At 72.7% G+C, this 57,671-nt stretch carries 47 protein-coding genes and 1 pseudogene (1 of these 48 running past the window's edge); 8 read left to right on the top strand and 40 right to left on the bottom strand.

The features are described from left to right. On the bottom strand, nucleotides 1-1,218 hold the 5' portion of the coding sequence (locus ACIOGZ_RS34945; protein ID WP_363585755.1) for a spermidine/putrescine ABC transporter substrate-binding protein. It extends 33 nt beyond the left edge of the window; only the first 1,218 of its 1,251 coding nucleotides appear in the window; the start codon lies at nucleotides 1,216-1,218; its stop codon lies off the left edge, out of view. Nucleotides 1,219-1,285: 67 nt separating this feature from the next. Next, nucleotides 1,286-2,797: a gamma-aminobutyraldehyde dehydrogenase gene (locus tag ACIOGZ_RS34940; RefSeq protein ID WP_363585754.1), complete on the bottom strand. Its 1,512-nt coding sequence runs from the start codon at nucleotides 2,795-2,797 to the stop codon at nucleotides 1,286-1,288. A gap of 356 nt (nucleotides 2,798-3,153) precedes the next feature. Here ACIOGZ_RS34940 and ACIOGZ_RS34935 point away from each other — a divergent pair, with 356 nt between their 5' ends. Further along, nucleotides 3,154-4,809, top strand: a complete 1,656-nt coding sequence (locus tag ACIOGZ_RS34935) for a PucR family transcriptional regulator (protein ID WP_063347657.1) — start codon at nucleotides 3,154-3,156, stop codon at nucleotides 4,807-4,809. 18 nt (nucleotides 4,810-4,827) lie between these two features. On the opposite strand, the gene ACIOGZ_RS34930 is transcribed toward ACIOGZ_RS34935, so the two are convergent. The 3 genes from ACIOGZ_RS34930 to ACIOGZ_RS34920 form a co-directional block, all read right to left on the bottom strand. Continuing rightward, on the bottom strand, nucleotides 4,828-6,027 hold the full coding sequence (locus ACIOGZ_RS34930) for a spermidine/putrescine ABC transporter substrate-binding protein (protein ID WP_400988878.1): 1,200 nt from the start codon (nucleotides 6,025-6,027) through the stop codon (nucleotides 4,828-4,830). Between the two features lie 68 nt (nucleotides 6,028-6,095). Further along, entirely contained in the window at nucleotides 6,096-7,454 is a 1,359-nt protein-coding gene (locus tag ACIOGZ_RS34925) for an aspartate aminotransferase family protein (RefSeq protein ID WP_363585753.1), read from the bottom strand. Between the two features lie 259 nt (nucleotides 7,455-7,713). Then, nucleotides 7,714-9,159 carry a gamma-aminobutyraldehyde dehydrogenase gene (locus ACIOGZ_RS34920; protein ID WP_400806181.1) on the bottom strand — a complete coding sequence of 482 codons (1,446 nt, stop codon included), beginning with the start codon at nucleotides 9,157-9,159 and terminating at the stop codon, nucleotides 7,714-7,716. Nucleotides 9,160-9,460: 301 nt separating this feature from the next. On the opposite strand from ACIOGZ_RS34920, the gene ACIOGZ_RS34915 reads away from it, so the two are divergent. The 4 genes from ACIOGZ_RS34915 (at nucleotide 9,461) to ACIOGZ_RS34900 (ending at nucleotide 13,471) form a co-directional block, all read left to right on the top strand. Further along, nucleotides 9,461-9,934, top strand: a complete 474-nt coding sequence (locus ACIOGZ_RS34915) for an Lrp/AsnC family transcriptional regulator (RefSeq protein ID WP_030243538.1) — start codon at nucleotides 9,461-9,463, stop codon at nucleotides 9,932-9,934. After that, a complete protein-coding gene (locus ACIOGZ_RS34910; RefSeq protein ID WP_350882875.1) occupies nucleotides 9,931-11,325 on the top strand; it encodes an aspartate aminotransferase family protein in 1,395 nt (464 codons plus the stop codon). Before ACIOGZ_RS34915 ends, ACIOGZ_RS34910 begins: the two co-directional genes overlap by 4 nt. A 211-nt stretch (nucleotides 11,326-11,536) precedes the next feature. After that, nucleotides 11,537-12,292 carry an ATP-binding cassette domain-containing protein gene (locus ACIOGZ_RS34905; protein ID WP_363624862.1) on the top strand — a complete coding sequence of 252 codons (756 nt, stop codon included), beginning with the start codon at nucleotides 11,537-11,539 and terminating at the stop codon, nucleotides 12,290-12,292. Nucleotides 12,293-12,319: 27 nt separating this feature from the next. Next, nucleotides 12,320-13,471 carry a hypothetical protein gene (locus ACIOGZ_RS34900; RefSeq protein ID WP_400806185.1) on the top strand — a complete coding sequence of 384 codons (1,152 nt, stop codon included), beginning with the start codon at nucleotides 12,320-12,322 and terminating at the stop codon, nucleotides 13,469-13,471. 58 nt (nucleotides 13,472-13,529) lie between these two features. Here ACIOGZ_RS34900 and rlmN read toward each other — a convergent pair whose 3' ends face one another. From rlmN to rpsB, 6 genes are all read right to left on the bottom strand, one after another. After that, nucleotides 13,530-14,630: a 23S rRNA (adenine(2503)-C(2))-methyltransferase RlmN gene (gene rlmN, locus ACIOGZ_RS34895; RefSeq protein WP_363585749.1), complete on the bottom strand. Its 1,101-nt coding sequence runs from the start codon at nucleotides 14,628-14,630 to the stop codon at nucleotides 13,530-13,532. Between the two features lie 132 nt (nucleotides 14,631-14,762). Next, nucleotides 14,763-16,241: a phosphatidate cytidylyltransferase gene (locus tag ACIOGZ_RS34890; RefSeq protein WP_400806189.1), complete on the bottom strand. Its 1,479-nt coding sequence runs from the start codon at nucleotides 16,239-16,241 to the stop codon at nucleotides 14,763-14,765. Then, a complete protein-coding gene (frr, locus tag ACIOGZ_RS34885) occupies nucleotides 16,241-16,798 on the bottom strand; it encodes a ribosome recycling factor (protein ID WP_063347665.1) in 558 nt (185 codons plus the stop codon). Before frr ends, ACIOGZ_RS34890 begins: the two co-directional genes overlap by 1 nt. Nucleotides 16,799-16,896: 98 nt before the next feature. Then, nucleotides 16,897-17,661, bottom strand: a complete 765-nt coding sequence (gene pyrH / locus ACIOGZ_RS34880; RefSeq protein WP_030056790.1) for a UMP kinase — start codon at nucleotides 17,659-17,661, stop codon at nucleotides 16,897-16,899. Nucleotides 17,662-17,922: 261 nt separating this feature from the next. Then, the gene (gene tsf, locus ACIOGZ_RS34875; protein ID WP_363585748.1) at nucleotides 17,923-18,762 is read right to left on the bottom strand and encodes a translation elongation factor Ts; all 840 of its coding nucleotides are present in this window, start codon (nucleotides 18,760-18,762) and stop codon (nucleotides 17,923-17,925) included. 129 nt (nucleotides 18,763-18,891) lie between these two features. Beyond that, complete coding sequence (rpsB, locus tag ACIOGZ_RS34870; protein WP_363585747.1) at nucleotides 18,892-19,809, bottom strand: 30S ribosomal protein S2; 918 nt, start codon at nucleotides 19,807-19,809, stop codon at nucleotides 18,892-18,894. A 685-nt stretch (nucleotides 19,810-20,494) separates the two neighbouring features. Here rpsB and ACIOGZ_RS34865 point away from each other — a divergent pair. After that, nucleotides 20,495-21,070, top strand: coding sequence for a M23 family metallopeptidase (locus tag ACIOGZ_RS34865; protein ID WP_363631470.1), 576 nt, complete (start codon nucleotides 20,495-20,497; stop codon nucleotides 21,068-21,070). A 48-nt stretch (nucleotides 21,071-21,118) separates the two neighbouring features. Here ACIOGZ_RS34865 and ACIOGZ_RS34860 read toward each other — a convergent pair whose 3' ends face one another. The 18 genes and pseudogenes from ACIOGZ_RS34860 to proS form a co-directional block, all read right to left on the bottom strand. After that, nucleotides 21,119-21,703 (bottom strand): helix-turn-helix domain-containing protein, encoded by a 585-nt coding sequence (locus ACIOGZ_RS34860; protein WP_363585763.1) that lies wholly within the window; start codon nucleotides 21,701-21,703, stop codon nucleotides 21,119-21,121. Nucleotides 21,704-21,975: 272 nt separating this feature from the next. Next, nucleotides 21,976-22,926 (bottom strand): RNA polymerase sigma factor WhiG, encoded by a 951-nt coding sequence (gene whiG / locus ACIOGZ_RS34855; RefSeq protein WP_400806477.1) that lies wholly within the window; start codon nucleotides 22,924-22,926, stop codon nucleotides 21,976-21,978. 338 nt (nucleotides 22,927-23,264) lie between these two features. Then, complete coding sequence (dprA, locus tag ACIOGZ_RS34850) at nucleotides 23,265-24,431, bottom strand: DNA-processing protein DprA (RefSeq protein WP_363585744.1); 1,167 nt, start codon at nucleotides 24,429-24,431, stop codon at nucleotides 23,265-23,267. Nucleotides 24,432-24,712: 281 nt separating this feature from the next. After that, a pseudogene (locus tag ACIOGZ_RS34845) lies at nucleotides 24,713-26,308 on the bottom strand (YifB family Mg chelatase-like AAA ATPase); the annotation flags it as partial. A 1-nt stretch (nucleotide 26,309) separates the two neighbouring features. Further along, entirely contained in the window at nucleotides 26,310-26,864 is a 555-nt protein-coding gene (locus ACIOGZ_RS34840) for a YraN family protein (RefSeq protein WP_400844758.1), read from the bottom strand. A 168-nt stretch (nucleotides 26,865-27,032) separates the two neighbouring features. After that, nucleotides 27,033-27,359, bottom strand: coding sequence for a DUF2469 domain-containing protein (locus ACIOGZ_RS34835; RefSeq protein ID WP_030056781.1), 327 nt, complete (start codon nucleotides 27,357-27,359; stop codon nucleotides 27,033-27,035). 55 nt (nucleotides 27,360-27,414) lie between these two features. Then, the gene (locus ACIOGZ_RS34830) at nucleotides 27,415-27,888 is read right to left on the bottom strand and encodes an NUDIX domain-containing protein (RefSeq protein ID WP_363585743.1); all 474 of its coding nucleotides are present in this window, start codon (nucleotides 27,886-27,888) and stop codon (nucleotides 27,415-27,417) included. Nucleotides 27,889-28,000: 112 nt separating this feature from the next. Beyond that, on the bottom strand, nucleotides 28,001-28,756 hold the full coding sequence (gene lepB / locus ACIOGZ_RS34825; protein WP_363585742.1) for a signal peptidase I: 756 nt from the start codon (nucleotides 28,754-28,756) through the stop codon (nucleotides 28,001-28,003). Nucleotides 28,757-28,901: 145 nt separating this feature from the next. Beyond that, nucleotides 28,902-29,918, bottom strand: a complete 1,017-nt coding sequence (gene lepB / locus ACIOGZ_RS34820; protein WP_363631478.1) for a signal peptidase I — start codon at nucleotides 29,916-29,918, stop codon at nucleotides 28,902-28,904. A gap of 240 nt (nucleotides 29,919-30,158) precedes the next feature. Further along, nucleotides 30,159-31,016, bottom strand: a complete 858-nt coding sequence (gene lepB / locus ACIOGZ_RS34815; protein ID WP_363585740.1) for a signal peptidase I — start codon at nucleotides 31,014-31,016, stop codon at nucleotides 30,159-30,161. A gap of 211 nt (nucleotides 31,017-31,227) precedes the next feature. Beyond that, a complete protein-coding gene (gene lepB, locus ACIOGZ_RS34810) occupies nucleotides 31,228-31,944 on the bottom strand; it encodes a signal peptidase I (protein ID WP_363585739.1) in 717 nt (238 codons plus the stop codon). A gap of 359 nt (nucleotides 31,945-32,303) precedes the next feature. Further along, on the bottom strand, nucleotides 32,304-32,654 hold the full coding sequence (gene rplS / locus ACIOGZ_RS34805) for a 50S ribosomal protein L19 (protein WP_063347674.1): 351 nt from the start codon (nucleotides 32,652-32,654) through the stop codon (nucleotides 32,304-32,306). A 154-nt stretch (nucleotides 32,655-32,808) separates the two neighbouring features. Beyond that, nucleotides 32,809-33,627 (bottom strand): tRNA (guanosine(37)-N1)-methyltransferase TrmD, encoded by an 819-nt coding sequence (gene trmD, locus ACIOGZ_RS34800; protein ID WP_063351119.1) that lies wholly within the window; start codon nucleotides 33,625-33,627, stop codon nucleotides 32,809-32,811. A 35-nt stretch (nucleotides 33,628-33,662) separates the two neighbouring features. Then, nucleotides 33,663-34,304: a ribosome maturation factor RimM gene (gene rimM, locus ACIOGZ_RS34795; RefSeq protein WP_363585738.1), complete on the bottom strand. Its 642-nt coding sequence runs from the start codon at nucleotides 34,302-34,304 to the stop codon at nucleotides 33,663-33,665. Between the two features lie 129 nt (nucleotides 34,305-34,433). Next, nucleotides 34,434-34,673 carry an RNA-binding protein gene (locus ACIOGZ_RS34790; RefSeq protein WP_030056773.1) on the bottom strand — a complete coding sequence of 80 codons (240 nt, stop codon included), beginning with the start codon at nucleotides 34,671-34,673 and terminating at the stop codon, nucleotides 34,434-34,436. A gap of 2 nt (nucleotides 34,674-34,675) precedes the next feature. Then, nucleotides 34,676-35,104 carry a 30S ribosomal protein S16 gene (rpsP, locus tag ACIOGZ_RS34785; protein ID WP_063347676.1) on the bottom strand — a complete coding sequence of 143 codons (429 nt, stop codon included), beginning with the start codon at nucleotides 35,102-35,104 and terminating at the stop codon, nucleotides 34,676-34,678. A gap of 469 nt (nucleotides 35,105-35,573) precedes the next feature. Beyond that, the gene (locus ACIOGZ_RS34780; protein ID WP_063347677.1) at nucleotides 35,574-36,152 is read right to left on the bottom strand and encodes a hypothetical protein; all 579 of its coding nucleotides are present in this window, start codon (nucleotides 36,150-36,152) and stop codon (nucleotides 35,574-35,576) included. 398 nt (nucleotides 36,153-36,550) lie between these two features. Further along, nucleotides 36,551-37,963 carry a proline--tRNA ligase gene (proS, locus tag ACIOGZ_RS34775; RefSeq protein WP_363585737.1) on the bottom strand — a complete coding sequence of 471 codons (1,413 nt, stop codon included), beginning with the start codon at nucleotides 37,961-37,963 and terminating at the stop codon, nucleotides 36,551-36,553. 274 nt (nucleotides 37,964-38,237) lie between these two features. Between proS and ACIOGZ_RS34770 the strand changes: the two genes are divergently transcribed. Continuing rightward, nucleotides 38,238-39,062, top strand: a complete 825-nt coding sequence (locus ACIOGZ_RS34770; RefSeq protein ID WP_400806205.1) for a class I SAM-dependent methyltransferase — start codon at nucleotides 38,238-38,240, stop codon at nucleotides 39,060-39,062. A 186-nt stretch (nucleotides 39,063-39,248) separates the two neighbouring features. On the opposite strand, the gene ftsH is transcribed toward ACIOGZ_RS34770, so the two are convergent. From ftsH to ACIOGZ_RS34735, 7 genes are all read right to left on the bottom strand, one after another. Next, nucleotides 39,249-41,192, bottom strand: a complete 1,944-nt coding sequence (gene ftsH / locus ACIOGZ_RS34765) for an ATP-dependent zinc metalloprotease FtsH (RefSeq protein WP_363585735.1) — start codon at nucleotides 41,190-41,192, stop codon at nucleotides 39,249-39,251. A 223-nt stretch (nucleotides 41,193-41,415) separates the two neighbouring features. Continuing rightward, nucleotides 41,416-41,958, bottom strand: a complete 543-nt coding sequence (locus tag ACIOGZ_RS34760; protein WP_363375916.1) for a GNAT family protein — start codon at nucleotides 41,956-41,958, stop codon at nucleotides 41,416-41,418. Nucleotides 41,959-42,017: 59 nt separating this feature from the next. Continuing rightward, entirely contained in the window at nucleotides 42,018-43,583 is a 1,566-nt protein-coding gene (ffh, locus tag ACIOGZ_RS34755) for a signal recognition particle protein (protein WP_350882982.1), read from the bottom strand. Between the two features lie 222 nt (nucleotides 43,584-43,805). Beyond that, nucleotides 43,806-46,229, bottom strand: coding sequence for a [protein-PII] uridylyltransferase (locus tag ACIOGZ_RS34750; RefSeq protein ID WP_363585734.1), 2,424 nt, complete (start codon nucleotides 46,227-46,229; stop codon nucleotides 43,806-43,808). A gap of 203 nt (nucleotides 46,230-46,432) precedes the next feature. Next, nucleotides 46,433-46,771 (bottom strand): P-II family nitrogen regulator, encoded by a 339-nt coding sequence (locus ACIOGZ_RS34745; RefSeq protein WP_063347683.1) that lies wholly within the window; start codon nucleotides 46,769-46,771, stop codon nucleotides 46,433-46,435. Further along, the gene (locus ACIOGZ_RS34740) at nucleotides 46,768-48,204 is read right to left on the bottom strand and encodes an ammonium transporter (RefSeq protein WP_400988875.1); all 1,437 of its coding nucleotides are present in this window, start codon (nucleotides 48,202-48,204) and stop codon (nucleotides 46,768-46,770) included. The genes ACIOGZ_RS34745 and ACIOGZ_RS34740 overlap by 4 nt, the downstream gene beginning before the upstream one ends. Before the next feature lie 309 nt (nucleotides 48,205-48,513). Continuing rightward, nucleotides 48,514-49,968 carry a hypothetical protein gene (locus ACIOGZ_RS34735; protein WP_350882914.1) on the bottom strand — a complete coding sequence of 485 codons (1,455 nt, stop codon included), beginning with the start codon at nucleotides 49,966-49,968 and terminating at the stop codon, nucleotides 48,514-48,516. Between the two features lie 604 nt (nucleotides 49,969-50,572). Between ACIOGZ_RS34735 and ACIOGZ_RS34730 the strand changes: the two genes are divergently transcribed. Next, nucleotides 50,573-51,250 (top strand): bifunctional DNA primase/polymerase, encoded by a 678-nt coding sequence (locus tag ACIOGZ_RS34730; protein WP_363585732.1) that lies wholly within the window; start codon nucleotides 50,573-50,575, stop codon nucleotides 51,248-51,250. 159 nt (nucleotides 51,251-51,409) lie between these two features. Here the strand turns inward: ACIOGZ_RS34730 and ftsY are convergent, their stop codons facing one another. From ftsY to ACIOGZ_RS34710, 4 genes are all read right to left on the bottom strand, one after another. Continuing rightward, nucleotides 51,410-52,660, bottom strand: coding sequence for a signal recognition particle-docking protein FtsY (gene ftsY / locus ACIOGZ_RS34725; protein ID WP_363585731.1), 1,251 nt, complete (start codon nucleotides 52,658-52,660; stop codon nucleotides 51,410-51,412). A 239-nt stretch (nucleotides 52,661-52,899) separates the two neighbouring features. After that, nucleotides 52,900-56,550, bottom strand: a complete 3,651-nt coding sequence (smc, locus tag ACIOGZ_RS34720) for a chromosome segregation protein SMC (protein WP_400988873.1) — start codon at nucleotides 56,548-56,550, stop codon at nucleotides 52,900-52,902. Nucleotides 56,551-56,740: 190 nt separating this feature from the next. Next, nucleotides 56,741-56,944 (bottom strand): hypothetical protein, encoded by a 204-nt coding sequence (locus ACIOGZ_RS34715; protein WP_063347689.1) that lies wholly within the window; start codon nucleotides 56,942-56,944, stop codon nucleotides 56,741-56,743. 402 nt (nucleotides 56,945-57,346) lie between these two features. Beyond that, the gene (locus tag ACIOGZ_RS34710; RefSeq protein WP_350882923.1) at nucleotides 57,347-57,646 is read right to left on the bottom strand and encodes an acylphosphatase; all 300 of its coding nucleotides are present in this window, start codon (nucleotides 57,644-57,646) and stop codon (nucleotides 57,347-57,349) included. Nucleotides 57,647-57,671: the final 25 nt, after the last annotated feature.

Here is a 57,671-nt window from a genome sequence, read left to right as displayed (position 1 = left end):
GAAGTCGCTCTCCTCGGTCTCGGTGAGGGTGCGGAACACGTGCGACTTGGCCGCCATCTCGGGGGTGGGTACGACCAGCGGGTTGGCCGCGCTGTCCGGGGCGAGGGTGGCGAGTTCGTCCTTCATCCCGGTCACGGCGGAGACGAAGCCGATGCCCGCGACCAGCTGCGCCGCGATCTTCGGCTGATAGTAGAAGTCGATGAGCTTTTCCGCGTTCGCCTTGTGCTGCGCCCGGGCCGGGATCAGCATGTTGTCCGTCGAGGAGACGTAGCCCTTCTCCGGGATGACGAACTCGATGTCCGGGTTGTCGGCGCGCAGTTGGATCAGGTCGCCGCCCCAGGCGACGCAGGCCGCGATGTCGCCGGAGGACAGCTCCTGGCCGTAGTCGTTGCCGGTGAAGCGGCGGATCTGCTTGCTGTCGACGCCCTTCTGCAGCCGGGCGACGGCGGCGTCGTAGTCGTCGGCGGTGAACTTCGCCGGGTCCTTGCCCAGGTCCAGCAGGGTGATCCCGATGCTGTCGCGCATCTCGGAGAGGAAGGTGACCCGGCCCTTGAGGTCGGGGTCGTCCAGCAGTTGGGAGACGCTGGTGACCTCCTTCCCCTTGGTCGCCTTCTTGTTGTAGGCGATGACGACCTGGATGCCGGCCCACGGGTAGGAGTACAGCCGGCCCGGGTCCCAGTCGGGGGCGCGGAAGCGGGAGTCGATGGTGGTGATCGCGGTGGTGACGTTCGCCGGGTTGAGCTTCTGCGCCCAGCCGAGCCGGATCAGCCGGGCGGCCATCCAGTCGGTGAGGACCATCAGGTCGCGGCCGGTGTCCTGGCCGGCCGCGAGCTGCGGCTTGACCTTGCCGAAGAACTCGACGTTGTCGTTGACGTCCTCGTTGTACCTGACCTTGACGCCGGTGGCCGCGGTGAAGGCGTCCAGGGTGCCGTGCTTCTGCTTGTCCTTCTCGTCGGTGTCGATGTACAGCGGCCAGTTGGAGAAGTTGACCACCTTCTCGCTGTCCGAGAGGTCCTTGGCGGCGTTGGCGGTCGAGTCGCCGCCGACGGTCCTGGCCGCCGGGATCCCGCAGGCGGCCAGCGTGCCCGCACCGGCGGTCAGCGCGGCGGCCCGCAGCAGGGTGCGGCGGCCGATCGCGGCCCGGCCGCTGGTCAGGCTGCGTTCCCAGGCCTTGCGGACCGGTTCGGGCAGACCGTCGGTGAACTCGTTGAACGCCATGGAACGGGCCTCCTGGGGGTAAGAGGTCGAATCGGGGCGCCCTGGGGGCGGCGCCCCTGGGCAGGGGTTATCTGTCTCCGAAGACGGTGCGGTGCCAGTCCTTGCGGGCGACCGCGGTGGTGTCGAACATGACGTGCTTGACCTGGGTGTACTCGTCCAGCGAGTACTGGGACATGTCCTTGCCGTAGCCGGACGCCTTGTAGCCGCCGTGCGGCATCTCGCTGATGATCGGGATGTGGTCGTTGACCCAGACGCACCCGGCCGCGATCTCCCGGGTGGCGCGCAGCGAGCGGTGCACGTTGCCCGTCCAGGCGGAGGCGGCCAGGCCGTAGGGGGTGTCGTTGGCCAGCCGCAGGCCCTCGTCGTCGGTGTCGAAGGGCAGCACGACCAGCACCGGGCCGAAGATCTCGCCCTGGACCACCTCGCTGTCCTGGGCGGCGCCGGTGATCAGGGTGGGCGCGTAGTACGCGCCGCGGGTGAGGTCGGTGCCGTCGTGGCCCTTCTCCGGCGCGCGGCCGCCGGTGACCACGGTGGCGTAGGAGCGGGCGCGTTCGACGAAGCCGGCCACCCGGTCCCGGTGGGTGTACGAGACCAGCGGGCCGAGGTCGGTGTGCGGGTTGAGCGGGTCGCCGATCCGGATCGCGGCGTACAGCTCGGCCACGCCGGCCACGAACGCGTCGTACAGCGGGCGCTGGACGTACGCGCGGGTGGCGGCGGTGCAGTCCTGGCCGCCGTTGATCAGCGAGGCGGCGACCGCGCCGTGCACGGCGGCGTCGAGGTCGGCGTCGTCGAAGACCACGAACGGGGCCTTGCCGCCGAGCTCCAGGTGGGTGCGCTTGACGCTCGCGGTGGCGAGTTCGGCGACCCTGCGGCCGACCGGGGTGGAGCCGGTGAAGGACACCATGGCGACGTCCGGGTGCGCGACCAGGTGCTCGCCGGTGGTGCGTCCGGCGCCGGTGACCACGTTGACCACGCCGTCCGGGATGCCCGCCTCGGTGCAGGCCCGGGCGAACATCAGCGAGGTGAGCGGGGTCAGCTCGGACGGCTTGAGCACGATGGTGTTGCCCGCCGCGATCGCCGGCAGGACCTTCCAGGCGGCCATCTGCAGCGGGTAGTTCCACGGCGAGATCGAGCCGACCACGCCGATCGCCTCGCGGCGCACGTAGGAGGTGTGGTCGCCGGAGTACTCGCCGGCCGCCTTGCCCTCCAGGTTGCGGGCGGCGCCGGCGAAGAACGCCACGTTGTCGATGGTGCCGGGGACGTCGAACTCGGTGGCCAGCTTGACTGGCTTGCCGGTCTGCGCGGTCTCCACCCGGGCGAGGTCGGCACTCGCCGAGGCCAGGACGGCGGCCAGTGCGGTCAGCGCCTCGGAGCGGGCACCGGGGGTGGCGCGGGACCAGCCGGGCAGGGCCGCCTTCGCGGCGGCCACGGCCGCGTCGACCTCGCCGGTGGTGGCCAGGGCGACCTGCTCGACCACGCTGCCGTCCGCGGGGTTGACGACCTGGAAGGGCTCGCCGCTCCCCCGGGTCTGACGGCCCGCGATGTACTGCGCGCCCGCGCCGAAGTCGGTCAGGTCCATCTGGTTCCTCCAAGTGCCGGTGGGTCGACTGCCACGGCGATTCTCACGGTTGTGCCGTGGGGGAATCCGACCGGCTGATCACCGGGGTTGCGCGATCCTGGCAGTCCGGCGGACTCCGGACAAGGGATTCCGCTGTTGCATTCCGGCAACGCGATGGATTCCGGCGTGAGGTCTGTTTTTCGCCACAGCCGACCCGCTGACCATGCCCGCTACCGCCCCGGCGTGACAAGGGTCACTGCGACAACCTCGGCGGGTAGGGCCTTACAGGGTGCAAGGGTTCACCGAGGGCGACAGGTCGTCGCCGCGATGGATGATTTACCTGACACTCTGGTCCCTCAAGGCCCTGGAGGCCCGCGATGCTCCCCACCGTCGCCCGCGTGCTCGACCTGGAGGTGATGCGGCGCGGCCTGCCCCAGGTCGTCGCCGGCGCCGACCACCTGGAGCGGCCCGTCCGCTGGGTCCACGTGAGCGAACTGCCCGACGTCGCCGGGATGCTCCAGGGCGGCGAACTGGTGCTCACCACCGGCATCGCGCTGCCCGACGACCGCGAGGGCCTGGCCCGCTACGTCCGCGAACTGGACGAGGTGGGGGTCGCCGGCCTGGTCGTCGAGTACGGCCGGCGCTACTTCGACTCGCTGCCCCGCGCCCTGGTGCACGCCGCCGAACAGCGCGGCCTGCCGCTCATCACGCTCCGCCGCGAGCTGCGCTTCGTCGCCGTCACCGAGGCCGTGCACGCGCTGGTGGTCAACGCCCAGCTGGAGCAGCTGCGCGTCTCCGAGGCCGTCCACCAGGTGTTCAACGAGCTGGTGGTGGAGGGCGCCGAGCCGCCCGAGGTGATCCGCCAGGTGGCCCGGATGGCGGGCGCGCCGGTCGTCCTGGAGAACCTCGCGCACCAGGTGCTCGCCCACGACACCGCCGGCCGCCCGGAGGTCGAACTGCTGGAGGACTGGGAGCGCCGCTCCCGCGGGGTCCGCCCGCCCGGCCGCACCGGGCACGACCCGCGCAGCGGCTGGCTGGTGACCACGGTCGGCGCCCGCGGCCAGGACTGGGGCCGGCTGGTACTGGTGCAGGATCCGGGCCCGCTGCCCGAGAACGAGGCCCACCCGCACACCATGCTGCTGGAGCGCGGCGCCTCCGCGCTGGCACTCAACCGGCTGGTGGTGCGCGACCGGGAGAGCCTGGAACGGCAGACCCACCGCACCCTGCTGTCCGGCATCCTCACCCACGCGCTGACCGTCTCCGAGGTGGCCCTGCGCGCCCAGGCGCTCGGCGTCCCGCTGGAGGGCCGCCGGCTGGTCGGGGTGGTGCTGCGGCAGCGGCGCGGCCCGATCCCGGCCGCCCTGGAGGCGCAGGCCCGGCTGCGCGACTTCACCGAGCTCGCCGCAGGAGCCGTCCGGGCCTGCCGGCTCTCCGCCCTGGTCGGCGCGCTGGACGACGAGGGCGTCGGCGTGCTGATCACGCTCGGCACCCAGCAGGACGAGCACGCCGCCCTGGACGCCTTCTCGGCCACGCTGCGCCGGATGTCGGCCGAGGCCGGCCGGGACGACGCCGCCGCCGCACCGGCCCCGGTGGTCGCGGTCGGCTCCTCGGTCGGCTCCGTCCGGGACGCCCGGCGCACCCTGCTGGAGGCCACCCAGGTCGCCGACGCGGCCCTGCACGACGCGCCCGGCGGCCGGGCCGCCTCGTACTACCGGCTGCCGGACGTCCGGCTGCGCGGCCTGCTCCACCTGCTGCGCGACGACGCCCGGCTGCAGACCTACGTGGAGCGGGAGCTCGGCCCGCTGCTGGCCCACGACGCCGAGCACAACGGCCAGTTGGTGCAGATGCTGCGGATCTACCTGGAGCAGGGCCGGAACAAGTCGGCGGCGGCCGACGCCGCGCACCTGTCCCGGCCGTCCTTCTACGACCGCCTGCACAAGGTCGAGCGGATCCTCGGCGTCGACCTCGACCAGGTGGAGTCCTGCCTCTCCCTGCACGTGGCACTGCTCGCCCTGGACGCCGTCCGCCGCTGACCGCTGCACGCCGGTTGCCTACACGCCGGTGATGCGCCCCCAGACCTTGTGCAGTTCGGGCCGCTCCGCCGAGGTGACGTCGCGCATGGTGTGCAGCCGGGCGCGCATCTCGTCGGTCGGGAAGAGCAGCGGGTTCTCCGCCAGTTCGGCCTTGTCCTTGTCACCGCTGGCCGCCAGCACCTCGCGGGCGGCCGGCACCGGGCAGATGTACTGGACGAACGCGGCGAGTTCGGCGGCCACCTCGGGCTGGTAGTAGTGGTCGATCAGCAGCTCGGCGTTGCGCTTGTGCCGGGCCCGGTTGGGGATCATCAGGCTCTCCGCCCACAGCTCGCCGCCCTCCTGCGGCACCACGAACTCGATGTCCGGGTTCTGGGCGGTCAGTTGGACGGCGTCGCCGGAGTAGGCCTGGCAGGCGACGGCGGCGCCGGAGGCGAGGTCGCTGGTGTAGTCGTTGCCGGTGAAGCGGCGGATGTGGCCGGTGTCGACCATCTTCTGCACGATGTCCATCGCCCGGTGCGCGTCGTCCTCACCGAACCGGGAGACGTCCGCGCCCTGGGCGAGCATCAGCAGCCCGAGCGCCTCGTCCAGCCCGGCGAACAGGGTGACCCGGCCCTTGAGGTCGGGCGCCCAGAGGTCCGCAGTCGACTTCAGCTCCCGGCCGAGCGCCTTGCGGTTGTACGCGATGCCGGTGATCCCGGACTGCCAGGGCACGCTGCGCCGGCGCCCGGGGTCGAAGGCCGGGTCGGCGAGCTGCGGGTCCAGGTTGGCGGTGACGTTGGGCAGGTTGGCCCGGTCCATGGCCTGCACCCAGCCGAGCGAGACGTACCGGCCGGCCATCCAGTCGCTGACCACCATGAGGTCCCGGCCGGGGTCGGCGCCCTGGGTGAGCACCGGGCTGATCTTGCCGAAGAACTCGTCGTTGTCGTTGATGTCCTCGGTGTAGGTGACCGCGATGCCGGTCCGCTCGGTGAAGGCGTCCAGGGTCGGCCGGTGCCCCTGGTCGTCGGTGTCGATGTACTGGGTCCAGTTGGAGAAGGCGAGCCGCTGCTCGCGGTCCGAACGGTCCTGGACCGAGCGGCGGTCCTCGGCGACGTACGCGGACGGGATGCCGCAGCCGGTCAGCGTGCCGGCGCCGAGCAGCGCGGCCCCGCCGAGCACCGAACGCCGGCGGATCGTACGGGAGTTGTGGGGGCGGGTCGGGGTGGTGCTGCTGGGCATGGGGAAGGCCTCCGGAGCGTGGGACGGCCCCGGGCGTGCGCGACACCCGGGGCCGTCCGGTCGGTACGTCAGACGGTGTGCGCGTCGGCGAGCGACAGCACCTCGTCGAGCACCGCGAGACCGGTCTTGGCCTCCTCCTCGGTGACGGTGCACGGCGGGACGACGTGGAGGCGGTTCATGTTGACGAACGGCCAGAGCCCGCGCTGCTTGCAGGCGGCGGCCAGCTCGGCCATCGGCGCGTTGGCGGCGCCGGCCGCGTTGTACGGGACCAGCGGCTCGCGGGTCCCGCGGTCCTTCACCAGGTCGAGCGCCCAGAACACGCCGAGGCCGCGGACCTCGCCGATCGAGGGGTGCCGCTCGGCCAGCTCCCGCAGGCCGGGGCCGAGCACGGTCTCGCCGATGTGCTTGGCGTTCTCGACGATGCCCTCCTCCGCCATGGCGGTGATGGTGGCGACGGCCGAGGCGCAGGCCAGCGGGTGGCCGGAGTAGGTGAGCCCGCCCGGGAACGCCCGCTCGGCGAAGGTGGCGGCGATCTCGGCGCTGATCGCCACGCCGCCCAGCGGGACGTAGCCCGAGTTGACGCCCTTGGCGAAGGTCAGCAGGTCCGGGGTGACACCCCAGTGGTCGGCGGCGAACCACTCGCCGGTGCGGCCGAAGCCGGCCATCACCTCGTCGAGGATGAACACGATGCCGAAGCGGTCGCAGATCTCCCGGACCCCGGCCAGGTAGCCCGCCGGCGGGATCAGGATGCCCGCCGTACCGACCACGGTCTCCAGGATGATCGCCGCGATCGTCCCGGGGCCCTCGAAGGCGATCACCTGCTCCAGGTGCTCCAGCGCGCGCTCGCACTCCTGCGCCTCGTTCTCGGCGTGGAAGTTGGAGCGGTAGGCGTACGGGCCCCAGAAGTGCACCACGCCGGAGACGCCGGTCTCGTTGGCCCAGCGGCGCGGGTCGCCGGTGAGGGCGATCGCGTTGGCGGTGGCGCCGTGGTACGAGCGGTAGGCGGACATGACCTTCTGCCGGCCGGTGTGCAGCCGGGCCAGCCGGACGGCGTTCTCGACCGCCTCGGCGCCGCCGTTGGTGAAGAAGATCTTGTCGAGGTCGCCGGGGGTGCGCTCGGCGATCAGCCGGGCGGCCTCGCTGCGCGCCTCGACCGCGAAACCGGGGGCGATGGTGCAGAGCTTCGCCGCCTGCTCCTGGATCGCGGCGACCACCTTCGGGTGCTGGTGACCGATGTTGGTGTTGACCAGCTGCGAGGAGAAGTCGAGGTAGCGGTTGCCGTCGTAGTCCCAGAAGTACGAGCCCTCGGCGCCGGCCACCGCGAGGGGGTCGATCAGCGCCTGGGCGGACCACGAGTGGAAGACGTGCGCGCGGTCGGCGGCCTTGACCGCCTGGCCGGCGGCTGAGTCAGCGGTGGGGATGCTCATGCCGGTAAGGCTAGGGAGTCGCGGCCCCGAAGTGCAGTTTCATCTTGTCAGCCGGTCACGCGAACGGCCGACAGGATGCAAAGACACCGGGCCCGGGTCGAAAGGACCCGGGCCCATTGTCCGTTCACACGATGGCCGCGCGATCAGATCGCGGTCATACGGCGCCCGATCGTCACGACCCGCTAGATCGCGGTCATACAGCGCCGACCGCCACGACCCGCTGGATCGCGGTCATACAGCGCCCGACCGTCACGACCCGCTAGATCGCGGTCATGACGTGCTTCACCCGGGTGTAGTCCTCGAAGCCGTACGCGGAGAGGTCCTTGCCGTAGCCGGACTTCTTGAAGCCGCCGTGCGGCATCTCGGCGACCAGCGGGATGTGGGTGTTGATCCAGACGCAGCCGAAGTCCAGCCGGCGCGACATCCGCATGGCGCGGGCGTGGTCCTTGGTCCACACCGAGGAGGCCAGCGCGAAGTCGACGCCGTTGGCGTAGTCGACGGCCTGGTCCTCGTCGGTGAACTTCTGCACGGTGATGACCGGGCCGAAGACCTCGTTCTGGATGATCTCGTCGTCCTGCCGCAGGCCGGAGACGACGGTCGGGGCGTAGAAGTAGCCCTTCTCGCCGACCTGGTGGCCACCGGCCTCGACCTTGGCGTGGGCGGGCAGCCGCTCGATGAAGCCGGCCACCTGCTTCAGCTGGTTGGCGTTGTTCAGCGGGCCGTACAGCACGTCCTCGTCGTCCACGCCGCCGGTCTTGGTCTCGGCCGCGGCCTTGGCCAGCGCCTCGACGAAGGCGTCGTGGATCGACTCGTGCACGAGCACGCGGGTGGCCGCGGTGCAGTCCTGGCCGGCGTTGAAGTAGCCCGCGACCGAGATGCCCTCGACGGCCTCGGCGATGTCGGCGTCCTCGAAGACCACGACCGGGGCCTTGCCGCCCAGCTCCAGGTGGACGCGCTTGACGTCCTTGGAGGCGGACTCGGCGACCTGGATGCCGGCCCGGACCGAACCGGTGATGGAGGCCATCGCCGGGGTCTTGTGCTCGACCATCAGCCGGCCGGTCTCGCGGTCGCCGCAGATCACGTTGAAGACGCCGGCCGGCAGCTCCAGGTCCTTGAGGACCCCGCCGATGATCGCGGCGAGCAGGACGGTGGAAGCCGGAGTGGTGTCCGAGGGCTTCAGGACGACGGTGTTGCCCGCGGCGATGGCCGGGGCGAACTTCCAGACGGCCATCATCATCGGGTAGTTCCACGGCGCGACCTGGGCACAAACGCCGACCGGCTCGCGGCGGACGATCGAGGTCATCCCGTCCATGTACTCCCCGGCGGCCTTGCCCTCCAGCATGCGGGCGGCACCGGCGAAGAAGCGGATCTGGTCCACCATCGGACCGATCTCCTCCGAGAGGGTCAGCCCGCGCGGCTTGCCCGTGTTGCGGACCTCCGCCTCGACGAGCTCGTCGGCCCGGGCCTCGACCGCGTCGGCGATCTTGAGCAGCAGCTTCTGGCGGGTGCTCGGGGTGGCGTCGCGCCAGACCGGGAAGGCGGCGGCGGCCGAGGCCATGGCGGCGTCCACATCGGAGGCACCGGACAGCGGGGACGTCGCGTAGACCTCACCGGTGGTGGGGTCGACGATGTCGAGCGTGCGGCCGTCCGCCGCGTCGACGAACTCACCGTTGATGTAGTTGCGCAGCGTGCGAAGGTCGCTCACGGGGTCTCTCCTCGGTCTGGGCCTGCGGCGTTGCAGTTTCCGGCGCCATGGTACGTCGGCGGGTCCGGCGCACGAAGGGTGTCGGGTGGCCGGGCCCTGGACGGCGCGGTCCACTGGTTTGGGGGAACGCGCGCTGCGCTGCGGGGCTGCGCGCGTACCGTGCCAGGGTAGCCGCATGACTGCTGGTATCGACAGGTGCAGTGCACGTAGGCGATGAAATCCGTACGCGGATTCCAAGATCACGACGAAATCAGCAGATTCCTCGCTTGCGAACAGGAGAACGATCAGGCACAGTGGCGGCGTGGCCAACCGCGACCGGAACGCGAGCGTTCCCCTCGATGCCGCCTCCAAGGCGATCATCGAGCAGCTCCAGGAGGACGGACGCCGCCCGTACGCCGCCATCGGCAAGGCCGTCGGCCTGTCCGAAGCGGCCGTGCGCCAGCGCGTCCAGAAGCTGCTCGACCAGGGCGTGATGCAGATCGTCGCCGTCACGGACCCGCTCACCGTCGGCTTCACCCGCCAGGCGATGGTCGGCATCCGGGTCGAGGGCGACATCGAGCCCGTCGCCGACGCGCTGGCCGCCCTCGACGAGGTCGACTACGTCGTCTGCACCGCAGGCTCGTTCGATCTCCTGGCCGAACTGGTCTGCGAGGACGACGAGCACCTGCTCGAACTGATCAACAAGCGCATCCGCGCGCTTCCCGGCGTGCGGAGCACCGAGAGCTTCGTCTACCTGAAGCTCCGGAAACAGACCTACACCTGGGGCACCCGATGACAGCCGACCCGGCGCAGAAGGACCTTTCCAAGACCGCCTACGACCACCTGTGGATGCACTTCACCCGCATGTCGTCGTACGAGAACTCCCCCGTGCCGACGATCGTCAAGGGCGAAGGCACCTACGTCTGGGACGACAAGGGACGCAAGTACCTCGACGGCCTCGCCGGCCTGTTCGTCGTCCAGGCCGGCCACGGCCGCGAGGAGCTGGCCGAGGCCGCCGCCAAGCAGGCCAAGGAGCTCGCCTTCTTCCCGGTGTGGAGCTACGCCCACCCGAAGGCCGTCGAGCTGGCCGAGCGCCTGGCCAACTACGCCCCGGGCGACCTGAACAAGGTCTTCTTCTCCACCGGTGGCGGCGAGGCCGTCGAGACCGCCTGGAAGCTCGCCAAGCAGTACTTCAAGCTGACCGGCAAGCCGACCAAGTACAAGGTCATCTCGCGCGCCGTCGCCTACCACGGCACCCCGCAGGGCGCCCTGTCGATCACCGGCCTGCCGGGCCTGAAGGCCCCGTTCGAGCCGCTGGTGCCGGGCACCCACAAGGCCCCGAACACCAACATCTACCGCGCCCCCGCCTTCCTCGAAGGCCCGGACGGCACGGTCGACCCCGAGGCCTACGGCCGCTGGTGCGCCGACGAGATCGAGGTGGCCATCCTCAACGAGGGCGCCGAGACCGTCGCCGCCGTCTTCGTCGAGCCGGTGCAGAACGCCGGCGGCTGCTTCCCGCCGCCGCCCGGGTACTTCCAGCGCCTGCGCGAGATCTGCGACCGCCACGACGTGCTGCTGGTCTCGGACGAGGTCATCTGCGCCTTCGGCCGCCTGGGCACCATGTTCGGCGCCGACAAGTTCGGCTACCAGCCCGACATGATCACCTGCGCCAAGGGCATGACCTCGGGCTACTCCCCGATCGGCGCCACGATCATCTCGGACCGCCTCGCCGAGCCGTTCTACAAGGGCGACAACACCTTCCTGCACGGCTACACCTTCGGCGGCCACCCGGTCTCCTCCGCGGTGGCGCTGGCCAACCTCGACATCTTCGAGCGCGAGGGCCTGAACCAGAACGTCCTCGACAACGAGGCCGCGTTCCTGGGCACCCTGAACAAGCTGCGCGACCTGCCGATCGTCGGCGACGTCCGCGGCAACGGGTACTTCTACGGCATCGAGCTCGTGAAGGACAAGGTCACCAAGGAGTCGTTCAACGACGACGAGGTCGAGCGCGTCCTCTACGGCTTCCTGTCGAAGGCCCTCTTCGACAACGGCCTGTACTGCCGCGCCGACGACCGTGGCGACCCGGTCATCCAGCTGGCCCCGCCGCTGATCTCCAACCAGTCGACCTTCGACGAGATCGAGCAGATCCTGCGGACCAGCCTCACCGACGCGTGGGCGAAGATCTGACCCCCTGATCCTCCTTCCCCACCCTCCGCCGAAGGGCGGTCCCACTCCCCCGGGACCGCCCTTCGGCGTTTTCCGGCGCGGACAGCCGATCAAACATGCCTGATTGCGGGTGATTTGCCCGCGATGGACCAGAGCGCCGCAACCGCGCCAGGCCCCAGTCGTTCTAATCTGACGACTGTCATATCCCTGCGGCCACCCAGGATGGAACCTCATGTCAGCGGCACCGCCTGACAACGACGTGCTGTGGGCCCGGGGGATCGTCAAGTCCCATCACGGCACCCCCGCCCTGCGGGGCATCTCGATCGGCGTCCGCGAGGGCGAAGTGCTCGCCGTCACCGGACCGCGCGGCTCCGGCAAGAGCACCCTCCTCGGCTGCCTCTCCGCCCTCCTCACCGTCGACGAGGGCGAGGTCTGGTTCAACAGCGCGCCCGTCCACACCCTCGGCCGGGCCGGGCGCGAACGGCTGCGCCGCGACCGCTTCGGCTTCGTCGGCTCCGAACCCCACCTGGTGCCCGAACTGACCGCCCGGGAGAACGTCGCCCTGCCGCTGCTGCTCGCCGGCGCCGGCAACAAGGCCGCCTACACCGCCGCCGACGAATGGCTGGAACGCCTCGACGTCGGCGAGGTCGCCCGGCAGCGCCCCGACCGGCTGCTCCAGGACCAGCGCCAGCGGATCGCCGTCGCCCGCGCCCTCGCCCCGCTGCCGCCCGTCGTCTTCGCCGACGACCCCACCGCCCCGCTCCACCGAGAGGCCGCCGACCAGGTCCTGCGGATACTGACCAGCGCGGCCCGGTCGCACCAGCTCACCCTCGTCCTGGCCACCCACGACCCCGAGCTCGTCCGGTTCGCGGACCGCGCCGTCGCCCTCGTCGACGGACGGCTCACCGCCCCCGCCGCCCCCGTCCCGCGCGGCCCCGCCGTCCCGGGGGCGGCCGGCGCGTCCGCCGTGTCGGCCACCCGCCGCTGACGACGCCGAGCCGCTGAAAGAGTCGACGTGTTCTATCTCCGTCTGGCCCGGGGCTACCGGGTGCCCGACCTCAGCCGCTGGCTGCTCACCGTGCTGGCCGCCGCCGTGGTCTCCGCCTTCCTGCTGCGCTCCCTCGGCCGGGCGATGAGCGACCCGCTCGGCGGCGAGGACGCGCTGGTGCGACTGCTCTGGTGCCTGCCCCCGCTCGCCGCCGTCGCCTGGTTCGCGGCCGTCACCGCCCGCGCCGTACCCGCCCAGCGGCCCGAACGGATCACCGGCCTGCGCGCCGCCGGAGCCGGCTCCGGCCGGATCCGCACCCTGATCGCCGGTGAGGTCGTGCTCGCCTGCACCCTCGGCAGCGTGCTCACCCTGCTGGTCTTCCTGGTCCTGCGCAACGACATCGCCGGGCCCGCGCTCGCCCCCGACCTCGGCATGGGCGTACCGCTGCCGGCCGTCGCGCCGGTCGCCCTGCTCGCCCTGGTCCCGCTCACCGCCGGGATCGCCGCCGCCTGCGCCGTCCCGCCCACCGAGTACCTGCCCGGCAGCCGCACCCACCGCGGCACCGGCTTCGGCGCGCTGCGGGTCGCCCTGCCGGTCGGGCTCGCCGTGATCGGCCTCGCCCTCGAACTCATCGCCCTGCGGCCCGGCGCCGCCGCCGACGGCCGGCCGATCCACCTGCCCGCCGGGCTCGGCAGCACCAGCACCGCCGCACTCGGCGGCTGGGCCGCCAGCGCGGTCGGGCTCGCCCTGCTCACCGGCCCGTTGCTGTCCTGGACGGGACGGCTGCTCGCGCTCGGCCGGCCCACCCCGCTGCGGCTGCTGGCCGGCCGCGGACTGACCGCCCAGGCCCGCCGCCTCGGCCCTCCGCTGGCCGTGCTCACCCTCGCCCTCGCGCTGGTGCTCACCACCATCCGCTACTGGATCGGCACGCCCGACAGCGCCGACGTGCTGCCCGCCGTCGAGGCCTGCCTGGTGCTCGGCTGCGCGGCCGCCGCCGTGGCCGCCCGGCTGGCCGAGGTCCGCACCGACCGCCGGGACGTCACCGACGTGCTGCTGCGCCTCGGCACCTCGCCCCGGCTGCTGTTCGGCGCGGTCGCGCTGCGCACCCTGGCGGTGGGCACCACGCTGCTGGTGACCGGCGGGGCGACCGCCGCACTGGCGGCCGCCGGCCTGCGCTGACTTCCCAGCCTGCGGTGATTGCCCGGCCTGCGGTGACCCGCCGGCTCAGCCCGCCGGCTCAGCCCGCCGCGGCGAGCTGGCCGCAGGCGCCGTCGATCTCCTGGCCACGGGTGTCGCGGACGGTCGTCGGCACCCCGTGCGACTGGAGCCGGCGGACGAACTCGCGCTCGTCCTCGGGCCGGGAGGCGGTCCACTTGGAGCCCGGCGTCGGGTTCAGCGGGATCAGGTTGACGTGCACCCGGTGGTTCTTGATCAGCCGGCCGAGCAGGTCCGCCCGCCACGCCTGGTCGTTGATGTCCTTGATCAGCGCGTACTCGATGGAGATCCGCCGGCCGGACTTCTCCGCGTAGTTCCACGCGGCGTCCAGCACCTCGGCAACCTTCCAGCGGGTGTTCACCGGCACCAGCTCGTCGCGCAGCTCGTCGTCCGGGGCGTGCAGCGACAGCGCCAGGCGGCAGCTGAGGCCCTCGTCGGCCAGCCGGTTCATCGCCGGGACCAGGCCGACGGTGGAGACCGTGACACCACGCTGGGACAGGCCGAAACCGTCCGGCGCCGGGTCGGTCAGCCGGCGGATCGCGGCCAGCACCCGGTTGTAGTTGGCCAGCGGCTCGCCCATGCCCATGAAGACCACGTTCGACAGCCGCGCCTCGCCGCCGGGGATCTCGCCGGCCTTGAGCGCGCGCATCCCGGCGGCGATCTGCTCGACGATCTCGGCGGTGGACAGGTTGCGGGTCAGCCCGGCCTGGCCGGTCGCGCAGAAGGGGCAGTTCATGCCGCAGCCCGCCTGCGAGCTGATGCACATGGTGACCCGGTCCGGGTAGCGCATCAGCACCGACTCGACGAGCGTACCGTCGAAGAGCTTCCAGAGCGTCTTGCGGGTGCTGTCGTCGTCGCAGGACACGTGCCGCACGACCGACATCAGCTCCGGCAGCAGGCTCCCGGTGAGCTTCTCCCGGCTGGCGGCGGGGATGTCCGTCCAGCCCGCCGGGTCGTTCGACATCCGGCCGAAGTAGTGGTTGGAGAGCTGCTTGGCGCGGAACGGCTGCTCGCCCAGCTCGGCGACGGCCTCCTTGCGCTCGGCGGGGCTCAGGTCGGCGAGGTGTCGCGGGGGCTTGGCGCCGCGCGGCGCGACAAAGGTGAGTTCTCCGGGCTTAGGCATGGTTCATCCAGTGTCGCAGACGCCGGGAGCGGGCCGGGACGTGCGAGGGCCCCGGACGCGCAGACGTCCGGGGCCCTTCCGCCGCTCGGGCCGGAGGCCGGGTCGAGGACCTGTCCGAGGGCCGGACAGGCCCTAACTGCCGACGAAGGCCGCCAGCAGCAGCCAGACCACCGGGGCGGTCGGCAGGAGCGAGTCCAGCCGGTCCATGATGCCGCCGTGGCCGGGCAGCAGCGTGCCCATGTCCTTGATGCCGAGGTCGCGCTTGATCATCGACTCGCCCAGGTCGCCCAGGGTCGCGGTGACCGCCGCGCAGCCGCCCAGGATCAGGCCCTGCCACCAGCTGCCGCCGTCGATGATCAGCTCCATCAGCACGGCGCCCGCCAGCATCGACAGGCCGATGCCGCCGGCCAGGCCCTCACGGGTCTTGCCGGGGCTGATCGTCGGGGCGAGCTTGGTCTTGCCGAACTTGTAGCCCACGGCGTAGGCGCCCGTGTCGCTGCAGATCGTGACGATCAGGAACAGCACGATCCGCTGGGGGCCGTCGTCGGCCGCCAGCATCAACGCCACGAAGGTGGCCAGGAACGGCACGTAGAAGGCGGTGAACACCCCGGCCGTTATGTCCCGCAGGTAGTCCTCCGGCGGCTCGGCCATCCGCCAGACCATCACCGCCAGCCCGGTCAGCGCGAGCGAGGCCGCGGCCCACTGCACCCCGGCCCAGTAGCCGGTGGCGATCATGGCGATGCCGCCCGCGACCAGCGGCACCAGCGGCGCCTTGATCTGCTTGCGCTCGGCGAGCCGACTGGTCAGCTCCCAGACGCCGACCGACACCGCGGCCATCACGACGAACAGGAACAGCGCCTTCACCACGAACAGCGAGGCGATGATCACCGCACCGAGACCGACCCCCACGCCTATCGCGGCCTGGAGGTTACGGCCACCGCGCTGCTTGCGCGGCTGCGGCTGCGGGGCGGACTGGGCGGCCACGGGTGTCTCCTGCCCTGGATGGGACGACGGCACGAAGTGGGGCTGCCCGGCCGCCGGGTAACTCGACGGCGGCGCGGGAGGCACCGAGGCCCCGGGGCGCGGCGGGGCGCCGCGGCCGGGGGTGGCGTCATCGGTTATCGCGCGCAGCACGACCGTCTCCGTCACGCCCGGCGCCGCCGCCTCGGACCGGTCGTCCCGGAACAGTGGGCCGCTCAGCCGACCGGCCTCCCGGGACTGACCGGCGGCGGGGTCACCCGGCCGGCCGGAGCCCGCCGACGGGCCCTGGTCCGGCACGCCGGGGAACGGGCCGGGGCCCGCCGGTACGGGAGGCATGACCTGAGTCTCCTCCGCGTCGCCGCCCCAGTACACCGGAGGCTGCTGCGAGTGATCCGAACGGTGGCCGGGGTCACCCGGCGCGCCGCCCGGCGCACCCGGGTGGGCGGCCCCGCCGCCCGGGTGACCGGGGTAGCCCTGGGCCTGCGGCGGCGCCGGGTACTCGCCGTACCCCGGCGCCGGGTGCGCCTGCTGCAGAGGAGCCTGCGGCCGGGGCTGCGGCGCCGGGCGGTAGGGCTGGAACTGCTGGTCGGACGGGCCCCAGTAGCCAGGGGCGTCAGGGGCGTCGTTCATCAGACTTCGAGCAGCTCGGCTTCCTTGTGCTTCAGCAGCTCGTCGACGGCGGCCACGTACTTGGCCGTGGTGTCGTCGAGCTCCTTCTCGGCGCGGCGGCCGTCGTCCTCGCCGACCTCGCCGTCCTTGACCAGCTTGTCGATGGCGTCCTTGGCCTTGCGGCGCACCGCGCGGATCGAGACCTTCGCGTCCTCGCCCTTGCCCCGGGCCACCTTGATGAACTCCCGGCGGCGCTCCTCGGTCAGCTCGGGCAGCACCACCCGGATGAGGGAACCGTCGTTGGACGGGTTGACGCCCAGGTCGGAGTCGCGGATCGCCTGCTCGATCGCCTTCAGCGCGGTCTTGTCGAACGGCGAGACGACCGCCATCCGGGGCTCCGGCACCGAGAACGAGGCCAGCTGGTTGATCGGCGTCACGGTGCCGTAGTACTCGGCGACGATCTTGGCGAACATCGCCGGGTGGGCACGGCCGGTGCGGATGGCGGCGAAGTCGTCCTTGGCGACGGCGACGGCCTTCTCCATCTTCTCCTCGGCTTCGAGGAGGGTCTCTTCGATCACTGTGATCTCCCTGTCCGGTTCATCTGCGATTGTCCCGACCGGTGTCGGCGTCGAGGCCGGTCACGGCGACGGCGCCGTCCCGTACGGCTGATTGCTGCTCAGGCCCGGACAGAATCCTGGCTGATGAGTGTGCCGATCTTCTCACTCTTCACCGCGCGCGCGATATTGCCCTCCGCCAGCAGCTCGAAGACCAGCATCGGGAGGTTGTTGTCCTTGCACAGCGTGATCGCGGTGAGGTCGGCGACCTTGAGGTCGCGCGCGATGACCTCGGAGTACTCCAGCGCGTCGAACTTCACCGCGTCCGGGTTGGTCCGGGGGTCCGAGTCGTAGACGCCGTCCACGCCGTTCTTGCCCATCAGCAGGACGTCGGCGTGGATCTCCAGGGCCCGCTGGACGGCGGTGGTGTCGGTCGAGAAGTACGGCATGCCCATACCGGCGCCGAAGATCACCACACGGCCCTTCTCCAGGTGCCGGACGGCCCGCAGCGGCAGGTACGGCTCGGCTACCTGGCCCATGGTGATCGCGGTCTGGACCCGGGTCTCGATGCCTTCCTTGACCAGGAAGTCCTGCAGCGCCAGGCAGTTCATCACGGTGCCGAGCATGCCCATGTAGTCGGAGCGCGCCCGGTCCATGCCGCGGACCTGCAGCTCGGCGCCCCGGAAGAAGTTGCCGCCGCCGATGACCACCGCGACCTCGGTACCGGCACGGACGACGGTGGCGATCTCCCGGGCGATCGCGTGCACGACGTCCGGGTCGACGCCGAGTCCGCCACCACCGGCAAAGGCTTCACCGGACAGCTTGAGCAGCACCCGGCGGCGCGAGCCGGCCTTGGGGTCCTGCGCGGTCTCCTGCGTCTCCTGCATGGACTTCTCCTTTTTGCACCTACTGGCTCACAGGCGCGGGTGTGCGGATGCCCGGCCTGCGCGTACGCGAGAGGAGGCCACTGCCGCGGGAACCGGTTCGGTGTCCTGCACGGCAATGGCCTCCTCGTCGTTCATGGTGCCGACGCGGCCCGCCCGTGGACGGTTGGCACTGGGTGAGCCCGTTCGGCGTTCCGCCCGCCCCGGTCAACGGGCGGGGGCGGTTCCCAGCGTAAGGGCGCCGGGGACCAGGTGGAACGTGGCTCAGGCGCCGACGCGGAAGCGGGCGAAGCGCTTGAGGGCGACGCCGTTCTCCTCGAGGACCTTGGCGACGGTCTTCTTGTTGTCCTTCGCGAAGGCCTGCTCCAGGACGGAGTTCTCCTTGACGAAGCCGGTGACGCGACCCTCGACGATCTTCGGCAGGGCGGCCTCGGGCTTGCCCTCCTCGCGCGCGGTGGCCTCGGCGACGCGACGCTCGTTCTCGAGGTCCTCGGCCGGGATCTCCGCGCGGGACAGGAACTTCGGCGCGAACGCGGCGATGTGCTGCGCGACGTCCTTCGCGACCTCGGCGTTCTCCTTGTCCAGCTCGACCAGGACGCCGACGGCCGGCGGCAGGTCGGGGCTGGTCTTGTGCAGGTAGACCGCGACGAAGCCGTCACCGTCGAACTGGGCGAAGCGACGGAAGACGATCTTCTCGCCCAGGGTCGCGTTGGCCTCGTCGACGAACTGCTGGACGGTCTTGCCGGCCTCGATCTCGGACGCCAGGGCGGCGTCCAGGTCGGCCGGGGCGGTCTTGGCCACGTGAGCGGCGATCGCGTCGGCGACCTTGACGAAGTTGTCACCCTTGGCGACGAAGTCGGTCTCGCAGTTCAGCTCGACCAGAACGCCGGACTTCTTGTCCTCGGCGATCAGCGCGGCGACGGCGCCGTTGGAGGCGTCACGGCCCTCGCGCTTGGCAACGCCCTTCTGGCCCTTGATGCGCAGGAACTCGACGGCCTTCTCGACGTTGCCCTCGGCCTCGTCCAGGGCCTTCTTGCAGTCCATCATGCCGGCGCCGGTGAGCTCACGGAGCTTCTTGACGTCCGCGGCGGTGAAGTTCGCCATGGTGTGAATCTCTTCTCGCGTCTCGCGTGTCTGCGTGGGGAGACGCCGGGACCGATGGTTCGGTCCCGGCGCGGGAGAGAGGGGCACCTACCGGTGTCGTACCGGCGGGTGCCCCTCACCCTTGGTACGTCAGGCCTGCTCGGCCGGCGCCTCGGTGGCCGCAGCCTCGGTGGCCGCTGCCTCGGTGGCGGGGGCCTCGACGGCCGAAGCCTCGGCGGCGGGGGCCTCAGCGGCCGGAGCCTCGGCGGCGGCGGGGGCCTCCTCGGCCTTCTTCTCGCCCTCGATGAGGTCCTTCTCCCAGTCGGCCAGCGGCTGGTCGGCGCCCGGCTCGGCCTTGACGTCGCCCTTGGCGACACCGGCGCGGGCCTTCAGACCCTCGGCCACGGCGTCGGCGATCACGCGGGTCAGCAGGGTGACGGAGCGGATCGCGTCGTCGTTGCCCGGGATCTTGTAGTCGACCTCGTCGGGGTCACAGTTGGTGTCGAGGATGGCGACGACCGGGATGTTGAGCTTCCGGGCCTCGCCGACCGCGATGTGCTCCTTCTTGGTGTCCACGATCCACACGGCGCTGGGAACGCGCTGCATGTCACGGATACCACCGAGGGTCTTCTCCAGCTTGTCGTGCTCGCGCTGGAGGACCAGGAGCTCCTTCTTGGTGAGGCCGGAACCGGCCACGTCCGAGAAGTCCAGCTCGCCGAGCTCCTTCAGGCGCTGCAGGCGCTTGTAGACGGTCGAGAAGTTGGTCAGCATGCCGCCGAGCCAGCGCTGGTTCACGTAGGGCATGCCCACGCGGGTGGCCTGCTCGGCGATGGCCTCCTGGGCCTGCTTCTTCGTGCCGACGAAGAGGACGCTGCCGCCGTGGGCAACGGTCTCCTTGATGAACTCGAAGGCGCGGTCGATGTAGTTCAGCGACTGCAGGAGGTCGATGATGTAGATGCCGTTGCGCTCCGTGATGATGAAGCGCTTCATCTTCGGGTTCCAACGGCGGGTCTGGTGACCGAAGTGGACGCCGCTCTCCAGCAGCTCCCGCATCGTGACGACGGCCATAGCCGTGCTCCTCAGGTGTTACGGCCCGGCGGTCGCGCAACGGACGGCGGGTTCGCGCGGTGGCGCTCCCCGCTCGCGCGGTGCGTCCGGCCGGGTCAGGCTCGGTTTGTCCGTGGCAGCCAGGTGACAGCCACGCCTGACGCCCCGAACGTGCCGAGCCGCTTGAACCCACACGGTCCGGGGACCAGGCGGGCTCGGCGGACCGAGCGGCACTCGCACCTGGCGGGGGCAGCGGCCGGGCCGCGTCCGTCCACCGGTGGCGGGGCGTGCGAAGTCGACCCGGCGGACCGGGTCGCGTGTGAAGTGTACGGGAAGCGCTGCGGGGCGGGCGACTCCGCGACCGGCGGGGGCCCTGGGCGGGCGGATCAGCGCTGGCGGGAGCTGGGCGGAGGCGGGCCGGAGACGGACCGGAGGCGGGCCGGCCGGGCCCTGGGAGCGCCGCTGCTGCGGTGCTTGTACACCGGATGGCGGCATCCGTACACCCGCTAGAGGGACGGGATCCGGCCACGAGGGCGGTTTGTCCACAGGAGTCCGGAAGTGGGTGGCACCGGGGCGGCGGCGCAGCAAGCCTCGGGGCATGACTGCTCGCGCTGGGTACCCGGTTCTGTCCGCCGTCGGTCCGGCCCGCTTGGGGCCGGACCGGTTGGGGCCGCGCTCGTTTGGTGTGCTGCGGGGGGTGGTCGCCGTGCTGGTGACACTGGTGCTGCTGGTCTCGGGCGGCGCGGCGCGGGGCGCCGCTCTCAGTGGGGGTGTCGGCCCAGGTCCGGGCGGGGGTGCCGGAGGTGCTGGCGGGGGCGGCGAGACCGGCCGGACCGGTTCGGGCGGTGCGCGGGCCTGGCCGGTGGGCGGGCCCGGCGGGGTGCTCGGGCGATTCGAACCACCGGCCGCGCCGTGGGCCGCCGGACACCGGGGAGTGGACCTCGCCGCCGCACCCGGGGCGGAGGTACGGGCGGCTGCCGCCGGGGTGGTCACCTTCTCCGGGCTGGTGGCGGGGCGCCCGGTGGTGACCGTCACCCACCCCGGCTCGGGGTCACCCCCCTTGCGGACCACCTACCTGCCCGTCGCCGGCACCGCCCCGGTCGGCACCGAGGTACCCGCCGGACAGGTGATCGGGCGGCTCGCCCCCGACGGGCGGCACTGCCCAGCGCGGCACTGCCTGCACTGGGGGCTGCTGCGCGGCGGACGCTACCTCGACCCGCTGGCCCTGTTCGGCGCGGGAGCGGCGCGGCTGCTGCCGCTGGGCGGCGCTGGGCGCACCTGATGAATCAGCTGAACCGGATGAACCAGACGAACCGGGCCGAATGGCGGTTCAGGCCCGGTCGAGGCCGTGCAGGGCCATGGCCACCGCGGCGTCCGCGATCAGCTCGGGGCGCTCGGCCGCACACCCGGCGCGGCCCCCCGCCGACACTTGCTCGGCCCGGCGCACGGCCGCCTCCACGACCCCTTGGAGCAGCGCCGCAGCGAGCCGGGGCTGCGCGTGACCGAGATCCTCCAGGGCCCGGACGACCAGGCCGACCAGCTTGCCGTGCGCCGCCCGGATGCGCTCGCGCGCGGCCTCGTCGAGTTCGAGCGCGGAGATCGCCACCACCGCCCGGTGGCGCGGGTCCGCGGCCAACGCCAGCTGGCCGCGGACATACGCCTCGATCCGGTCGGCCGCGCTGTCACAGCTCTCCATCCCGGCCTCGATCTCGGCCGCCCAGAGCGGGAAGTCCACCTCGCAGAGCGCCTCGACCACGGCGGCCCGGGAGCGGAAGTACTCGTAGACCGAGGAGCGCGCCAGGGAGGTGCGCGCAGCGAGCGCGGGGAAGGTCAGCGCCTCCATGCCGCCCTCCGTGAGCAGGGTGCGGGCAGCGTCAAGGAGGGCTGCGCGCTGCAGCTGGCGATGCTCGGCCACCGTGGCCGCTCGGATCTTCGGCACGCTCCCACTGTACGGAGCCCTACCTTCGGCCGGTACGGCGCCGCGCATCTGGCCGGGGAGCGAGGGCGCGCAGGCGCGCGGCGAGGCGTGCGAGTGGGCGCGCAACCCGGGGTCCGGCCCGGAGTAACGGCCCAGGGTTCCGGCCAGGCAGGTGCGGACCGGGCACGCGGCCGGGCGGGTGCGGACCGGCGGCGTGGTCGGGGTCGCGACCCGGAGGTCGGCCGGGCCGGGACGGGCCCCGGCCCTCGCTACCGGATGTCCGACAGCTTGGCGCGCAGTTGGAGGACGGACTTGGTGTGGATCTGGCTCACCCTGCTCTCCGTCACCCCCAGCACCTGGCCGATCTCGGCGAGGGTGAGGCCCTCGTAGTAGTAGAGCGTCACCACGGTCTTCTCCCGCTCGGGGAGGGTGTTGACCGCATGGGCCAGCAGCCTGCGCAGCTCGCGGTCCTCGGCCACCTCGACCGGGTTGTCGGCACCGTGGTCCACCAGGGTGTCCATCAGGCTCAGCCGGTCGCCGCCCTCCCCCACCGGGTGCAGCAGTTCGTCCAAGGCCACCACGTTGGCCAGGGACAGCTGGCTGAAGATCGCGTGCAGATCCTCGATCGCGATGCCCATCTCGGCCGCGACCTCGGGCTCGTGCGGCGTACGGCGCAGCCGGGCCTCCAGCGTCGCGTACGTCCGCTCGACGGCCTTCGCCTTCTGCCGCACCGAGCGCGGGATCCAGTCCAGGGCACGCAGTTCGTCGATGATCGCGCCGCGGATCCGGCTGATCGCGTAGGTCTCGAACTTGATCGCGCGGTCGACGTCGAACTTCTCGATCGCGTCGATCAGCCCGAAGACCCCCGAGGAGACGAAGTCGGCCTGCTCGACGTTGGAGGGCAGGCCGACCCCGACCCGCCCCGCCACGTACTTGACGAGCGGTGAGTAGTGCAGGATCAGCTGCTCGCGCAGCCGCTGGTCGCCGGTCTCCTTGTAGGAGCGCCAGAGCTCTTCGAGCGCGGTGCGCCCCTGGGCTCCGGGGCCCTGACCGCTCGGCCCCTGCTCCGGGCCTGGCGGGGGGGTGCCGTCCGGTGGCAGGGCACCGGCAGCGATCGGGCGGGCTGCGCCGTCGCCGGTGGCGGCGGCGGCGGCGACCGCGTCGGTGGGCTGGCCCGGCACCGCCGTCGGCCGGCCGCCCTGGCGCGACAGGCCCCCCATCGTCCCCGTCGCCTTGGGCGGGAACTCAGTCACGGGGCGCCGCTCGGTCCGCGGCCCTCCCGAGGACCGGGCGCCACCGGTCACTCTGTGTCCGGGAATGTGTGTGGGCATGCGTTGGTCTGCGCCGTTCTGCCGAGTCATGTGCTGATAGGGAAGGCATGTGGAGCGTAGCGTGACCGACTCGCTGCAATGCGCTACCGCCACTCGGTCGTCCCCCGATCCGGTGGCGTTCGCGCCACCGGATCCGGGCACGCGAACGGACGAACCGGAGCAGCAGGTCAGCCAGGCGATTCCGACACTCCCTCTCCACGGCACGGATGTGCGCTTCGTTCCGACCGTCACCTCCTCCGCACCAGGCGCCAGTGCGCGCCGTGCCGCTCGACGTAACCGAGCGAGCCCAACTCGTAGAGCCGCTGCAGTACTTCGTCCGGAGGGAGTCCGGACTGTCGGGCCAACCGCTCGATCGGCGCGCCCTCCGCCGTCGCCGGGACGGCCTCCAGCACCCGGGCCACCGCCGGCTCCAGCAGATCCCTGGGCAGGACCGGGCCGCTGCGCTGCGGCGCCAGGTCGTCCCCGATCGCCCCGATCAATTCGGCGATCTCGGCGGAGTCGGTGACCAGCGTGGCGCCGCCGCTGCGGATCAGGGCGTGCACCCCGGCCGAGAGTTCCGAGGTCACCGGGCCGGCGACGCCCATGGTGTGGCGGTTGAGGTCCCGCGCCCGTCTGGCCGTGCTCAGCGCGCCGCTGCGCATCGCCGCCTCGACCACCACCGTGCCCCGGGTGAGCGCCGCGATGACCCGGTTGCGGAGCACGAAGCGGAAGCGGTTCGGGTGCTCCCCGGGCGGGAGTTCGCTGACCAGCAGCCCCTGGGCGCCGATCCGCCGGATCAGTTCGGCGTTCCCCTTCGGGTAGGCCACGTCGACCCCGCAGGCGAGCACCGCGATGGTCATCCCGCCGACGGAGAGCGCCCCTCGGTGGGCGGCCGCGTCGATCCCGTAGGCGGCTCCGGACACCACGACCCAACCTCGCTCGGCCAGTTGGGCCGACAGTTCCCCAGCGACGTGGGCGCCGTAGGCCGTGCAGGCCCGGGAGCCGACCATCGCCACCGAGCGGAGCGCGAGCAGCCGCAGCGAACCCGTGCCGGTCGTCCAGAGCCCGATCGGGCGCCCGTCGCCCAGATCGTCCAGTTGGCTGGGCCATTCCGTGTCCCCCGGAATGATGAAGCGTCCACCGACGGCTCGTACCCGTTCCAGGTCCTCGGCCGGGTCCAGACCGGGGAGTCTCGCCTGGTAGCCGGCCAGCCGGGGGCCGTCCAGTCCGGGGTGCGCGGGCACCGTCCCGTCGCGGATCGCCCGGACGACGTCGGCTGCGGAGAGCTGACCGAGCCACCGGCCGACCACCGCGTCCCCGGGCTCGCTCAGCCGGCTGAGTACGGCGCGGGCGAGGCGCTCCGGTTCGGGACCGGACTCGGGCTCTGCCCGACCGGGAGGCTGAAGGTGCGTCATCATCGGGTTCATGCCTCACCGCCCTCGTTCGCCGGATGCTGGTCGCGTTTCCCGGACCGCTTGGCGGAGCCGGACCGGATGGATCGGCCAGGGGCATCGGGGCGGTCCGACGGACCAGGACTCTCCGGGCCAGGACTCTCCGGGCCAGGACTCTCCGGGCCAGGGCAGTCGGGACGATCGGGCTTCTCGAACCGGCCCGACCGGCTCTGCCCTTCGGGCGGCTCGTCGACCGGCCCGCTGCGCTGGGCCGGGATGCCACCGAGTCGGCCGTAGACCCGCTCGCCCAGCGGCAGCCCCTGCTCGACGCCGGTACGCAGGACCAGTGCGGTGCGGACGTCCCGCTGGTCCGGCCGATCGCGACCGGCGAGGTCGGCGACCGTCCAGGCGACCCGGAGCACCCGGTCCAGGCCGCGGGCGGTCAGCACCCCTCGCTCCAACTGGCGGGCGACATCGTTCAGTGCGCCGGGGGCGAGCTGCCAGCGGGTCCGCAGTTCGTGGCCCGGGACTTCCGCGTTGGTCCGCCACGGGGTGGCCGCCAGCCGGGCCGCCGCCCGTTCCCGCGCGGCCAGCACCCGGGCCGCGACGGTCTCGGTGTTCTCCGCCGTGGCGTCCCGTTCCATGAGTTCGATCCTCGTCACCGGGGCGACCTGGACCTGGAGGTCGACCCGGTCCAGCAGCGGCCCTGAGAGCCGCCCCTGGTAGCGGCTGACCATCGTAGGAGTGCACTCGCAGCCCTCACCCCGCCGTGAATGCCGACCGCACGGGCAGGGGTTGGCGGCCAGACAGAGGAGGAACCTGGCCGGGAGCCGGAGTGAGCCGGCCGAGCGGGCGATCACCACCTCGCCCGACTCCAGCGGCTGGCGCAGTGAGTCGAGCACCCGGACCGGAAACTCCGGCGCCTCGTCCAGGAACAGCACGCCCCGGTGGGCCAGCGAGACCGCCCCCGGTCTCGGCAGGCCGCTGCCGCCGCCGACGATCGCCGGCATCGTCGTGGAGTGGTGCGGGGCGCAGTACGGCGCCGTGTCGATGAGCGGGCGCCCTGCCGGGAGCAGCCCGGCCACCGAGTGCACGGCGGTGACCTCCAGAGCCTCCTTCTGGGTCAGTGGCGGGAGCAGCGAGGGCAGCCGCTCCGCCAGCATCGTCTTGCCCGCGCCCGGTGGGCCCTTGAGGTACAGGTGGTGACCTCCGGCGGCGGCGATCTCCAGGGCGCGCCGGGCCTCGTACTGTCCGGCCACGTCGGCCAGGTCGAGGCGCGCCGACTTGTCGTCGGACAGTCCCCGGACGCCGGCGCTGGGCAGCATCAGGCCGGCCATCAGCGGATCCGGCCGGCCGCCGATCGGGTCGGGCGGCTCCTCCGGCGCGGGCGCGCCGGTCAGGACGGCGATCAGCTGCCGCAGGCTGCGGACGCCGATCACGGTCACGCCCGGGACGAGCGAGGCCTCGGGCGCGGTCTGCTCCGCGACCACGACCCGCTGGTATCCCGCGTCGGCTGCGGCCAGCACAGACGGCAGCACCCCGCGGACCGGCCGCACCCGGCCGTCCAGCCCCAGTTCGCCGATGATCAGCAGCTCGGCGATGGAGGAAGGGTCGAGCCGCTCGGCCGCGGCCAGGACGGCACAGGCCACCGCGAGGTCGAAGCCACTGCCGCTCTTGGGCACCGAGGCCGGACTGAGCCCGACGGTCAGTTTGCGCTGCGGCCAGGCCTCACCGCTGTTGACCACGGCCGCGCGCACCCGGTCACGGGCCTCGGACAGCGCCTTGTCGGGCAGGCCGACCAGGGTGAACGCGGCCACCCCGGGCTCCAGGTCGGCCTGGACCTCGACGATCACTCCGTCGACGCCGACCAGCGCGACGGAACAGGTACGGGCGAAGGCCATCTCAGACCACCCCCCGCAGGTGGTCGACCAGGGCCGCACCCCGGGCCCGGTTGACCACGGCCACCAGGTCGATCCGCACGCCCCCGGGCGGAGCGGGCGGCCAGTGCGGGTCCGTGGGCCCGGGGTCGTACCCGGGACCGGCCAACCGCGCGAAGTGGCCCGGCCAGCGTTCGGCCATCCAGCGCTCCGCCAGGCGTTGCAACCGGGCGGCCTTGGCCTGGCCGATGGCCTCGCTGGGTTGTTGGAAGCCCCGCTCGGAGCGGGTCTTCACCTCGCAGACCGCCACGGTGTCGCCGTCGAGGGCGACGATGTCCAACTCACCCTCGACACAGCGCCAGTTGCGGTCCAGGATGCGGAGCCCGGCCTCCGTGAGACGGCGGGCGGCGACCCGCTCGCCGTAGCGGCCGAGCCCGTTGTTGGTACTGCGGCCCGGGCCCGGTCCGGTTCCGTCCCTCGTGTCGTCTTTCGTGCCGTCCCGCACGGCTGCGGCCGCTGCGGCCTGGTCCAGTACGGCCGCACCCGGTACGGCCTGGTCCTGCGTGATCGTGTTCTGCACGGTGACCACCTCCGCCGTGGAGGTTGCACCGTCGCGCACGGCGGGGCCGGGGATTTCCGGTTCCCTGTGGATAACTCGAGCCTGTGGATAACTTTTGTCACCCGCAGGAGTGAGACGCCCCGATCGCGCGAAATTCCGCTGGACAACGCCGGTCCGAGCAGTCCAACGTCAGTTCCCGAAGCCGGACTCGTCCGAGGGCAGCTCCAGATCGCTCTTCGCGAGTTCCTCGATGTTCACGTCCTTGAAGGTCAGCACCCGGACCTTACGGACGAACCGGGCCGGCCGGTACATGTCCCAGACCCACGCATCCGCCATCGACACCTCGAAGAAGACCTCGCCCTGCACCGAGTGCACCTGCAGCTCGTAGTCATTGGTGAGGTAGAACCGTCGCTCGGTCTCGATCACGTACTTGAACAGGCCGACGACGTCCCGGTACTCCCGGTAGAGCTTGAGCTCCATCTCGGTCTCGTACTTCTCGAGATCTTCGGCACTCATCCAGGCGTCCCCTCAACTTGTCACGTCCACCCATTGTGGACCACCGCACCCACGCTCAGAGCCGTACCGGGGCGACCGGCGGGCCCTCGGCCAGCAGTCGCTCCAGGAAGTCCGCCAATCCGGCCGGGTAGACCGTCTCGGCGGTCCCCCTCAGCTCCTCGACCGTCCACCAGCGCGCCGCGAGCAGTTGGGCGTGTTCCTCCTCGCCCATCCCCGAGTGGTCGAGCCCCGTCTCCGTGGTCCGGGCCAGATGGAACCACTGATCCTGCTCGTAACGCCGTCCCTGAAAGGAGAACGACACCGTGCCGTACGCCACCAAGGGCCCCAGGTCCACACCCCGCAGGCCGGTCTCCTCCGCGAGTTCCCGCGCGGCGGCCTCCCGCACGTCCTCCCCGGGCTCCAAGCCGCCGCCGGGCGTGAACCACCACGCCTCCCCCGGCGTCGCCGGGTCGGAGCCCAGGAAGAGAAGGATGCGGTCCTGCCCGTCCAGCAGCAGGATCCGCGCCGCCCTGCGCCGTTGTGCCGTCATGGCAGCGCTCCACGCTCCTTCCGTTCGCATCGGTGGCGCTACCGATCCTGCCACCCGGCGCCGCCGTCCGGGGCGATGTTCGGCAGAGCGGCCCGGGCCGCGACGACCGCGATCAGGAGCTGCGCCCCCGGCTGAGCCGGCGGGCCAGGCCCGCCACCCCGCCCACCGCCGAAGTCACGAGGATCAGCGCCGCGCCCGCAACGGTCGCGAAGGCGGCCGGTTGCAGCGGCCCGGGCGCACCGGCCTTCGGTCCGGGAAGCCCGTCGAAGGCCGCGGTCCGGCCGAGGTCGCCCACCCGGCCGAACGGCATCATGGTGGCCTCGACCCTGGCCTCCACCGCGCCGGCCGGGACGGTCCCGCCGTCGACCTCCAGGTGGGTGCGGGAGTCGAGCGAGCCCAACCGGTTGTCGCCGAGCAGGAACAGCCGCCCCGGCGGCACCGTGACGCTGAACGAGGAGCCCTGCGGGCCCTGCGCCGCGAGGTACGGCTCCTCCACCGTCTGTCCGTCGACCGTCAGCCGGTGGTCGTTGCCGGTGGCCGCGACGGTGTCCCCGCCGACCGCGACCACGCGCTTGACCATGAGCTCGCCACCCCAGTCCTGGTCCCGGAAGACCACGACGTCCCCCCGGCCGACGGCCCCGCCGTCGATCTTCCGGGCGAGCACGGTGTCCCCGATCCGAAGCGTGGGGGACATCGAGGCGGTCGGGATGCTGTACGGCCGGTAGTCGATCGCGATCAAGGCGAAGCCGCCGATCATCAGCACCAGCCCGAGCGCGATCGCGACGCCCTGCAGCACCGCCGCGGGCCGGCGGCCCGGACGGGCGGGCGAAGCCGGGTGGTCGGCCGTCTGATCAACGACACCGCTCATCGAATCCGTCCACCTCTGGCCGACCGGAGAACACCACTGGCACGCCGGGGGCACCGGCGGAAAAGCCGACGGGCCGTGGCACGTCCGAGCAGATTACTCGTCGGTACCACGGCCCGCGCAAGGGCTGGGGAGAACCCGGTGGAGCTCAGGAGTCCTTCCGGCCGTCCCTCCGCTCCCGCACCCGACGCACCAGCGGAAGCAGCGCGACCGCGCCCACCGCGCCGGCCACGGGAGGCGCCAGAGGCGCGGCCACCGCCAGACCCTTCTGGTCAAAGGTGTTCGGCACCGAGAGCGTCGACCAGTGGCCGACCGGCCAGGCCACGACGAAGGCCCGCCCGATCACGTTGCCCACCGGAACGGTGCCGCCACCCGGCTGGTCCATGTGGAAGCGGGAGTCCAGCGAGTCGGCGCGGTGGTCGCCCATCACCCAGATCCGGCCGTTGGGCACCTTCACCGGGTCGAACGGGTGGTCACCGCAGGGGGTGTTGCCCTGGTAGACGTACGGCTCGTTGAGCGCGACACCGTTGACCTTCACCGGCCCGGTGCCCTGGCACTCGACGGTGTCCCCGCCGACCGCGATGACCCGCTTGATCAGGTCCTTCTCGTTGGCCGACGGCATCAGACCGACGAAGCTGAGCACGTCCTGGACGCCCCGGACGAAGGAGTTGCTGCTCTGCGGGGTCGGCTCGTCGTTCAGCCAGCCGCCCGGGTCGTGGAACACCACGACCTCACCGCGCTCGGGCTCCGCTCCGAACCAGGGGGTCAGCTTGTCCACCAGGACACGGTCACCGACCTGCAACGTGTTCTGCATCGACTCCGACGGAATGGAGAAGGCCTGGACGAAGAAGGTCTTGATCACCAGCGCCAGGACCAGCGCGATGCCGACCAGGATCGGCAGTTCCTTCCAGAAGGAACGCTGCTTGCGCTGCTTGCCGGGGGCCTGCGACTCCGACTGGTCCGCCGACTCGGCGTCGGGCCGGTGGGACTCCGAAGAGCCCCCGGTGGGGCCCTCCGTCCCGTCGCCATGCTCGTCGGCGGTCTGGGCCGCCGCGTCCTCGACCGAGGCCGAGGACGCACCGGACTCGGCGGACCGGGCCGCTCGACCGCCAGAGCCCTCGGGCTCGCCGGCACCTGAGCGGGCGCCGATCACCACATCCCCCACAACGTCTCCTCCCTGCTGTGCGGACGCCCGCGCGCCCGCGCTCACAGTGCCGCACAGCGGGCACCACGCTCACCACGACCATGGACGCTTCGGGACTGCCCATCGCGGGCTCCCCTGACACCAGCACAGCCTCGACGCACGACCGGGACCTCCCGGCCGCACCTGCACTTCTCTATCACTCCAAGGCATCCGGCTCGCGGTCCCACGCGCGCGGCCCGGCCGCGAGACGCCCGGCCCGGCTCACTCGGGCGGCCGCCCTGGCCGGCGAACGACGGCCGGAAGGATGCCCAACACACCCATAACGAGCGGAGGTTCCATCGGAACCGGCCCAACGCCCACGGATTCCGGCGCAGTTCCGCGCGCCTGCGGAGCCCGGGCCAACGAGGAGAGTGAACTCGGCACGCCAAGTTGATGGAGGCGGTCCAGCGGCCAGGCGTTCATGAAGGCCCGGCCGACCACACCGCTCAGCGGGATGGTCCCCTGCCCCGGGTTCCCCATGTGGAAGCGGGAGTCGGCGGACACGTCCCGGTGGTCGCCCATGACCCAGAGCCGGCCCTGCGGCACCCGCACCTTGAAGGGCTGCCGGGACGGCGGGTTGGCGGGCGCGAGGTACGGCTCGTCCACCGGCGTGCCGTTGACGCTCAACCGGCCCTGCGTATCGCAGCACTCCACGGTGTCCCCGCCGACGCCGATGACCCGTTTGATCAAGTCCTGCTCGCTGTCCGACGGCAGCAGCCCGACGTAGGTGAGGACCTGCTTGGCCGCCCCCAGCACCGGACCGTCGCCGGACGGTTTGTGGTCGCCCTCCAACCAACCGCCCGGATCCTTGAACACCACCACGTCGCCGCGCTGCGGCTCGCTGCCGAACCAGGGGGTCAGCTTGTCCACCAGCACCCGGTCCCCGACCTGGATGGTCTGCTCCATCGAGCCGGAGGGAATCACGAACACCTGGAGCAGGAAGGTCTTCATCACCAGCGCGACCAGCAACGCCACCACGATGATCAGCGGGAACTCCCTCAGCAGCGACCGCTTGCGCCGCCGGGCCGCGCGTCGGGCGCTGCGGCGGCGATCGGCCCGGCCCCGGACCGGCAACACCACGGCTGGGCCCGCACCCCCGGGGGAGGCGTCTCCTGGTCCGGCACCGTCAGATCCGCCACTCGCGGGGTCGGCCTCCACACGCCCGGCCTCCACACGCCCGGTATCCACACGTCCGGCCTCCGCAGGTCCGGCACCTGCGGATCCGGCGCCGACCGGTCCGCCGGCGCCAGGCTCCGGGGCCGGGCGGTCCGCCACCCGGCCCCTGCCCCTGCTACCTCTGCTCCCCATGACCGCCCGTCCCCGCAGTCGCGGCGAAGGCTGCGGGCCGGTCCAGGCCGGTCAAGCGCGAGAACGGGTAGACCACCCAGTCCGCCCGGCCGATCACCCTGCTCTCGGGCACGAAGCCGCCGCCGGGCTCGCCGAGGTGGTCGCGGGAGTCACGGGAGGCGCTGCGGTGGTCCCCCATCACCCAGAGCTTGCCGGTCGGCACCACCACGTCGAAGGCCACGCTCGACGGCTGGTCCCCCGGGGCCAGGTAGGAGGACTCGTCGATCGGCACCCCGTTGACGGTGATCGGCCCGCCCGGGCCGGTGCTGGTCACCCGGTCCCCGCCGACGCCGATCACCCGTTTGACGTAGACCGTGTTCCCGGCCGGGGCCAGCCCGAGGTCCCGGCCGAGCGAGCTGAGCCCGTCCCAGAAGCCGGTCGGCCCGCCCGACCCCGGCAGGAAGGAGCCCGTCCCGTCGAAGACCACGACGTCGCCCCGCTGGGGGTGGCCGCCGAAGGCATAAGCGAGCTGGTTCGCGATCAACCGGTCGCCCGGTCGCAGGGTCTCCTCCATCGAACCGGACGGCACCGAGAACGGGCGCGCGACGAAGGCGTTCACCAGCAGCAGGGCCAGCAGGCAGATCCCCACGAGCAGCAACAGGTCCCGCGAGCGCGAGTGGCCCGGCTCCTCATCCCCCGGCGCGCGCTCACCTTCCGGCACGCCCCCACCTTCCGGCGCGCGCTCACCTTCCGGCACGCCCCCACCTTCCGGTGCACGCTCACCTTCCGGCGCGTTCTCACCCTCTGGTGCGTCCTCGTCCTCGGAAGCGGCCTCGCCCTCCGGCGCACCCCCGGCGTCCGCCCGCGGGTCCCCACCGGGGCCGGATCCCTCCCCACCGGGCCCCGGGACGGCCCCCGAAACGACCGCGGACCGCGACAGCGAGTCCGCACCGGTGGGTGCGGGACTGCCGTCGCGGTCCGCGGGTGGTTCGTGCGTGCTCATCGGGGGCTGAGCTTACCGTGCGGCGGCCCGGCCCCTCAGAGCGATCCGATCCCCCGGCGAGGCCGGGGGACGGTGGATCAGCGGTCGCGCTTCTCCTTGATCTTCGCGGCCTTGCCGCGGAGGTCACGCAGGTAGTACAGCTTGGCGCGGCGAACCGCACCGCGGGTCACGACCTCGATCTTCTCGACGACCGGGGTGTGCACCGGGAAGGTGCGCTCCACGCCGACGTTGAAGCTGACCTTGCGAACGGTGAAGGTCTCACCGACGCCGGCGCCGTGGCGGCGGATGACGACGCCCTGGAAGACCTGGACGCGGGAGCGGTTGCCCTCGATGACCCGGACGTGGACCTTCAGGGTGTCACCGGCGCGGAAGGCCGGAATGTCGCTACGCAGCGAGGCCGCGTCGACAGCAGCGAGCTTGTTGCTCATGTTGCTCTCCATCGCAGGCGCCACGGGCCGCCCACGGAAGTTCGTCACAATGGGGTTTGCTGCGGGCCGCATCGGCTGACGACGATCCCCCCGTGGCGAGGGCGCCGGTCCACGTGGCCCCTACGAAGGGGGCCCAGCAACAGACAGCAGCGGCCTATTCTTCCACACCGACGGCCACGGACCGAAATCGGCCGAGCTCCTCGTCCCAGGCCAGGCCGAGGATGCTGAGCGCCTCCCGGTCCTTCTTGTCGAAGGCTCCGTAGCGCCAGCGCTCGACCAGGTCGGTGCGGTTCGCCAGGGTCCGGGCGAAGGCCTGTTCCCGCCGCCAGCGGGCGATCCGGCCGTGGTTTCCGCTGAGCAGCACGTCCGGCACGGTCCGGCCGCGCCATTCGGCGGGCTTGGTGTAGACCGGGCCCTCCAGCAGGTCGGCCATCGCACCGGGCGCGAAGGAGTCGTCCCGGTGGGACTCGGCGTTGCCGAGCACCCCGGGCAGCAGCCGGGCGATCGCCTCGACCATCACCAGCACGGCGACCTCGCCGCCGGCCAGCACGTAGTCGCCGATCGAGGCCTCGACCACCGGCATCCGGGTGGCCGCCTCCTCGATGACCCGCCGGTCGATGCCCTCGTACCGGGCGGGGGTGAACGCCAGCCACGGGCGGCTCGCCAGTTCCTGGGCGAGTTCCTGCGTGAACGGCCGCCCGCTGGGGGTGGGCACGACGAGCGTCGGCAGCTGGCCCTCGGGCCCGCCGGCGACCACCGCGTCCAGCGCCTCGCCCCACGGCTCGGGCTTCATCACCATGCCGGGGCCGCCGCCGTACGGGCTGTCGTCCACGGTCCGGTGCACGTCGTGGGTCCACTCGCGCAGGTCGTGGACGTGCACGTCCAGCTGGCCGCGGGAGCGGGCCTTGCCGACCAGCGAGATGTTCAGCGGTTCCAGGTACTCGGGGAAGATCGAGACGACGTCGATCCGCATCCCGTCCTGGACCTGCGCGACGCCCTCCTCCACCGTCACTCCGACCCCTCCGCGCCCTTGGCGCCGGCCGCACCCTCAGTGTCCTCGACACCCTCAGCATCCTCGACACCCTCAGCGTCCTCGGCGTCCTCGCCCTCGGCGGAGGCACCACGGGCGACCTCGGCCTGCTCGGGTTCGATCAGGCCGACCGGCGGGGTGATCACGGCACGCTGGTTCTCCAGGTCGATGGTCGGCACGATCTGGCGGACGAAGGGCACCAGCACCTCCGTCCCGTCGGCCTTCTCCACCGTGAGCAGGTCCTGGTACGGCAGGTGGACGACCTCGGTCAGCTCGCCGACGAGGGTGCCGTCGAGCAGCACCACGTCCAGGCCGATCAGCTGGTGGTCGTAGTACTCCTCCGGGTCCTCGGGGCTCTCCTCCGGGTCGACCTCGGAGATGAGCAGCGTGCCCCGCAGCGCCTCCGCCGCGTTGCGGTCCTTGACGCCGGCGAAGCGCAGCAGCAGCCGGCCGCTGTGCACCTTGCCGGACTCGATGGTCAGCGGGCCCACCGACGCGGGGTCGGTGAACAGGACGGCACCGGGGCCGAGCCGGAGCTCCGGCTCGTCGGTGCGGACCTCGACGCTGACGTCCCCCCTGATGCCGTGGGCGCGGCCGATCTTGCCGACGACGAGCTGCACGGTGATCGTTCTCCTGGAGTTCCTGAAGCGGGACGGAATGCGGGAAGCGCGAGAAACGCGAAAGGCCGACCGGGACGACATGCGTCCCGGCCGGCCTCACAAGCCCTGACGGCTGAACGAGCAGCTGCGTCAGCGAATGTTGTCCACGTCGACCAGGTCGACCCGGACGTTGCGACCGCCGAGGGCGCCGACCACGGTGCGCAGTGCGCGCGCCGTGCGGCCACCCCGGCCGATCACCTTGCCGAGGTCATCGGGGTGCACTCGCACCTCGATGGTGTTGCCCCGACGCAGGTTGCGCGAGCGCACCTGCACCTCGTCGGGGTGCTCGACGATGCCCTTCACCAAGTGGTCGAGGGCGTCCTCGATCACGCTCAGGCCTCGGCGGCGGCGTCGGCCTCAGCCTCGACCTTGTCCGACTTCTTGGCCTTCGGGGTGATGGCAACACCGGTGGTGGCGTCCTCGAAGCCGGCGACGGCCTTCGCGAACAGGTGCGAGAAGTCCTCGACCTTGGGCTCGGCGACCAGCAGCGGCGCCGGGGCCGGGAGGCCCTTGAACTTCTGCCAGTCGCCGGTCAGCTTGAGGATGGCGAGCACCGGCTCGGTCGGCTGGGCGCCGACGGACAGCCAGTACTGGGCCCGGTCGGTGTCGACCTCGATCTTCGAGGGGTTGTAGGTCGGCTGGTAGATGCCGATCTCCTCGATCGCGCGGCCGTCACGCTTGGTGCGCGAGTCGGCGACGACGATGCGGTAGTGCGGGGAGCGAATCTTGCCGAGACGCTTGAGCTTGATCTTGACTGCCACGGGAGTGGATTCTCCTGGTGTTGACGTGGGTGAGCGGCCGCGCCGTCGCGTGGGGTTGCGCCGTGGGCCGTTCAAGGGACACGCCAGCCGTAGGAGAGAGGGGTCCTGCTCGGCTGCCGAGTACTCAGCTGTCCATTCTGCCATACCGGCGCGAACCGCCTTCGCTCGGCCATCCGCAGGAGGCATCCCGGCTGCATCCCAGCCGTACCCCGGCCGCGCACCCAGCCGTGCCCCAGCGGCGCGCCCGGCCGTCCGCGGGCCGCGCACGACCCTCCGGAGGCCGCCCCCCGACCGCCTCCGCAGGCCCGTCCACAAGGCGCGACCGGGAGCCCTCGCTCCCGGTCCGCCCACGAACTCACCGATGTACCGCTCGCTCCGGCCGGATCCGCTGCCCGCACAGCCGTCCGCCGGCCTTCCCCGTCTTCTGGTGTTCCGGTCTAACGATCTCCCGGTCCGGTGGACCGATCGGTCACGAGATCTTGAACGGCTGCTGGCACGCGCCGCAGACGATGGACGCCTGGGCGAGCACCGACGGCACGACCCGGACGTTCCGTCCGCAGCCGCACACCGCCTTGACCCGGACGCCGCCCCCGGAGGAGCCGTGCCGGGCGGCCGGGCCGCGGAAGGCCCGCGTCGTACCGTCGCCGGCCACCGCCTCCTGGTGCGCGCCGAGGGCGCGGTCCAGTCGCTCGATGGTCTCCGCGTAGCGCTCCTGGGTCTCCTTGAGCATGGTCACCTGGGAGAAGCCGCTGCTCGCGTGCGGTTCGACCGGGTGCGCCAGTCCGAGCTCGGAGGCGAGCAGCAGGAAGCGCCGGTTGTGGTAGCGGCCGGCTCGCGAGGTGTCCCGGATGTCCCGGGCCGCGGCCAGACCGTGGGCAGCCTCGTGGAGGAGCCGCTCGAAACCGAGCCGGGTGCCACAGGCCGAGGAGGATTCGCCGATCAGGGCCTCGGGCGAGGCCAGGTCGGGGAGGTCCTGGTGGTGGGCCTGGATGTCACTCCAGGCGGCGGCCAGTTCGGCCGCGAGGACGAGGGGCTGTGTCGTGCTCACGCTAGACCAACGATGGAGTGCGAGCCGATGTTCCGCATGTTCTCGTTCTTCGGGAATTCCCAGGAAACTCCCAGGAATGCATGGTCGCGCGCGAATTGCGCGTTCCGGATCTGACGCAAGACCAACCCCCTGCCGGTTTCGGCTCGCCGCAGCTCGGCGGGCCTCGTGAATTCCGTCCGGGGGCGGGCTGTCGCCCCCTGGACGTACGGCCCGTGGACCCGTCGAGTTGACAGGGCCACGGGCCGTACACCGTACCGCTATTGCGTTAATACCGGCAGTTGACCGGCCAGTAGGGATGTCCGCGGTCGGGGCGCCCCTCGGACAGTTACCGGATTCTTACTCATCCGCATTCCGGGCAAATGTCGCCGGCAACGGTCATTACCTGCTGGTAACAGGCATCAGTACGCGCGGGCCACGATCGCGATATTGCCGTCCTGGTCGTCCGCCAGCGGCACCGAGCCGTCGGCCGCGACAATGCAGCGCACCGAAACGCCCTGCTCGGCCAGCTTGGCCTCGCCCTCCGGGCCGAGGTCGGCCCAGGAGATCCGGCCCCAACCGGTCGCGGCGGCCTCGGCGGCCTCCTCGATGGTCTTGACGTCGACGGTACGGGCCTCGCGGCGCTCGCGGGACTGGCGCAGCAGCAGCGCCTGGTCCTCCTCCAGGATGCCCGGGACCAGCGCGGCCAGGGAGTCGATGGAGACGGGCTCCTTGCCGCCGGGGATCCGGCGGGCCAGCATCGCGGTGCCGTTCTCGAGGTCGCGCGGGCCGACCTCGATGCGCAGCGGCACGCCCTTGAGCTCCCAGTCCACCGCGCGGCGGCCGAACGGGGTGTCGGTGCGGTCGTCGACGACCACCCGGACACCGGCGGCCTCCAGCGTGGCGCCGATCTCGCGCACCTTGGCGATGACCGCGTCGTCGCCCTTGATGGCGAGCACGACGGCCTGGACGGCGGCCAGTCGCGGGGGCACCCGCAGGCCGTTGTCGTCGCCGTGGGACATGATCAGGCCGCCGACCATGCGGGTCGAGACGCCCCACGAGGTCTGCCAGACGTGCTCGCGCTCGCCGCCCTGGAGCTGGTAGGTCGTGTTGAACGCCTTGGCGAAGTTCTGGCCCAGCTCGTGGCTGGTGCCCATCTGCAGCGCCTTGCCGTCGCCCATCATGCCCTCCAGGGTGAGGGTGTTGATGGCGCCGGCGAACCGCTCCTTGGCCGTCTTGCGACCGAGCACGACGTCGATGCCGAGCACGTTCGTCATGAAGTCGCCGTAGACCTGGGTGTGGATCATCGACGCGTACGCGCGGGCGTCCTCGTAGGTGGCGTGGGCGGTGTGGCCCTCCTGCCAGAGGAACTCGGTGGTGCGCAGGAAGACGCGCGGGCGCAGCTCCCAACGGACCACGTTGGCCCACTGGTTGATCAGCAGGGGCAGGTCGCGGTGGCTCTGCACCCACTTCGAGAAGTACTCGTTGATGATCGTCTCGGAGGTGGGCCGGACGACGACCGGCTCGTCGAGCTGCTTGCCGCCGCCGTGGGTGACCACCGCGAGCTCGGGGGCGAAGCCCTCGACGTGCTCGGCCTCCCTGGTCAGGTAGGACTGCGGGATGAACATCGGGAAGTAGGCGTTCTGCGCGCCGGCCTTCTTGATCCGCGCGTCCATCTCCTGCTGCATCCGCTCCCACAGGCCGTAGCCGTACGGTCGGATGACCATGGTGCCGCGCACCGGACCGTTGTCGGCCAGCTCGGCCTTGTTGATGAGGTCCTGGTACCAGCGCGGGAAGTCTTCCGCCTGAGGGGTGAGAACGGGTGCCTTAGCCATGGCCCGAATGGTACGGGGCGCGGCCCCCTGACTTCGAATCGATAACACGCCCGCGGCCGCCGGACGGACGACCGCCGCACCCGCCGGACGGGCGACCGCGCACCCGCCGGCGGCAGGAGGCGGCACCCGCCGACCGCAGGGGGCGCACGACCGCGACACGCGCGCACCACCCTGCACCCCTCTGGACGCCGGGCCCGACCCGCTGTTCGCTGGAGTGGGGCGGGACTTTGGGGGAGCCGTAGCAGCACACCGAAGGACCGGATGGGAGGCCGCGATGGCTTCAGCTCGGACGACCGGCACGACCGTACGACCGACAGGCGCACGACCGCACCACCCGCAGCCCGGGGCGGCGCGGCCCGCGCGGGCGCGCGACTGGGCGGAGATCCAGGAGCGCATGCTCGTGCCGCTCTACGAGGCGGTCCACGACCGGCTGGAGGTCGGCCCGGCGACCAGCGTGCTGGGCCTGGGCTGCCGGTCCGGACTGGCGCTGCTGCTCGCCGCCGGGCGCGGTGCCCAGGTCACCGGCCAGGAGCCGCGGGACGAGCTGCGCGAGCTGGCCCATGACCGTCGGCTGCGGGTGTGCGCGGGGGCCCGGCCGACCGCTGCCGTCCCCCGCTCGGCCCATTCGCTGGTGACGGTGTTCGAGCAGTTGCCCGGTTGCGCCGAGCCGGGTGCGGTGGTCGTCGAGGCCGCCCGGCTGACCCTCCCGGGCGGGCACGTGGTGCTGGCCGCCTGGGGCCCTCCGGAGCGCTGCCAGAGCGCCCCGGTGCTGGACGTGGCGCGTCGGCGGGCGGGCCGGACCACCGCGCGCGACCCGTTCGAGCTGAGCACGCCCGGCACGCTGGAGGACCTGCTCGCCCCGGCCGGCCTGCGCCCGGCCGGCAGCGGGCGGGTGAGCTGCCCGTTCGCCTACGCGGACCTGGACAGCGCGGTGCGCGGCCTGCTCTCCACCGGTCTGTTCGAGGCGGCCGAGGAGTTCTCCGGCGCGTCGCTGGTCGCCAAGGAGCTGGAGGAGGCGCTGCAGCCGTACCTGCGCGCGGACGGCTCGGTCCGGATGGAGAACGTCTTCCGCTACCTGATCGCCGAACGGCCCCGGTAGCGGCTGGCGGCGGCCGACCCCGACGGCGTTGGGAACGGGGCCCACGGCGACGCCCGGAACGAGACCCCGACGGCACTGGGAACGAGACCCCCGGCGGCGATCGGAACGGCCCCGGGCGACAACAGATCCGGCAACGACGAAACCGGGGGCGCCCGCCAGCGCGGCGAGCGCCCCCGGCCCGCCGGTTCACGCCTGGTCGAGCGACTTCTGGTCGGAGCCGGAGCCCTTCCGCGGCACCCCGGCCGCCCGGTACGCCTGCTCCTCGTCCAGCGTCTCCCCCTCCAGCAGCGCCGCCGCCAGCGCGTCCAGCCGGGCCCGCTGCTCGGTCAGCAGCCGCACCGCGTCCTCGTAGCACTCGGCGACGATCCGCCGGGCCTCCTCGTCCACCGCGTCGAGGGTGGTCGGCGCGGCGGAGAGCCCGTAGGCGCCCTGCGGGTCGGCGGGCACCGCGGTCAGCCGCCCGACCCGCTCGCTCATCCCCCACCGGCCGGCCATCCCGCGGGCGATGTTGGTGACCTGCTCCAGGTCGCTCTCCGCCCCGGTGGTGATCACCCCGTAGACCACCTGCTCGGCCGCCATCCCGCCGAGCGCGCCGATGATCCGGCCGCGCAGGTAGGGCTCGGTGTACGAGTAGCGGTCGTTCTCCGGAGTGGACAGGGTGACGCCGAGCGCCCGGCCGCGCGGCACGATGGTGATCTTGCGGACGGGGTCGGCGCCGGGCTGCAGCATGCCCAGCAGCGCGTGCCCGCTCTCGTGGTAGGCCGTGCGCTCGCGCTCCTCCTGCGGCATCACCAGCGGCCGGACGGCGCCGAGCTGGACCTTCTCCAGGGCGTCCGAGAGGTCCCGCTCGTTCACCGCGTCCTGCTTGCGCTTGACGGCCAGCAGGGCGGCCTCGTTGACCAGGTTGGCGAGTTCGGCGCCGGTCATCCCGGGGGTGACCTTGGCCAGCCGGGTGAGGTCGGCGTCGCCGGCCAGCGGGACGGTCCGGGTGTGGATGCGCAGGATGGCGGCGCGGCCGTCCCGGTCGGGCGGGCTGACGGTGATCCGCCGGTCGAACCGGCCGGGGCGCAGCAGCGCCGGGTCGAGCACGTCCGCGCGGTTGGTCGCGGCGATCACGATGACGCCCTCGGAGCCGGTGAAGCCGTCCATCTCGGTGAGGATCTGGTTGAGCGTCTGCTCGCGCTCGTCGTGCCCGCCCATGCCGCCGCCCGCGCCGCGCTGGCGGCCGATGGTGTCGATCTCGTCGATGAAGATGATCGCCGGGGCGACCTTGCGGGCCTCGGCGAACAGTTCACGGACCCGGCTGGCGCCGACGCCGACGATCATCTCGATGAACTCGGAGGCGGAGGCGGAGAAGAACGGCACGTCCGCCTCGCCGGCGACGGCCCTGGCGAGCAGGGTCTTGCCCGTCCCGGGCGGGCCGCTCAGCAGCACGCCGCGCGGCATCTTGGCGCCGAGCCTGCGGTACTGCTGCGGGTTCTTCAGGAAGTCGACCACCTCGGTGAGTTCGGCCTCGACCTCGTCGATGCCGGCCACGTCGGCGAAGGTGGTGCGCTTGCCCTGGTCGGCGGTGACCGGCTTGGGCGGGGCCTTGCGGCCGAGCGCGCCGGCGCCCAGCCCGCCGGCCATCCGGCGGGCGAGCAGCACCCAGATCAGGATCAGCAGCACCATGGGGGCCAGCGAGATCAGCAGGTTGGCGAGGAAGCTGCGCTGCTGGACCACCGGGGAGGTGGCGGTGACCTCGACGCCCTGCTGCTGCAGCGTGGTCCACAGGTTGTCGTTGGCGAAGGACGGCCGCTGGGTGGCGAAGTCGGTGTAGTCGCCCTTGCCGCCGTCCGGTTTGGGCTGGGCGCTCTTGAGGGTGCCCTCGATCGCGTCGCCCTTGGAGTAGATCTTGGTGATGTTGCCCTTGTTCAGCTGGTTGTTGAACTCGGTGTAGGAGATCGTGGTGGCGCCGGCGTTGCCGAAGAAGGACAGCAGCAGGTCGGAGATCAGGAACACCACGAGCGCGGTGAGGGCGAGCCCCATCCAGCCGCCGGGCATCCGGCGGCGGGGCGGCGGCGGGGGCGGGGCGCCCTCGGACCGCCAGGGCTGGTCGGGGGTCTGGCGCGGCGGCACGGGTTCGGTCACCCATCGGACGATACGGACGCGGGCTCGGGCGAGCCACCCGAAACGCCGCGCCGAGCACGCCCCTGACCAGCCTCGACGGGGCCCCGCCAGTGGCTGAGCACCGGTGCCCCGTCAGTGGCCGTGCCGCCCGGAGCCCCGCCCGTGGCTCAGAGGCCTCGCCGCCCCGTCAGTGGCCGCGCACGTGGCTCGCCCCGTCAGTGGCCGCGCGGCGCCCCGCCCGTGGCTACGCCTCCGCGCCCGGCCACTCCTCGGCGGTCAGCGCGAACCGCTCGTGGTCCCGCCAGTCGCCCTGGAGGAACAGCATCCGGGGGGTGAAGCCCTCGTGCCGGAAGCCCAGCCGCTTGGCCATCGCGACCGACCGCTCGTTGTCCGGCTGCACGTTGATCTCCAGCCGGTGCAGGCCCAGCCCGCCGGCCGACTGCGGGGCGAAGCAGCGGTCCAGGACCAGCCGCAGCCCCTCCGTCATCCGCCCGGTGCCGGCGAACGGCAGGTACGCGTCGTAGCCCAGCGCGCCGTTGCAGAACCGGCCCATCACGATGTTGGCGACGTTCACCTTGCCGACCAGCCCGCCGGTGTCCCGGTCGACGATCAGGAAGGTGCGCAGGCCCGGCCCCTGGCGGTCCAGCAGTTCGGCCAGGCCGTCCGGCTCGACCGGGTTCCACCGCCCGATGTGGTCGGCGGACCGTCGGACCGCCTCGGCGTACACGTCCTTGTCCTCGGCCCGCGGGGCCCTGATCGTCACTCGCACACCACCATCATCGGGCATGCGAGCGGCCCGCCGCCCGGAAGGTCCCGGACGGCGGGCCGCTCGAACGACGGACCGGTCTACAGCAGGTCCTTGAACTCCTTGGGCAGCTCGAAGTCGGCCGGGCCCTTGCCCGCACCGAGGCCGAACGCGCCGCCGCCGGCCGGGTCCTGGTCGCCGCCCGGGCCGAGCGCGCGGCGCTGGGCGGCCGCGGCCTCCTCCTGCGCCCGCTTGAGCGGGTTGCCGCTCTTGCGCTTGCCCTTGGCCTGCGGGGCCTTCTTGCCGGACTTCTTGGCGCCGCCGCCCATGCCCGGGATCCCCGGCATGCCGGGCACGCCCTTGCCGGAGGCCATCGCGGACATCATCTTGCGGGCGTCGAAGAACCGCTCGACCAGGTTCTTCACCTCGCCGACCTGGACACCCGAGCCCTTGGCGATGCGGGCCCGGCGGGAGCCGTTGATCAGCTCCGGCTCGGCGCGCTCGGCCGGGGTCATCGACTTGATGATCGCGCCGACCCGGTTGACGTCCTTGTCGTCGATGTTGTTGATCTGGTCGCGGATCTGGCCCATCCCGGGCAGCATCCCCAGCAGCTTGGAGATCGAGCCCATCTTCTGGACCTGCTCCAGCTGCGACAGGAAGTCGTCCAGGGTGAACGCCTTCGGACCGCCGCGCAGCTTGGCGGCGATCTTCTCGGCCTCCTCCTGCGAGAAGGTCTGCTCGGCCTTCTCGATCAGCGAGAGGACGTCACCCATGCCGAGGATGCGCGAGGCCATCCGGTCGGGGTGGAAGGCGTCGAAGTCGTCGACCTTCTCGCCGTTGGAGGCGAACATGATCTGCCGGCCGGTGACGTGGGCGACCGACAAGGCGGCACCGCCGCGGGCGTCGCCGTCGAGCTTGGAGAGCACGACACCGGTGAAGTCGACGCCGTCGAGGAAGGCCTGCGCGGTGGTGACCGCGTCCTGGCCGATCATCGCGTCGACGACGAACAGGACCTCGTCCGGGTTGACCGCGGCGCGGATGTCCGCGGCCTGCTGCATCAGCTCGGCGTCGATGCCCAGGCGTCCGGCGGTGTCGACGACGACGACGTCGTACTGCTTCTGCTTGGCGTACTCGATCGAGTCCTTGGCCACCTGCACCGGGTCGCCGACGCCGTTGCCCGGCTGCGGGCCGTAGAAGGCCACGCCGGCGCGGTCGGCGACCACCTGGAGCTGGTTGACGGCGTTGGGCCGCTGGAGGTCGCAGGCGACCAGCAGCGGGGTGTGCTTCTGGCTCTTCAGCCAGTGGCCGAGCTTGCCCGCGAGGGTGGTCTTACCGGCACCCTGCAGACCGGCGAGCATGATCACCGTCGGGCCGTTCTTGGCGAACCGGACCCGGCGGGTCTCGCCACCGAGGATCGCGATGAGCTCCTCGTTGACGATCTTGATGATCTGCTGCGCGGGGTTGAGCGCGCCCGAGACCTCGGCGCCGGCCGCCCGCTCCTTGACCTGCTTGATGAAGGCCCGCACGACCGGCAGCGCGACGTCCGCCTCCAGCAGCGCGATGCGGATCTCGCGGGCGGTGGCGTCGATGTCCGCCTCGCTCAGGCGGCCCTTGCCCCGGAGGTTCTTGAACGTCGCTGCGAGGCGATCGGAAAGAGTGTCGAACACGTCGTCGCGGGTCCTCTGCGGCATCGGTATCGGTACGGTCGTCGCCCCCCAGGGTATCCGGCCGCCCCGGGTACGGTCTCCACCCGGGTTGCCACGACCTCGGAACGGACCTCGGCAGGCGCCGGCGGGCCCCGGCGGGCCGACCCCCGGCAGCCCCAGGCGGGCCCCGGCGGAACCCGGCGGAACCGCACCCCGGCGAGCCCCGAAGGCCCCCGGTACGGCTCAGCCCAGCGCCGCCCGAACCGCCGCCGCCACCTCCCCGGCCCGCCCGGCGGAGAGCGACCGCCCCTCCCCGTCGGTCAGGTAGAAGGAGTCGACGGCCTCCGCGCCCAGCGTCGAGACGTGCGCCGTCCGCACCCGCACGCCCGCCCCGTCCAGCGCCCGGCCGATCCGGTGCAGCAGCCCCGGCGCGTCGTGCGCGCGGACCTCCAGGACGGTCGCGGTCGCCGAGGCCACCGCAGGCGCCACCGCGACCACCGGCGGCGGGGTGGGGATGCCCCGGCGGCGCGGGGCGGCGGCGTCCCGCTCGGCCAGCCGGCGCGCGACGTCCAGCGAGCCGTCCAGCGCCCGGCGCAGGTCGGCCCGCAGCCGGGCGGCCTCCGGCAGCTCGCCGAACTCGGCGGCCACCCGCCAGGACAGCAGCAGCACCGGGCCGGCGCCGATCGGGTCCAGCTCGCGCAGACCGGCCGAGCGGACGGCCAGCCGGTGCAGCGCGAGCACCCCGGCGACGGTGCCGAGCAGTCCGGGCCGGTCCGGGACGGCCAGGGTCAGCTCGACGCCCATCGGCTCGGCGCCCGGCTCCGCCCCCTCGGACCGCGCCAGCAGCGACAGGGCGGGCCCGCCGGTCCGGGCGGCCTCCACCGCGAGCCGTTCCTGCGCGGCGGTCGGCGCGGTCTCCACGGGCGCGGCGTAGGCGCCGGCCAGCCGGGCGGCGACCCGGGCCGCCAGGCCGTCCACCAGCGAGGCCCGCCAGCCGCTCCACGCGGCCGGGCCGGTGGCCAGCGCGTCCGCCTCGGTGAGCACGTGCAGCAGCTCCAGCTGGGCCGCGGTGCCGACCACCTTGGTGATCGCCTCGACGGTGGCCGGGTCGTCCGGGTCCCGTCGGGTCGCGGTGTCGACCAGGGTCAGGTGGTGGCGGACCAGCACCGCCAGGGTCTCGGTGTCCTCGGGGCCGAAGCCCATCCGGGCGGCGACGTCCCGGACGATGACCTCGCCGGCCTCGCTGTGGTCGCCGGGCCAGCCCTTGCCGATGTCGTGCAGCAGCGCGGCGACCAGCAGGAGGTCCGGCCGGGCCACCCGGCGGGTCATCGCCGCGGCCCGCACCGCCGTCTCCACCAGGTGCCGGTCCACCGTCCAGCGGTGCACGGCGTTGCGCTGCGGACGGCAGCGCACCCGCTCCCAGTCCGGCAGCAGCCGGGTGACCAGTCCCTCCGCCTCCAGCGCCTCCCACACCGGGACGGCCGCCTCGCCCGCGCCCAGCAGGGTGACCAGTTGCTCGCGCGCCTCGTCCGGCCAGGGCACCGGCAGCGGGCGGCACTCGGCAGCCAGCCGGCGCACCGTCGCGTACGAGACGGTGAGCCCGTTCTGCGCGGCGGCGGCCGCGGCGCGCAGCGGCAGCACCGGGTCGGCGGCCGGGCGGGCACCCTGGGCGAGCACCGCCTCGCCGTCCTGCTCGACCACGCCCTCGGCGAGCGGCCGGCGCGCGACCGCGCCCCGGGCCACCGCGCCCGCGCCGCGCCCGGCGCCGGTGAACGGGAAGGCCAGCCGGGCGGCCCGGCGGCCCCGGCCGGACCGGGCGGCGAGCACCCGCTCCACCGCCCGCCAGGTGACGTCACTCGCGTAGGCGACGGTGCGGGCGGCCTCGTAGACCTGGCGCAGCAGGGTGTCGGCGTCCAGCACGCCGAGCCGTTCGGCGACCTGGTCCTGGTCCTGGAGGCCGAGCCGCTCGGTGGCCCGGCCGGTGGCCAGGTGCAGCGCGTCGCGGACGTCGGCGAGCCGCAGCGCGGCGGCGTCCAGGCCGTCCCGGGGGGCGTCGGCGAGCCAGGTGGCGGCGACGGCGTTGAGCGCGACGGCGTCGCGCAGGCCGCCGCGGGCCTCCTTGAGGTCGGGCTCCAGCAGGAACGACAGCTCGCCGTGCCGCTCGGCCCGCTCCCGCCCGAGGTCGCGCAGTTCCGGCAGGCGCGCGGGGGCGCTCGCGCGCCAGTCGGTGAGCACGGCGGAGCGCAGGGCGGCGGTGAGCTCCTGGTCCCCGGCGAGGTGGCGGGCGTCCAGCAGGCCGAGCTGGGCCTTGAGGTCCGCGGCGGCGACGGATCGGGCCTCGGCGACGGTGCGCACCGAGTGGTCGAGCGCGGCGCCGGCGTCCCAGACCGGGTACCAGATTCGCTCGGGCAGGTCGGGGTCGAGCCGGCCGTCGTGCAGCAGCAGGACGTCGAGGTCGCTGCGCGGGGACAGCTCGCCGCGCCCGTATCCGCCGACCGCGACCAGCGCGACGCCGGGCGGGCCGCCGGCGGCCGCGAGCAGACCGGCCAGCCAGTCGTCGGTGAGCCGGGCGAGAGCCGCGCGGCGGGGCCGCCCGGCCGGGCCGGGGCCGGCGAGCAGCGCGGCCCGGGCGGCGCCGTAGTCGGGAGGGCTGGTCTCGGTGGTCATGGCGTTTTGGTCCCGTCCGTCGTGCGGTTGAGCGGGCGGCGCCGGACGGCCTGCGGGCGGCCGATGGGAGATCTGCGGACGGCCCGGGCGGCCTGGCGCCGATGCGCCGTCGGCGGACCCGCGACCCCTCGGGGACGGCGGGCCCGCCTGCGGCGCGTCCTACGGTTCAGGGCCCTCGACGAAGGGCCCTCGGCGAAGGGCCCTCAGAGGGCGTCCGGCCCGCGCTCTCCGGTCCGGACCCGGACGGCGGTGTCGACCGGGACGCTCCAGACCTTGCCGTCGCCGATCTTGCCGGTCCGGGCGGCCTTCACCAGGACCTCGATCAGCTCGTCGGCGTCCTCGTCCTCGACCAGCACCTCGATTCTGACCTTGGGGACCAGGTCCACGGTGTACTCGGCGCCCCGGTAGACCTCGGTGTGGCCGCGCTGGCGGCCGTAGCCGCTGGCCTCGGTGACGGTCAGGCCGTGCACCCCGAAGGCCTGTAGGGCGGCCTTCACCTCGTCCAGGCGGTACGGCTTGATCACGGCGGTGATGAGCTTCATCGGGCGTCGACCTCGGTCTTCTCGGTGGGCTCGGCGGTGGTCGTGTCGGCGGCCTTCCCGGCGGCCGTGGCGGCTGGCTCGGCGGAGGGCTCGGCGGCGGCCTTCCCGGCGGCGGGCCTCTCCGCGGACCTCGCGGCCGCCGCGGCGCCGACCAGGCCCGGCAGGGCCCGCGCCAGGCCCGCGCCCACCGCGCTGAAATCGTAGGCGGACTCGGCGTGTTCGGCCTGGTCGATGCCGCCCACCTCGACCTCCTCGGCGACCCGGAAGCCGACCGTCCTGTCGATCGCCTTCGCCAGCAGCCAGGAGAGGACGAAGGAGTACGCGGCGACCACGGCCACGCCCATCGCCTGCTTGCCGAGCTGCGCCGGCCCGCCGCCGTAGAACAGGCCCTTGGCGGTCTGGCCGACCCCGCCGGTGGCGAACAGGCCGATCAGCAGCGAGCCGATCGCGCCGCCCACCGCGTGCACGCCGACCACGTCGAGCGAGTCGTCGAAGCCGAGGCGGTACTTGAGGCTGACCGCGGCGGCGCAGACCGCGCCGGCGATCAGGCCGATCGCCACCGCGCCCAGCGGGCTGACCGAGCCGCAGGCTGGGGTGATCGCGACCAGGCCGGACACCGCGCCGGAGGCGGCGCCCAGCGTGGTGAACGCGCCGTGCCTGAGCTTCTCGTAGACCAGCCAGCCGACCAGCGCCGCACCGGTGGCGACCTGGGTGTTGACCATCGCCATCGCGGCGACGCCGTTGGCGGCCAGCGCCGAGCCCGCGTTGAAGCCGAACCAGCCGAACCACAGCAGCCCGGAGCCGAGCATCACCAGCGGCAGGCTGTGCGGGCGCATCGGGTCCTTCTTGAAGCCGACCCGCTTGCCCAGCACCAGGCAGAGCGCGAGGCCGGCCACGCCCGCGTTGATGTGCACGGCCGTGCCGCCGGCGAAGTCGATCACGCCGTTGCGGTCGCCCAGCCAGCCGCCGTGGCCGCCGTCGAAGAAGAACACCCAGTGCGCGACCGGGAAGTAGACGACGGTCACCCAGAGCGCGATGAACAGGCCCCAGGCGCCGAACTTGGCCCGGTCCGCGATCGCGCCGCTGATCAGCGCCGGGGTGATGATCGCGAACATCAGCTGGAAGGTGGCGAACGCGGTGACCGGGATGGTCCCGGTGAGGTCGTTCAGGCCGATGCCGCGCATCCCGAGGAAGTCCAGGTTGCCGATGAGGCCGGCGAAGGAGTCGGGCCCGAAGCTGAGCGAGTACCCGTAGAGGACCCAGAGCACGCTGACGATGCCGAGCGAGAGGAAGCTCATCGCCAGCATGTTCAGGGTGCTCTTGGCCCTGACCATGCCCCCGTAGAAGAAGGCCAGGCCCGGGGTCATCACCATGACCAGGGCCGCACTGATGAGCACGAAGGCGGTGTCGCCCGCGCTGAAGCCGTCCGGCATCGGCGTCTCCTCTGCGTGGAAGCCGATCCAAACCCGGATTACCCGTCCCGTGCCACCCGGGGTGTCGGCGATGAAGAGGAGAGTGCCGAAGGCTGGTTTCGGCCAGTGCGGCCCGTTGTTTCGCGGCCGTGACGCGTACGACGCGCGGGTTACGCCTTCGTGAACGACGGCCGTGCCGCAGGGCCGAACGGGTTACCGTGCCGCCGAACGGGACGGCCGGTGGCACGACGGCCACCGACCGTGGCGGCGGCGGCCGTCACGGTCGGCGGGGTCCTCGGGCCGGATCCGCGGCCCACGGGCTCGGGGTGCTCAGACCACCGAGACGTACTCGGGGATGTCCTGGACGACGCGCTCCTTGAGCCGGCTCACCGCGTCCACGCCCTTGAACCGGGCGGCCGCGGCCTCGGTGGTCTTGCGGACCCGGGAGTTCAGCCGCTCCGAGCGCACCTTGGTGGCGATGTCCACCGCCTGCTCGGCCATCACCGCGGCCTGCTCGGCCTCCCGCTGCAACAGGTGGACGCTGGCCATGCCGATCAGGTTGAAGGCGTACGAGCGCACGTGGTCGCCGTCCTGGCGGAACAGGTCGACCGCGCGCTCCATCACCGGCGCGGACATCGAGGCGTACAGCTGGGCGTTGTCGGAGTGGTACGCGAGGTCGCGGAAGGAGTGCGCGTTCTCGGCGTTCAGCTCGGCCGGCGAGAAGAACTTCAGCCAGTCCGGCTCCTCCTCCCCCTCGCGGATGTCGGTGAAGGTGTCCTCGGCCAGCCGGACGGCCCGGGCGCAGCGGTTCACCTCGCCGATGGTGGCGTAGGCGCGCGCCTCCATCGCGTACAGCAGGGACTGCTGGCGCGCACTGGCGGTGTCCCGGCTGCCGTACTGCGCCAGGTGGATCAGCTCCAGGGCGTCCTCGCCCCGGTTGAGGTGGATCATCTGGCGGCTCATGTCGGTGAGGATGAGTGCGCCGAACGGGCGGTCCCCGGCCTCCTTGGCGGCGTGCAGGGCCAGCACGTAGTACTTCTGCGCGCTCGGGTGCATTCCGACGTCGTACGACATCCACCCGGCCAGGTGGGCGAGTTCGGCGGTGAGCCGGAACAGCCGCCGGGTGGTGTTCTCGTTGTACGTCTCCTGGAGCAGGTCGGTGACCTCGTGGAGCTGGCCGACGACGGCCTTGCGGCGCAGCCCGCCGCCGTTCTGCGCGTCCCACTGCCGGAACATGACCGTGGTCTGCTCCAGCAGTTCGAGCTCGGGCTCGGACAGCCGGCCGGTGAACGGATCGCCGCCGTTGGCCGCGGCGAGGATCGGGGTGGGGGCGCCGGTCGGGCCGGGGGTGAGCCAGCGCTGCATCGGCTCGATCAGCGCGGCGCCGGCGGTCAGCGCGAGCGAGGTGCCGAGGAAGCCCCGGCGGTTGAGCATCAGGTCGCTGCGGGAGTAGTCGCTGATCAGCTGGACGGTCTGCGGCGCGCTCCACGGCAGGTCGACGCCGCCGCCCACGGTGGAGACCGGGATCGCGGCGCGCAGGCCGAGGTCCTCGATCGAGACCACCGAGCCGAAGCGCTCGGAGAAGAGCTCCGACATGATCTTGGGAATCGGCTCGCGGGGCTGTTCGCCGTCGAGCCATCGGCGCACCCGCGAGGTGTCGGTGGACACGTGGTGGGCACCGATCTGCCGGGCCCGACGGTTGACCTGACGGGCCAACTCGCCCTTGGACCAGCCGCTGCGGGCGAACCAGGTGGTCAGCTTCTCGTTGGGTTGCTTCTCTGCCATGGGAACGTCCCCATCCCGCCCGGCCCCCTCGGGGCCCCGATCGTGACGCCCGACGGTTTCGGGCCCTTGCCAGACGTACCGTGCCTGAGGTGTTGCCGTACCACGCTCTCGCACTGGTGTGCCATCGTTACGGACGGACCGTCAGATTCCCAACTCCCGCGCCCTGGCGGACCGGAGTCGATTCCACGATGACGTCCGTGTGCTGAACGTAATGCCCCGCGCGGCGCCCACGGGAGCGGCCCTGGCGAAACGCCACCTTTCGCCACCCCCACGAGTGAACCGAAGCCACGGCCCACGCGCTTCACTAGGAAGTCCGACGGCCCGGCATATGCGGGCCGCCAAGGCCTCCGGCGAAACCCGGCAGCCCCGGCAACCCACCGCAGTCACAGGCGAGTTCGACGCCCACCCTGATCGGCGGCCGCCTCGCCCACCCCACGATCCGGCATCGGTGCCGCCAGCCACAAGGCGGCGCCCGAGGCGCACCACCACGACAGGCGCACACCGGGCGCTGCACGCCGCCACCGCACAACGCACCACGCAACGGACAATCAACACACAGTCACCATCCCGTAACCATCGGCGACGGGAACCTGTTGGGGGAGGCATGGACAACCTGTTCGGCGAACTTCGACTGGGACACCTGCGGTTGACTCCGCTGGGCGCGCGCCGCCGCACCAAGGTCACCGCGTCCCAAGCCGCCGCGGAGTACACCGGCCGCTGGGGCTGGACGGTCGCCACCGGCGCCCCGGCCGGCTCCGCCACCGCCCCGACCCGCTGTCCCTGCGGCTCCGACCGCTGCGCCGCGCCCGGCCTGCATCCCGTACCGGGCGGCGAGGACCGGTCCCGGGAAGCGGGCGCCGGGGGCTCGGTTCTCTTCCCCACCGGCCGCGCCTTCGACGTCCTGGACGTCCCCGAGCAGGCCGGACTACAGGCGCTGGTCCGGCTGGAGCGGATGGGCACCCAGGTCGGCCCGGTGCTCGCCCCGCCCACCGGCCGGCTGCAGTTCCTGGTCGCCGCCGGCGCCGCCCGCCGACTGCCCGACCTGCTCTACCGGATGGGCTGGGACGACGCCGCGCTCGACCTCACCTGCCACGGCGAGGGCAGCTACGTCGCCGCCCCGCCCACCGTGCTCGGCGCGCTCGGCCCGGTCCGCTGGCTGCGCCGCCCCACCCGCGACAACGCCGGCTGCCCGCCCGAGGCCCGGCTGCTGCTCGGCACCCTCGCCTACGCCTGCCACCGCGGCCGCGAGCGCACCGCCGAACCTGCCTGGCTCGCCTCGTAGGCCTCCGCGTGCCCCGCACGTCTCGGCGTGCGCCCCTCCAGCTCGGCGCGCCCCTCCAGCTCGGCACGCTCCTCCGGTCCCGGGCACCCCGCCGGCCCCCGGGCGGCAACGCGAAAGGGCCCGCCCCTCGCGGAGCGGACCCTTCGTGCGTACGGGGCCTCAGTCCCCGATCAGCGCGTCCACGAACGCGCCCGGCTCGAACGGCGCCAGGTCGTCCGCACCCTCGCCCAGGCCGACCAGCTTGACCGGCACGCCCAGGTCGCGCTGGACCGCGACCACGATGCCGCCCTTGGCGGTGCCGTCCAGCTTGGTCAGCACGATGCCGGTGATGTCGACCACCTCGGCGAACACCCGGGCCTGGATCAGGCCGTTCTGGCCGGTGGTGGCGTCCAGCACCAGCAGCACCTCGTCCACCGGGCCGTGCTTCTCGACGACCCGCTTGACCTTGCCCAGCTCGTCCATCAGGCCGGTCTTGGTGTGCAGCCGGCCGGCGGTGTCCACCAGCACGGTGTCGGCGCCCTCGGCGATGCCCTCCTTGACCGCGTCGAACGCGATCGAGGCCGGGTCACCGCCCTCCGGGCCGCGCACGGTGCGCGCACCGACCCGCTCGCCCCAGGTCTGCAGCTGGTCGGCGGCGGCGGCCCGGAAGGTGTCGGCGGCGCCGAGCACCACCTTGCGGCCGTCGGCGACCAGGACGCGGGCGAGCTTGCCGGTGGTGGTGGTCTTGCCGACGCCGTTGACGCCGACCACCAGGACCACGGCCGGCCCCTCCGCGTGCTTGGTGGAGCGGACGGTGCGGTCGGAGTCCTTGCCGATCAGCTCGACGAGCTCCTCGCGCAGCAGCGCGCGCAGTTCGTCGGGCGTCCGGGTGCCGAGCACCTTCACCCGGGTGCGCAGCCGCTCGACCAGCTCCTGGGTGGGGGCCACGCCGACGTCGGCCGTCAGCAGGGTCTCCTCGATCTCCTCCCAGGTGTCCTCGTCCAGGTGCTCGCGGGAGAGCAGCGAGAGCAGTCCCTTGCCGAGCGAGTTCTGCGAGCGGGAGAGCCGGGAGCGCAGCCGGACCAGTCGGCCCGCGGTGGGCTCGGGGACCTCGACGGCGGGTGCCGTCTCGGCCTCGGCGGCCTCGACCTCGACCTCGGTCGGGGCCGTGGCCGGGGCTCCGGTCGAGGCTTCGGTCGGAGCCTCGGTCTCGGGGAGCTGCACCTCCTCGACGGTGCGGCGGGGCTCCTCGGTCGGCGGCGCGGCCTCCTCGCCGACCTGGGGCTCCTGCGGGGTGGTCGGCGGCGCCGTGATGACCGGCGACTGCGACTTCGGGGGCAGTTGCTGGCGTCGTCTGCCGGAAACGACGAGGCCGGCGATCGCGCCGATGGCGACCACGGCGATGACTACGGCAAGGATCACGTATTCCACATAAATCTCCTTCTCGGGATCCCACGACAGAGTGATCCTTCGGTCACCGACGCACGGAGCGTCGCCGCCTCCCTTACGCTGACCGCTGTGCCGTGCGGCACCGGTCAGGGCTTGGCCGTCATGAGGTCGTCAAACGGCTGAACGAGAAGCCCCCTCGCGAGCGAGGGGGAGGAGTCACAACCGCTCCAGTATCCGTGATCGGAGCGTCCGGGAGCATCTGCCCGGGCCAGGCCGGTGGATCAGTCTGTCGACCCGGAGACAACAGCCTCGTCGCGCCGCCGAGGAGGCATCGGGCGCGCCCTTCGCTCCCGGCGCCCCTCGCGCAGCCGCTGGCTGATCACCTGCGAGATGCCGTCGCCCTTCATGGTCACGCCGTAGAGGGCGTCCGCGGACTCCATGGTCAGCTTCTGGTGGGTGATCACGATCAGCTGGGAGCTCTCCCGCAGCTCCTCCATGATCCCGACCAGCCGGCGCAGGTTGGTCTCGTCGAGCGCCGCCTCCACCTCGTCCATCACGTAGAACGGACTGGGCCTGGCCTTGAAGATCGCCACCAGCAGTGCCACCGCGGTCAGCGAGCGCTCGCCGCCGGACAGCAGCGACAGCCGCTTGACCTTCTTGCCCGGCGGGCGGGCCTCCACCTCGACGCCGGTGGTGAGCATGTGGTCGGGGTCGGTCAGCACCAGCCGCCCCTCGCCGCCGGGGAACAGCCGGGCGAAGACGCCCTCGAACTGGGCGGCGGTGTCGTGGTACGCCGAGGCGAACAGCTGCTCGACCCGTTCGTCCACCTCCCGGACGATGTCCAGCAGGTCGCGCCGGCTGCGCTTGAGGTCGTCCAGTTGCTCCCCGAGGAACTGGTGGCGCTCCTCCAGCGCCGCGAACTCCTCCAGCGCCAGCGGGTTGACCTTGCCCAGTTGCTGGTACGCCTTCTCGGCCGCCCTGAGCCGCTTCTCCTGCTCGGCCCGGTCGTACGGGCGCGGCTCGCCCGGCTCCCGTCCTTCTTCCGGGGTCGACGGCGGGACGGGCTGGTCCGGCCCGTAGGTGGCGAGCAGTTCGCCGCCGTCGATGCCGAACTCCTCCAGCGCCCGGGCCTCCAGCTGCTCGATCCGCAGCCGCTTCTCGGCCCGCAGCACCTCGTCCCGGTGGCCGGCGTCGACCAGTTTGTCCAGTTCCTCCTTGAGACCGCGGCCGTGCTCGCGGTGCGCCCGCAGTTCGGTCTCGCGCTCGGCGCGCGCCTGCTCGACCGCCGCCCGCCCGGCGTCCGCGCGGGACAGCGACACCTCCAGGCAGGCCAGCAGCTGTCGGGCGCCCGCCGCGACGGCGTTCGCCACCCCGGCGTCGTGCTCGGCGCGTCGGCGGCGCTCGGCGGCCCGGGCACGCGCCTCGCGCTCGGCGCGGGCGGCCCGGTCCAGCTGGTCCGCCCGGCCGGCGAGCGCGCGGACCCGCTCCTCGTGGGTGCGCACCGCGAGCCTGGCCTCCAGCTCGGCCTGCCGGGAGCCGGTGGCGGCCTCGGCCAGCCGCTGCTGCTCGGCGGTGTCCGGCTCGTCCTCTCCGGAGTCCTGCGAGTCCTCGGCCGCGGCCAGGCGTTCGGCCAACTCCTCCGCGGTGGCGAGGAGTTCCGCCAGGTCCTGGTCGGCCCGCGCGGCGGCGGCGGACAGCCGCTCGGCCTCGCCGGCGGCGGCCCTGGCCTGCCCGCCGAGGCGGCCGAGCGTGCCCGCCACCTGGGCGCGCTCCTTCTCCTGCCGCCGCCGCTGCTCGGCGAGTTGCTCCACGGCGGCGTCCGACTCCCGCCGCTGCTCGGCGAGTTCGGCCAGGCGTGCGGCCGACTCGGTGCAACGGAGGGCGAGTTCGGCGATCGCCCGGGCGGTCTCCTCGACCGCCGCCCGGATCTCCAGCAGGCTCGGCACACCGTCGGAGCCGCCCTGCGCGAAGTCGGCGCCGAGCCGGTCCCCGGCGGCGGTGACGGCGGTCAGCCCGGGGTGGTCGGCGACCAGCCGCAGCGCCTCATCGAGGGTGCCGACGACCGCCACCCGGGCCAGCAGGCCCCGCACGGCACCGACCAACCCGGCCGGCCCGTCGACGAGTTCGGCGGCCCAGCGGGCTCCTTCCGGCAACTCTCCGACGCCGGCGAGCGGTTCACCGGCACCCCCGATCGGCAGCGCGGCCCGGCCGGCACCCTCGATCAGCAGCGCGGCCCGGCCGGCGTCCTCGGCACGCAGCAGCCGCAGCGCCTCGGCGGCGGTGCCGGGCGAGTCGACGGCGACCGCGTCGGCGGCCGCGCCGAGCGCCGCCGCCACCGGCACCTCGTACCCGGGGGCGATCCGCAGCAGCGCGGCCGCGGGGCCCCGCAGTCCGCTCAGCCGCTCCCCCGCGTCGAGCAGGGCGCCGGTGCCGTCCTTGCGGCGCAGTCCGAGGGAGAGCGCCTCGTGCCGCGCGGTGAGCCCGGCCCGTTCGCGCTCGGCGGCGCCGGCCGACTCCCGGGCGGCGGCGAGGTCGCGTTCGACGGCGGCGAGCCGCTCCCGGGCCTCCTGGTGGGCGGCCTCGGCCCGCTCGTCGTCCCCGGCGGGGCCGCCGACTTGCCGCTGGAGCTCCTCGTACTCGGCCTGCGCGGCCTCGGCCCGCAGCAGTGCCTCGCCGCCGGCCTCGGTCAGCCGGCCGATCTCGGCTTCGGCGGAGGCCGCCTTGGAGCGGGCGGCGGCGGCCTGCCCCTGCAACCGGGCCAGGCCCTCCCGGCGGTCCGCGATGGCCCGGGCGGCGTCCCGCAGCCGACGTTCCTCGGTGGCCAGCCCGCGCTCCAGTCCACTCCTGCGTTCGACCGCCTCGGCCAGCGCGTACTGCGCCTCCTCCAGCGCCTCGGCCAGCGCGGCCTCGTCCTCGCGGACCCGCGCGGCCTCCCGCTCCAGTTCCTCGGGATCGCGGCCGCGCCGCTCCTCGGCCTGCCCGCCCGCGGCGGCGTGCCGGGCGCGGGCCTCGGCCAGCCCGATGGTGCCGCGGGTGCGCTCGGCGAGCGCGGAGAGCCGGTACCAGGTCTGCCGGGCGCCCTCCAGGCTCGGGCCGAGCTGCTGGACCTGTGCCTCCAGCACGGCCTCGCGCTGGACGACACCGGCCAGCTCCTGCTCGACGGTGGTGCGGCGCAGCCGCAGTGCCAGCTCGTCGGCGATCTCGGCCTCGACGGCCTGCCGGAGGGCCAGCAGGTCGTCGGCGAGCAGCCGCAGCCGGGCGTCGCGCAGGTCGGCCTGGATGCCGGCGGCGCGGCGGGCGATCCTGGCCTGCCGGCCGAGCGGTCCCAGCTGGCGGCGCAGTTCGGCCACCAGGTCCTGGACGCGGTTGAGGTTGACCTGCATCGCGTCCAGTTTCCGCAGCGCCTTCTCCTTGCGCTTGCGGTGCTTGAGGACGCCGGCCGCCTCCTCGATGAAGGCGCGGCGGCCCATCGGGTCGGCGTGCAGGACGGAGTCCAGCTGGCCCTGGCCGACGATGACGTGCATCTCGCGGCCGATGCCGGAGTCGGAGAGGAGCTCCTGGATGTCCAGCAGGCGGCAGGTCTCGCCGTTGAGCGCGTACTCGCTGCCGCCGTTGCGGAACATGGTCCGGGTGATGGTCACCTCGGAGTAGTCGATCGGCAGGGCGCCGTCGGCGTTGTCGATGGTGAGGCTGACCTCGGCCCGGCCGAGCGGGGCGCGCCCGCTGGTCCCGGCGAAGATGACGTCCTCCATCTTGCCGCCGCGCAGCGACTTGGCGCCCTGCTCCCCCATCACCCAGGACAGCGCGTCGACGACGTTCGACTTGCCGGAGCCGTTCGGGCCGACCACGCAGGTGATGCCGGGCTCGAAGCGCAGGGTGGTGCTGGAGGCGAAGGACTTGAACCCGCGCAGCGTCAGACTCTTCAGGTGCACGCGGCCGGTCTCCTCGTCGCTCGCCAGGGCCCAGGGCCTGTCGTCAACGGCGACTGTATCCCCGGCGGGCCGCGAGCCCCGGGCCCGGACACGACGAAGGGACGCCACAACCGGGCGTCCCTTGCAAGCTGCGTCCCTTTCGGAGCGGCTCAGTGCACAGCGGCGTCGATCTGCGAGGACCGGGCGGGACTCAGGTGAGAGCCGGCTCCCGCTGATCCAGATCGATGCTGTTGAGCAGCGAGTGCCCGTCAGCGACAGCGGCGAGCGCGTCGTTCTCGGCCTGCATCCGAAGGAGCTCGGATTCAAGGTCCTGGACGCGCTGCTGAAGCCGTCGCATCTCGGAGAGCATTCGCGGGTCGGGGCCGCCGACGTACCCGAGAAGCGCCTTTGCCATGATGAATGGTCCTCCACGCTGAGTGACCGAACCGGAACGGTACAGGTCTAGGGGGAAGGGGGACGCACGCGCGGCGCGTCACCGGTAGTGCTGGCTGGGCACTTACGGCACAACCATCGTGAGCTGGGCTCACGAGGGCAGGCGCCTGCCGGGAAAACGCGGTCGTGTGCGCGGGTTTCCAGCGTCTCACCAAAGACGGAAAGGGTCAACACGATCACCGCACGCTACCGCGACCCTGTCACCTGCCTGGCGGTGTCGTCACGCCTGGGGGCCTCGGGCCGGGTCCACCAGCTGCTCGTGGATCATCGTTCGATGCGGAGTCAACCACGAGTCTGCCCGAATGGCAACCGCATGACACCGGCAGTTGCGGATCAGTTCCGGCCCGCGCGGGTGTTGCCGGGCTCAGCGGATCTCGAAGCCCTCGTAGCCGGGGCCCACGGCCGTCCAGATCTCGGTGACGCCGCTGACCTCGCCCGGGGTGTCCGGGCCGCGCAGCAGGTCCAGCAGCAGTTCGCAGTCGGCGGCCAGGCCCTCGGCGACCACCTGCACCCGGCCGTCCCCGAGGTTGCTCGCGTAGCCGGTCAGGCCGGTCTCCAGCGCCCGTGCCCTGGTCCACCAGCGGAACCCGACCTGCTGGACCTTCCCCCGGACCCAGGCGGTCACCCGGACCGGTTCCTCACTGTGGGCGTCGCGACCGTGCATGCCCCGAGCCTAACCAACGCGACGG

The organism is Kitasatospora sp. NPDC088160 (assembly GCF_044741445.1).
Taxonomy (GTDB): domain Bacteria; phylum Actinomycetota; class Actinomycetes; order Streptomycetales; family Streptomycetaceae; genus Kitasatospora.
This window is presented reverse-complemented; position numbering and strand designations above follow the sequence as displayed.

Coding starts and splice junctions, on each gene's coding strand:
- ACIOGZ_RS34940 (WP_363585754.1), bottom strand. CDS start 2,797: ATGGACCTGACCGACTTCGGCGCGGGCGCGCAGTACATCGCGGGCCGT.
- ACIOGZ_RS34935 (WP_063347657.1), top strand. CDS start 3,154: ATGCTCCCCACCGTCGCCCGCGTGCTCGACCTGGAGGTGATGCGGCGC.
- ACIOGZ_RS34930 (WP_400988878.1), bottom strand. CDS start 6,027: ATGCCCAGCAGCACCACCCCGACCCGCCCCCACAACTCCCGTACGATC.
- ACIOGZ_RS34925 (WP_363585753.1), bottom strand. CDS start 7,454: ATGAGCATCCCCACCGCTGACTCAGCCGCCGGCCAGGCGGTCAAGGCC.
- ACIOGZ_RS34910 (WP_350882875.1), top strand. CDS start 9,931: ATGACAGCCGACCCGGCGCAGAAGGACCTTTCCAAGACCGCCTACGAC.
- ACIOGZ_RS34905 (WP_363624862.1), top strand. CDS start 11,537: ATGTCAGCGGCACCGCCTGACAACGACGTGCTGTGGGCCCGGGGGATC.
- rlmN (WP_363585749.1), bottom strand. CDS start 14,630: ATGCCTAAGCCCGGAGAACTCACCTTTGTCGCGCCGCGCGGCGCCAAG.
- ACIOGZ_RS34890 (WP_400806189.1), bottom strand. CDS start 16,241: ATGAACGACGCCCCTGACGCCCCTGGCTACTGGGGCCCGTCCGACCAG.
- pyrH (WP_030056790.1), bottom strand. CDS start 17,661: ATGCAGGAGACGCAGGAGACCGCGCAGGACCCCAAGGCCGGCTCGCGC.
- tsf (WP_363585748.1), bottom strand. CDS start 18,762: ATGGCGAACTTCACCGCCGCGGACGTCAAGAAGCTCCGTGAGCTCACC.
- rpsB (WP_363585747.1), bottom strand. CDS start 19,809: ATGGCCGTCGTCACGATGCGGGAGCTGCTGGAGAGCGGCGTCCACTTC.
- whiG (WP_400806477.1), bottom strand. CDS start 22,926: ATGGGGGGCCTGTCGCGCCAGGGCGGCCGGCCGACGGCGGTGCCGGGC.
- dprA (WP_363585744.1), bottom strand. CDS start 24,431: ATGACGCACCTTCAGCCTCCCGGTCGGGCAGAGCCCGAGTCCGGTCCC.
- ACIOGZ_RS34835 (WP_030056781.1), bottom strand. CDS start 27,359: ATGAGTGCCGAAGATCTCGAGAAGTACGAGACCGAGATGGAGCTCAAG.
- ACIOGZ_RS34830 (WP_363585743.1), bottom strand. CDS start 27,888: ATGACGGCACAACGGCGCAGGGCGGCGCGGATCCTGCTGCTGGACGGG.
- lepB (WP_363585742.1), bottom strand. CDS start 28,756: ATGAGCGGTGTCGTTGATCAGACGGCCGACCACCCGGCTTCGCCCGCC.
- rplS (WP_063347674.1), bottom strand. CDS start 32,654: ATGAGCAACAAGCTCGCTGCTGTCGACGCGGCCTCGCTGCGTAGCGAC.
- trmD (WP_063351119.1), bottom strand. CDS start 33,627: ATGCGGATCGACGTCGTCTCGATCTTCCCCGAGTACCTGGAACCGCTG.
- proS (WP_363585737.1), bottom strand. CDS start 37,963: ATGGCTAAGGCACCCGTTCTCACCCCTCAGGCGGAAGACTTCCCGCGC.
- ACIOGZ_RS34770 (WP_400806205.1), top strand. CDS start 38,238: ATGGCTTCAGCTCGGACGACCGGCACGACCGTACGACCGACAGGCGCA.
- ACIOGZ_RS34760 (WP_363375916.1), bottom strand. CDS start 41,958: ATGCCCGATGATGGTGGTGTGCGAGTGACGATCAGGGCCCCGCGGGCC.
- ACIOGZ_RS34750 (WP_363585734.1), bottom strand. CDS start 46,229: ATGACCACCGAGACCAGCCCTCCCGACTACGGCGCCGCCCGGGCCGCG.
- ACIOGZ_RS34745 (WP_063347683.1), bottom strand. CDS start 46,771: ATGAAGCTCATCACCGCCGTGATCAAGCCGTACCGCCTGGACGAGGTG.
- ACIOGZ_RS34740 (WP_400988875.1), bottom strand. CDS start 48,204: ATGCCGGACGGCTTCAGCGCGGGCGACACCGCCTTCGTGCTCATCAGT.
- ACIOGZ_RS34735 (WP_350882914.1), bottom strand. CDS start 49,968: ATGGCAGAGAAGCAACCCAACGAGAAGCTGACCACCTGGTTCGCCCGC.
- ACIOGZ_RS34730 (WP_363585732.1), top strand. CDS start 50,573: ATGGACAACCTGTTCGGCGAACTTCGACTGGGACACCTGCGGTTGACT.
- ACIOGZ_RS34715 (WP_063347689.1), bottom strand. CDS start 56,944: ATGGCAAAGGCGCTTCTCGGGTACGTCGGCGGCCCCGACCCGCGAATG.
- ACIOGZ_RS34710 (WP_350882923.1), bottom strand. CDS start 57,646: ATGCACGGTCGCGACGCCCACAGTGAGGAACCGGTCCGGGTGACCGCC.